The following is a 50,661-nucleotide window of genomic DNA, read 5'->3' as shown; positions in this document are numbered from 1 at the left end:
AAATCATCGTGTACAGAGGTATCAAGTAATTTTTATTTAAAACAATAATGCCCAAGGCAATGAGCAAAATAACATATAGCAAGATTATTGCATACTTTTTTGAAGTAGCGGCTTTAAAAACTTTTAAAAATGACTCTACAAAGTCGTATAGTATAATCATAGCTAAATATAAAACCCCAATTCCTATTGTCATATAACCAATAACAGAAATAGTTTGTGAATAATAGGTTAACATTGAGGCAAGAAAACCAATTATGACAAATAAAACAGGAAATATGTAAGTTAATCTATTCATAATTAAGTCCTTTTTGTTATCTACTCATAGATCATAACACTAATTTTAAAAATCTATCAATCTCATCTTGTCAATCGCTGAACAAAAAGTCTAAGCTAAAAATTTAACTTGATAACATGCAGCTTAATGATTGTGTTACAATCTAAACATTCATTTTTACGGCATTGGGTCATGGATAAAATTACAATTAAGGGTGCGAAAACGCATAATCTCAAAAATATCGATTTAGAGATTCCTCGCGATAAGTTAACAGTTATTACTGGGTTAAGCGGATCAGGTAAATCGTCGTTGGCATTTGACACACTCTACGCTGAAGGACAGCGGCGCTATGTCGAGTCGTTGTCAAGTTACGCCAGACAATTCCTATCCTTAATGGATAAGCCAGAAGTAGAGCATATTGAGGGTCTGTCACCGGCAATTTCTATTGAGCAGAAAACCACTTCACATAATCCACGTTCGACGGTCGGTACGGTGACAGAAATTTATGATTACCTGCGTGTATTATTTGCGCGTATTGGTGAACCAATGTGTCCTGTGCATAAGGTTGAATTAAAGGCACAAACCATTAGCCAGATGGTCGATCACACCTTAACTTTTAATGATGAAACAAAGCTTATGATTGTTGCACCTGTAATTATCGATAAAAAAGGTGAACATATTCAGTTAATGGAAAAGCTTTATGCCGAGGGCTATTTGCGTGCGCGTATTAATGGTGAATTATATGAGCTTAGTGATCCACCTAAATTGGATCGTTATAAAAAACATTCGATTGAGGTGGTGGTTGATCGCTTTAAACCGCAAAAGAAAAACCAGCAGCGTTTAGCGGAGTCGTTTGAAACAGCATTAGATTTATCAGCAGGCATTGCCAAGCTTGTATTTTTAGACGGTGAACAAGACGATATTATTTTTTCATCTAAGCATGCATGCCCGCATTGCAACTACTCATTGAAGGAATTAGCACCCAGAATTTTTTCATTTAATAGTCCGATTGGAGCTTGTCCAAGCTGTGATGGTTTGGGTACCAAAGCATATTTTGATGCCGATAAGATTATCGTTGATGAGCATTTAAGTTTAAACCAAGGCGCGCTGCATGGCTGGGATAAGCGCAATGGTTACTACTTCGCGCAATTAGAGGCATTGGCTAAACATTTTAATTTTTCTCTGGATACACCATTTAATAAACTCACCGATGCACAAAAGAAATTAGTGTTAAATGGTTCAGGGAAAACTGAGATTAATATTTATTTCAAAAGCTCAGGTGGCAGAGAATATCGAGCACAGAAGCCATTTGAAGGCGTTTTAGCAAATTTCGAGCGTCGTTATAAAGAAACCGATTCAAATATGATTCGTGAAGAATTAAGTAAACTCATGAGTAATTTACCATGCCCAAGTTGCAACGAAACACGCTTAAATGAAGGTGCGCGTAATGTATTTATTGCCGGCAAAAATATTGCGCAATTAACGGCATTGTCGATTAAAGATAGTGTGAAATGGTTAGATGATTTGAGCCTTACAGGTCAAAAGCGGGTAATTGCCGAGCGTTTACTCAAAGAAATTCTCGCGCGCTTGGGTTTTCTGGTTAATGTCGGATTAGATTATTTAAATCTATCACGGCAAGCCGATACACTCTCTGGTGGTGAGGCACAGCGTATTCGTTTAGCAAGTCAAATCGGTGCAGGCTTGGTTGGGGTGATGTATATTCTCGATGAACCATCGATTGGGCTGCATCAACGCGATAATCAAAAGCTATTAGATACCTTACATCATCTGCGTGATTTGGGTAACACGGTGATTGTAGTTGAGCATGATGAAGATGCGATTAAACAAGCTGATCATATTATTGATATAGGGCCTGGTGCTGGCATTCATGGTGGGACAATTGTGGCTGAAGGACGATTGAGTGAAATTATTGATAATAAAAACTCATTAACGGCGGATTACCTCTCTAAACGTAAACAGATTACGATTAATGGTAAAAAATTAAAGCCACAAAAAGGGCAATATGTTGAAATCTATGGTGCTAAAGGTAATAACCTGCAAAATGTTGATTTAAAAATTCCTTTAGGTTTATTAACTTGCGTTACCGGTGTCTCAGGCTCGGGTAAGTCGACCTTGATCAACAGGACACTTTATCCCTTAGCGGCAAAACTTCTTAATAAAAATAATAGTATTACTCCACAAGCCTATGATAAGCATAAAGGTTTTGAGTTATTGGATAAGGTTATCGATATCGATCAAAGCCCGATTGGGCGCACACCACGCTCAAATCCTGCGACTTATACTGGCGTTTTCACACCGATTCGTGAGTTATTTGCAGCAACTGCTGAATCGCGCTCACGTGGCTATCAGGTGGGACGTTTTAGCTTTAATGTCAAAGGCGGGCGTTGTGAGGCATGTCAAGGTGATGGTGTTTTAAAAGTTGAGATGCACTTTTTACCAGATGTCTATGTATCATGCGATGTTTGCCAAGGTAAGCGTTATAATCGTGAGACCTTGGAGATTCAATACAAGGGCAAAAACATTAGTGAAGTACTCAATATGAGTATCGAAGAAGCACTGGATTTCTTCTTTGCGGTACCGCAACTTAAACGTCGTTTGCAAACGCTGATGGATGTTGGGTTGTCATATATTACCTTGGGGCAAAATGCGACGACTTTGTCCGGTGGAGAGGCGCAAAGAGTAAAATTAGCCAAAGAGTTATCAAAGACAGCTACAGGCAAGACATTGTATATTCTAGATGAGCCGACCACAGGACTGCATTTTCATGATATTCAGCAATTACTAAACGTTATTATGCGTTTGCGCGAGCAGGGTAATACCATCGTCATTATTGAACATAATTTAGATGTGATCAAAGTAGCGGATTGGATTATTGATTTAGGCCCTGAAGGGGGTGATGGCGGTGGTCAGATTATTGCTGAAGGTGCGCCGGTAAATATTGCTAAAAATACACAGTCGCACACCGGCAGATTTTTAAAGATTATACTCTAATATCTAAAATGGGGGAGGATATGTTAAGGCGTATAATCATTTTACTGGTGACATTGATGGTTGTTTTTTCAGTGTATATCCCGTGGTTTAAACCAACAAAATATAAGCAAGTAACGCATAAAACCGTGATGTCTAGTGTTTATTCAGCCAGTGATTTAAAACAATATTTGCGAGGTTAATATGAAGTATAAGGCTGGAACGATTGTTGATGTCGAAATAAAGGCAGGTGATTTATTCATACGCAAAGCCGAACAAAAAACAATTTTTCCATTCTCCGAGTCATCATTAATTGATGGCTTAGATGAGAGTAGTCACAAAGCTTTAATGGCGAAACCACAAGTAATAAGCTAGCGCAAATTGGCACCAATAGAAGCTAGGCGTTTTTTCAAGCTTGGATGGGTGGAAAACATATCATCCATGCCGCCTGCGGCAAACTTACTACTGGCTGGATCATAAAGATAAGAGGCGCGACGCATACGTTCATTACTATTGTGCGCATAGCTTTGCGCAGTTTGCGGTTCGTTGTGATTTTGACTGATTTTAATCAGTGCATTGGCCATTGGTTTATTATCACGCATCAGCTCAACGGCACCAGCATCCGCCATATATTCACGTGTGCGGCTTAAAAATAACACCATCATACTGGTAATAAGTGGCAATATGAAACGCAATAACATAATCACCATAAAGATAATTGCCATCGCATTGCCACTATTGTTATTGTCACGACGGTTGCGGTTGCCACCAAAAAGTGTCGAGTAGAATAAAAACTCAATCATAAACATCAGCATGTTTGATAACACGATGGTAAATAGATTAAGCTTAATATCCTGATTACGAATATGCGTTAATTCATGTGCCATTACCGCTTGCAGCTCATCACGATTTAAGCGATTAGCAAGTGCCCGTGTCACCGCAACCATCGATGATTTTTCAGAAAAACCTGAAGCAAATGCATTCATATAATCGGCTTCAATCAAATATACTTTTGGCATGTAGGGCATATTTGCAGCGATCTTCATCTCTTCGGTGACGTTATAAATGCGCTGACAAAGTGGATCAGGGTCATTTGCGGTAATCTCACGATACTGTGTTCCAGCAAGCATGATTTTGTCATAATAGCTAAAGGTTGCCATCAGCCAAATAAATGCGATTACAGTGGATATAATCGTCGCCCATGGGGTGAGTTTCAAGGTGACAACAAGGTAAGCAATGTCACTAAAGCTCAGACGATACCCGGAATAAGTCATCATACCGCCATACTGGCTATAGCGCCAAACCAAATCAATCAAAAAACCAAGGGCAAAAAAGATAATTAAAAATAAAATGATAACGATATATGACTTGCGCGTGTTTTTCTTAACGACTTCGCGCCAATCAACACCGTTGATATCAATTGCTGCCATAGTTTATAACTCAACACGGCTATCTTCAAGCGCTTGGCGTTTATCATCACTGACTTGCCAGTAGATGAAATTTTCATCAAGCTTGCTTTTAAACATGTTAACGACGATGCCTGCAATCATCGACTTCTTATGTGCGTTGTATTTTTCAATACTGTCGTTAAAGGATTGCTTTGAAAAGGCCAGCTTGTTCTCAGTTGAGGTGATCTCTTCTTGCAGTTGGATGACATTTTGATTGGCTTTTAAATCAGGGTAATTTTCAAATTGGACATTTAAGCCACCAACGATTTTTGAAATTTCATTTTCAGCGGCCATGCGCGTTTCAGTGTCACCTTTTTCTTTGGCTTGTGTTGCCTGGTTCCTTAAAGAGGTAACATCTTTTAGTGTCGTTTGCTCATAGTCCATATATTTTTTAACGACGCTAATGAGTGAGTCAAAGACTTTGGCTCGACGATCTAATTGAACATCGATCTGGCGTTCAGAGTTTTTAACAGCTTCAATTTCGGCGATAAGGCTATTGTATGTCATTAGTACATAGCCAAAAATTAAAGCTAGAATAACAACGATAATAATGAGGGTAACCATATTTTTACTCCTGAGTTTGTTGATTACTAAATTATCAAACAGCATTAATTTGCCACGTATGTTGCTGGCATTCAAGCGTATTGTGTTTCATAATGACAGCATTTTTAAGCTTAAGTGTAATATAGATTGAGAAAAATGCTTGATTTAGTTGTTGTTGAGTCAAAACAAAAAGCAACACATGCTGTGATATGGTTACATGGTTTGGGTGCTGATGGGCATGATTTTGAAGCGATTGTCCCGGAGTTGAATTTGCCAGTTGATGCAAATATACGCTTTATTTTTCCGCATGCGCCTGTGCAACCCGTGACGATTAATATGGGTAGGGAAATGCGTGCTTGGTACGACATAAAACGCATCGACGATATAAAACGTGATGTGGATTGTAAAGGAATTGAAGATTCATTAATCGTGTTAGATGAGATTATTAAAGCACAGATTAATGACGGTGTTGCTACTGAAAATATAATTATTGCGGGCTTTTCTCAAGGGGGAGCGATTGCTGCGTTAGCTGGACTGACGCTGTCTTACGCATTTGCAGGCATTGTGTTGTTATCAACCTACTTACCCGATTGGGATTATTTTAAAACAAAGCTTAACCGTGCTAATCAGCAAACACCATTTTTTATAGGGCATGGCAGTCATGATCCGGTAGTGCCATTTGCAGCTGGGCAAATGCTTGAAACCAAGCTTGAGGAATTAGGTATAAAACACGAGTTTCATGACTATCCAATGGAGCATAGTGTATGCATGCCTGAGATTCATGATATTAGTCATTTTATTCAATCATGTTATGGGCTGATCAATGGCACCACCAAATAAATTGATTATTGCTTCGCGTGATAGCCAGCTAGCATTATGGCAAAGCCATTATGTTAAGGCGTTATTAGAGCAGACGCACTCAGGATTAGTCTGTGACATTATCACGATGAAAACACAAGGAGATAAGATTCTTGATCGCCCATTGAATCAGATCGGTGGTAAAGCGCTTTTTATGAAAGAGCTTGAAGTGGCAATGACTAAAGGGCGTGCAGATATCGCAGTGCATTCGCTAAAAGATGTCCCGTATGAGTTGCCTAAAGGCTTTGCATTGGGTGCTTTTTGCCAACGTGAGAATCCACAAGATGCTTTTGTGTCGAATGCTTTTGTCAGTATTGATGATTTGCCGCAAGGTGCGATTGTTGGTACATCCAGTTTAAGACGTAAAGCGCAGCTCTTAGCCTATCGACCAGATCTCAAGATTCATGATTTGCGTGGCAATGTGCAAACACGACTCAAGAAACTTGATGATGGGCAATATGATGCCATTATCTTGGCAGCGGCAGGGCTCATTCGTTTAGCATTAACCACGCGAATCAAGAGCCTGATTGATGTTAATGTGTCATTGCCAGCTGTTGGGCAAGGTATTGTAGTGGTTGAATATTTAGCACAAAACCTCAAGGTCAAAGCCTTACTCAATGCCATTGATAACGAAGATGCTAGAGTATGTGCCTTAGCAGAGCGTAGCTTTAATGAAGCGTTACAAGGTGGGTGTCATGTGTCTATTGCAGCATTTTGTGAAAAAGATTTAGAGGGTTTACGATTAACAGCAATGGTTGCCAGTAGTGATGGTAAAGAGCTAATGCGCGAGATGTTGATTGGTGATGATGCTGTTGATTTAGGTAAAGCGCTAGCGCGAAAGATGATCCAAAAAGGTGCGAAGAGCATATTGCAACAGTGATGCTAAGAACGTGAGGCAACAAATTTTGCAATATCAGATGCCAACTATTTTTAATTATTATAAATCTTAAAAACATTCTTGATTTTTACTTGACTTTTACCTTGTGAAGTAATTTTTAATCCGCATTCGTCTTATAAGGCTATTAGTGATTAATAATGAGGTAAAAAATGTTAAACAATAAATTTAAGCTATGTATTGCTATAGGAATGTCGTGTCTTTTTATCACCGAAAGCATGGCGTATTCGCTAGATGGGATTAAAGCGATGGATAAGCAAAGCATACATCATCAGAGTGTTTTGGTTGAAACAGCGATTAACTATAATGCCAATGGTAATATGTCTACGGACAATAAGGGTGCGAGTTTTAGCTATAATGCGGCAAATGAGCTAACACAAGTAAGCCTTGCCTCAGGGGCTAAAGAGAGTGATTATTACTATGCCAATGGTCTGCGTGCTGTGGCGCAAAGCAATACTCAAGTACTTGTGCATTACTATTCACACAATAATCAACTGTTAAACACAAGTGATGGTACACAACAATCATCCGCGTATTTAATAGCGAATAATGTGACTGTGCGGAGTGTCATGGGTGATGCAACTGTGCTGTTACACAATCGTCACGGTTCGGTGATTGCTCAGTTGAGTGATAATCCACAGTTCTATCAATATAGTGTCTATGGGGTTCAGAAGACGGAAGACGGAGGACAGAAGACAGAAAATAAAAATGGATCATTAGTTCTTGCAAGCAATCTTTTTCGCTATTCGGGCTATATGTTTGATCCATTGACTGGTTTATATTATCTTAAAGCGCGTGACTATGATCCAAGCTTAAGAAGCTTTATCCAAGCCGATAGCTATGCTTTTAATAAACAAGGGTTAATCAATGGTTACTTCTATGGCAATAACAATCCATTAATGGGTGTTGACCCTAGTGGGCATGTTTTTGACCCAGAGGAGATAAATAAGTGGATAGATGAGGTAGCTTCTGTCAGTGGTGAAAGCCAGGATTTGCAAGAAAGTGCTATGCAAAATATTTCTACTATTCCAATTCATCAGCAATTTAATTTAGAAAGTTCTGTTACACAAACAACACTAGACGAGCATGGCCGTGTAGATGTTACCTTGAAAAGAACACAAATAAAGCAGATGAGTGAGAGTAATAAACAGGTCAGATTTCATGGTGATGATTTAAAGTCCAGGGAAATAAGAAAAGTTCAATCCTCTAGCGATCCGATAGTTTCCGTTCGTAATAATTCTAGACTAAGAGCTAACGATCAGGGTGTACCTGAGGGGCAACTTGAACAGCGCTTCCCTAAAAGTATTTTTTTCTTCAAATTGATTGTAGGAGTCTCTATTGTATTGACTGTAACGATGGCACCGCTAGTAATACTGGGTTTGGAACTTTCCGGACCTGGAACCGACAATCCAGATATATGTACTTCGCAGTAATAAAACTTACTAGCTGGGTATAGTGTTAAAGTGTGATATCCAGGGGTCACCGCCTTTCAATTTACGGCCGATGGTTTGTTTGATTTCGGTGAGAAATTGCAAGAGAGTGAATGAGATGGTGTCGGTTTGGGGGGTAATAGTTTAAAAAATTTGGTTTCGGTACGGAGGCGACACACATAAATCGGTGGAAGCAGCAGACTTTGGCTTTATTAAAAACATTTTTGATTTTACTTGACTTTTACCTTGAGAAGTAATTTTTAATCCGCATTCGTCTTATAAGGCTATTAGTGATTAATAATGAGGTAAAAATGTTAAACAATAAAGTTAAGCTATGTATTGCTATAGGAGTGTCGTGTCTTTTTATCACCCAAAGCATAGCGTATTCGCTAGATGGGATTAAAGCGATGAATAAGCAAAGCATACATCATCAGAGTGTTTTGGTTGAAACAGCGATCAACTATAATACCAATGGTAATATGTCTATGGACAATAAGGGTGCAAGCTTTAGCTATAATGCGGCAAATGCACTAACACAAGTGAGCCTCGCCTCAGGCGCTAAAGAAAGTGATTATTACTATGCCAATGGTCTGCGTGCTGTGGCCCAAAGCAATACTCAAGTACTTGTGCATTACTATTCACAGCATAATCAACTGTTAAACACAAGCAATGGTGCACATTCATCTGCGTATTTAATCGCTAATAATGTGACTGTGCGGAGTGTCATGGGTGATGCAACTGTGCTGTTACACAATCGTCATGGTTCGGTCATTGCTCATTTGGGTGATAATAAGTCACAGTTCTATCAATATAGTGTCTATGGGGTTCAGAAGACAGAAGACAAAGGGCAGAAGACGGAAAATAAAAATGGATCATTAGCTCTTGCAACCAATCCCCTTCGCTATTCGGGTTATATGTTTGATCCATTGACTGGCTTATATTATCTTAAAGCGCGTGACTATGATCCAAGCTTAAGAAACTTTATCCAAGCCGATAGCTATGCTTTTAATAACAATGGGTTAATCAATGGTTATTTCTATGGTAACAACAATCCATTGATGGGCGTTGACCCTAGTGGGCATGTTTTTGAAGATTTTATGATTAACTCTGAAGATATATTTTTCCCTCAATTAATGGAAGAAGTTCCTAGCGAAATTCCTCAATACGAGATAATGCCAGCTGCAGCTGATTATCAGGACTCTACATTTAGCGAAATTATAAAATATAGAGGAATTAATAAACAGTTCAAAGCTTATTTTGATAAATATGTAGCCCGTCTGACAAACAATAAATTTCAATCCGTTAGTGATCTGATCATTGCTGTTCCTAAAAAATTGAGGGCAATAGTTAAAGATTATCGCACTCAGAATATTTCTAGGGATGATTTTGAATGGCGCACACTAACTCCTTGGGAAGAAATCAATGATTCAGGTTCTGATATGAATAATGTTTCACGTTTTAATATGAATAATGCAATGGATTATTATTTTAAGGAATCTGCTGAAGATCAGGAAAAAATTACCTCCAACATAGATAACGAACAGGGCAGGTTGGAAAGATTACATAAACAGCGTCTTTTTATACAGTGTCTTTGCATCACATATTTTGTTACAAGCGTTGTATTGGTGTTAATAAGTGCAGCTCTACCTATTTATTATGTCACATTTTTACAATAAAGCGCATCCATATCCTCTTGTTGTGCAATTTACTCCGCAGTGATAAAGGTTGCTAGCTGAGTATAGTGTTAAAGTGTGATATCCCATAGTAATCAAATATAGCATGATTTAGATTATGATCATCCTTTGAATTACCATCGCTGCTGCCGAGAAGTCCACGTTTACATAAAAAAGGCGGTGAGGATATGGCCATAATCACTTAAGTTTACAAAAAAATAGATTTCTCAATAAAACGTAATAACCCAAAAAATCCTTCTTGGAATGGACGGCGTGCGTAATTGCGGTAGGGGTTGGTTACAAGAATAGGGAAGCTTCCAGCCAATATACAGGCAAGGCATCCGGTTAATAACCTATCATCGACAAGAACAAGCTCATGTGCTTTGCATGGCGCTAATTCTTGAATTTTTAACAAGCCATCAGGATAAGGCTTTTTGGCAACTTCATCAATAAAACGGATATTAGGAAAATGCGTTGCAAAGTATTGTGCGCGTTGTGCTGTTGGCTTATTGGAGAGAATAAAAATATGATGCTCACTATACTTATCGGTTAGCGATTTCAGCCAATTTAGAATTTTTTTGTCTGGCAATGGTTGACCATGCGCGGCGAGTACACCATCAAAATCAAGTGCAATATAGCGAAGGCCCAATTTTTTAAGTTTTTCAGGGTTTAATTGCATGACATTTTCAACTTGATGTTTGCGTTGCGCAATGGCTTTTATTTTTTTGCGTTGATACCAGCTCATTTTAATCGTAAAACTAAATCGTCCCATTAAACTTGTATTCCTGATGTGTTATTGCTGTTGCTTTGCTTGTTTTCTTTATTTTCTTTATCTTCTTGTATTATCAGAGCTTGTTTATACAAGGCATTCTTTTTGCCTTGGGTGAGCTCTACTGCGATGCTGACAGCCTTTTTGATTGGCAGTTCTGCTAACAATAGATTAAGTAGTTTATGCTCATCAATAATAGTGTCATCTTTATTATCTGCATTAATACCTTCAATTAGGATAACAAACTCCCCCTTTGTTAATGAAGAGTCTTTTGTAAAATCAGACAAAATATCACTAGCACGTCCATGGAAAAAACGCTCAAACTTTTTCGTCAGCTCTTTGGCAACAACCAATGTGTGATTTGGTAAGGTACTTTGAATATCCGTTAAAGTATCGATAATTCGGTGTGTTGACTCATAGAAAGCAGTTGTCATAGTTGTATTTTGAATACTTTGCAAAATTTTTTTACGCGCACCTGACTTAGCAGGTAAAAAACCTTTAAACTGAAAATTATCGGTAGCAATACCTGCTGCTGATAAGGCGGTGATCAAGGCACTAACACCTGGTAATGGTACTACAGGATAACCGTGATCACGCAAGTTTTTTACTAAGTGAAAACCAGGGTCGCTAATCAACGGCGTTCCAGCATCACTGACTAGCAATGTGATTTTTTGTTCATTTAAATACCTAATTAATAATGCAATACGCGCCTGCTCATTATGTTCATGGCAGGAGATAATCACAGGAGGGGTAATAGCATATTGCTCTAGCAGTTTGCGGGTGATACGTGTGTCTTCTGCAAAGATCACTTCTGCTTGTTTTAGCGCATCCAAGGCGCGTAAAGTAATGTCTTGCAAGTTGCCAATTGGTGTAGCAACAACGTATAACATACCGCGTTCAATTTGAGTTTTCATGTAACATACTCACTAAATTGGCAATGTCACCTGCGCCTTGTACCAGTACCACATCATGTGCTATTGCAAGTTTATCTACAAGGGCTTTGGCTTCTTCATTATTATCTACATAAAAACACTGTGCGTGATCATTTTTTAATGTGTTAAATAAATCTAGCGCATGTGCGCCATCTATGGGGTCTTCACTGGCGGCATAACTGCGCATTAAAACCACAATATCCGCACCGTTTAAACAGTCGATAAACTCCTGAAATAAATCGCGCGTCCGCGTATAGCGATGTGGTTGGTAGATGTGAATAAGACGCTGATGTGGAAATTGTTTTGACACGGCATCCAGTGTACTTTGAATCTCAACCGGATGATGACCATAATCATCGATGAGTTGAATTGGGTGATTATTAACGATCGTTTGGTAGTGATTAAAGCGACGATAAATACCTTTAAAGCTTAATAGTGCTTTTTTAATGATATCCTCTGCAATACCAAACTTAAGACAAAGGGCAATTGCGGCAAGTGCATTTTCAGCATTGTGCGTACCAGGCAGTGTGCTGACAAAATCGTTATAAGTTTTATTTGTGACAGCAATATCAAACTTTGCGTGATCTGCTGTTTGCTGGAAGTCAGTAATTTGAATATCCATATCACTGTTTAAACCATAATGTAGTGCGTGTGGCTTTTGTATTTTGACTTTTTCTACGAGTTTATAGGCACTGTCACTACCACTACCAATGAGAATCTCACCATTGACATTATCCGCTAAAGCAAAATCAGCAAAGCTTTGAATAAGCGCTTTAATCTCATGTTGATAGGTTTGCATATGATCAAGATCAACATTACTAATGATAATATGTTTAGGATGTATTTTAAGAAATGAAGCATCACTTTCATCAGCTTCAATAATCATATAAGGTGAATTGCCAGCATGCGCGTGATGTGTGAAATCATTGGCAAGTCCACCGTTAATAAAGCTAGGATCAAAGTTAGCCTCATGCATGATATGTGCCAAAAGGCTAGTAATTGTTGTCTTGCCATGCGTGCCGGTAATGGCAATAAGCTCAGCATAGTCTTTGGTTAAAAAGGCTAGAAACTCCGCACGATGATAAACTTTTACATTTTGTTGTAACGCTTTTTGATATTCCGGATTATCTTTACGCATTGCTGAGGTGTAAATCACGGCATTGGCATCTGTCAAGTTCCTGGCACTATGTCCCAATGAAATTTGTGCGCCCAATTGCTGGAGTTTTATCGTTAGTTTAGAAGATTGCACATCAGAACCAGATACGCGATAGCCTTTTTGTAAGCAGAATATAGCAAGAGCGGACATTCCTATGCCACCAATGCCAATAAAGTGGTAATGCGGTGTGTTTTGTGTCGTTGTCACTGTGGTTATTTAGTTATGGCAAATCAATACTGTGAATTAGTTTAATATAACTAGAGATAAAAATATTGGGGAATTTGGTTTTATTGTACATTTGGATTTTTGATGTAGCGCTGAGCTAGTACTACGGGTAATAAAAAGCAGAATATAAATCCAGGTCCAATATCCAAGATCCATGAATTAACCAAGCAGCCAATAGCAAAAGCAATAATAAGAATGCGTGTGTTATTACGCATCATCATTGGCATATCTTTCGCATAATAAAAAGAAGCGAGCAATAAAAAGACAAAGACTGCTAGTGCCCATATGCCTGATTGCATCAAAAAATAAATATACTGGTTATGCGGATTGTTAATAATACGGTAGTATTTCTTGTCAGCTGATGGTACTTCGCTATTGATAAAATGTGTGCTGCACTGTGTTTGTGCTCCTGTGCCACATCCGTATAAAATACGCTGTGGTTTATGCTCAAAAATCCCAAGAGCTGTATGGTAGAAGCTTAGACGAATCCCGGCGGATGTGTAGGTATTGGTGCCATTATAATAACTGATAGTGCTGTTATATGCTTCATCCACACGCATCTTAAAGGTTGGTGAGAAATGATAAAAGGTGGCAAAAACACTGGGAACAATAACAATGGCAGCAAGAAGCCCTTTCCAGCGGAATTTCATAAAAAAGCCAACAGCAAGCACAGAAAACTCGATCAAATAACCAGTGCGACTGGTGTTTAATCCAAGCTCAGCACAAATAATGATAATGCCAAGAATAAGAAAAAGAATTCGTTGTTTCTTACTATGAGTTGTTAGTGCCATTGAAAACAGCATAAACGCGGCAACGGCAAATATAAAGCCTGTAACAAAATGCGATTGTGCAGCAGGAAAAGTTGGCCCACTAAAAACAATGGCGTTTTCAGGGCTTAGAAAGTAGTAATTCACAAAAATGGCAATCACATTTAGCATCACACCAATAAAAAATGCCAATAAAAGTTTATTAATAATCTCGGGGTTTTTATAACACACATAGGCAATAATCCAGACAATCAAGAGCTTATAAAATTTGCCAACCCAACCAATAGACTCATTCAATGGCAATGTCGAATACAGGCAGCTAATCAATGCTAATAAAATCAAAATGATTACTGGCCAAATATAAAAGCGTTTGATTAAGGAGAACTTAGCACGATAGTCGCCACTGATGATAAATAGCAATAATAGACACAAGGCAAATATGCTGGTGAGTGCTGTGGATACAGCCATAACGATACCTAGTCCGAAAGCGAAAAATAGGTAGGCTTTATTCAATAAGTTGTTGTTTTGGTGGGATGTGGTTTGCATGCTAAGTTTAGTTACCCTAAATAAGATTTTTGCTAGTATAAAGTCCTTAGCATTTCACATCAACTCAAGTAGAATCAATTTTATTGTAATGTATTGACTTCTCTTTATTGTGTTAAAAACTAATGACAAAATTTTACTAATTTCTCAAGGATTAAAGCGAGGTGGTGCTGATGTGGTGCTTCTGAATATGGCGCGACTTTTGTTAGGGCATGGGTTGCAAGTTTATTTGATTGTCTTTGATAAAGTAGACATTGAGGTTGATGAGCGAATTACTGTGTTTGTAGAGGCAGCAAGGAAAGCGCGTGGTATTAAAATGTTACAGGAAATATTGGTATCTAGATTAGTTACCAAGCTAGATAAGCATCACGATTTTAAAATGATTTTTTCCAACAAAACTACTTCAAGGAAATGGTTAAAAGACTCTGTTGAGAACAAAACATTTTATTATCGACATTTTTGTTCAAGTTTTGTGTTGGATAGAAAGTTAGAGGAAAGTGAAAAAGCCTATCAAAAGATGCGAGAAAAAGAATTTAGGCATTTTAACCAGAGACGAATTATATGTGTCTCGCATGGAGTGAAAGAAACACTTCTTAATAAGTTTAGAGTGAAACCAAAATCTATCCATGTGTTATATAACTTTTTTGATTTTGACTTGATTCGTAACAAGGCACAAGAATTTTCAGTTAATGAAAAGCCTTATATATTACATGTTGGTAGATATAGTTTGGATAGTAAGCGCCAGGATCTTTTATTGGCAGCGTTTGACCAGCTTACTACTGATGTGCGTTTGATTTTTATTACTGATAATGTTCCAGCCTTGGAGAATCTTGTGAAACTCTCAAAAAAAAGAAAGCAAGTCAAGGTCATGAACTTTATGAGTAATCCGTTTCCATATATGAAAAGCGCTCAAGTTGTTGTGTTATGTTCTGATTATGAGGCGTTTGGTAATGTGATTGTTGAAGCAATGATTTGTGGGGTAACTGTCGTTAGTACGGATTGTAAGTCGGGACCAAAAGAAATATTAGTTGAAAATTTGGCTAAATACTTAGTACCTTGTAATAATCCGTTGGCGCTAGCTAGGGTTATAAAAACTGCCTTAGTTTCTCCTGTGTTAGCAACAGAGTCTCAATTAGAAAAATTTAGCTTTGAAAATGCTTTTAAGCTCATCAATGAAATATACCAAAAGGATCTACTGTAGCTCAGATGTAAGGGGATAAATACGCTTTGTTTCAAGTAGTTTTTGCAGATGATTAAAGTTTTTAGATTCATTGGATCTATCTGCTTCTTTGTGCCATATGTGTAAAATTGTGGTTGCAAAGTAACCTGACTTTCTTCTTATGCCATTATTAATAAGACGGATCATTAGGTCAGAGTCTTCGTAGCCCCAGCCAGATATTTCTTCCTCAAAGCCTTGGATGTTCAATAAATCTTGTCGCCAAAAAGCCATATTGCAACCTTTGGCTTTTTGCCATTTTTTGGCATGCTTATATCTTGCGTTGCTATTTAAACCAAAGGCAAATAAAGTATGCCAACGATTGATATGTTTTAATAAACGTTGCTTGAGCCAATAGAATAAACTTTTATTTGAAACATCAAGTTGTAAGTTAAGTAAATTGTGACTGAATGTTTGGGATAATAAAATGCGATTACCTGCAACATAGTATCCAGTGTTGGCTAATATTCGGTGATTTAATATAAAATTGGGTCTGACAATGCAGTCTCCATCCATAAAAACAATGTAATCACCTCTGGCTTCTTTGATTCCCATATTGCGAGCTCTTGAAAGTCTAAACCCTTTATCCTCCTGCCACAAATGCTTTAAAGGAAAGCAAGCTATTGTTTTAAACTGCTCAATCATTTCTTTTGTTGTAGAAGTCGAACCATCATCAACAATAATAACCTCAAAATTATTATCTGTTTGATTGTTTAGTGCCGTTAAAACAAGTTGAAGTGCGTGAGGCCAATTATAGGTGGAGACAATAACAGAAATCAGTCCTTGATAAATGCTATTGTTCATTTTGTTGTTTCTCCCATAGCTTGATGTACTTAAAATAAGAGCCATAAGCTGATAATTTAGCAATTAAATAACCGCGTTTTCCATCTAGAAATCCTAAGCGCATAATAAAGCCACGTAAGAAAGTCCAGTGTTTATGAAAGTTGGCTTTTAGCAATGAGGTTCTTTTGCCTTTTTGCCAAAGGATTGTTGAGGTGCCATCGCTATAATCATTCATTTTCTTTAATGAACTTGCAATGCTGTCTTGAGAGTGATGAATAAGCTTGCCTTTTAGCATACCTGCTTGTTTTTTTGAAACATTGAGTTTGGCATGAACAATATCTTGTGTCCATTGATGTTTGCTGCAGTCAAATAAACGGACAATCCAGTCTTTTCCCCAGTCACCATGATAGATAATTTTGCTCAAAAAAAATGACCGACGATGCATTTTATAAAAACTGCATTGTGGGTTTTTCAATGTTGTTTTCATCGAGTTTGAAAGCTCGGGCGTTACTTCTTCGTCAGCGTCGAGGACTAGTCCCCAGTCAGTAGTTAATTGTGAAATGCCAAAATGCTTTTGTGGGCCATCACCAGGCCAATGGCGTTCAATGATTTTAGCACGGTAAGTTTTTGCAATTTCAAGTGTCTTATCGGTGCTACCTGAATCAACGACAATAATCTCATCCGCCCATTTAACAGAAGCTAAGCAGCGTGCGATATTTTTTTCTTCGTTTTTAGTAATAATGACTACACCAAGCGTATTTTTCTTTTCAGTCATAAATGTAAGATTGACCGGATTTGATTATGGAGCATCATAACACAAATTAATCAATGACAAGAATGTGTTATGATAACAATTTGCTAGAATGCGTTAGTTGAATGTTGAATGTTGAATGTTGAATGTTGAATGTTGAATGTTGAATGTTGAGTGAGTGGTGATGGAAATAATTGGATTAACGCTACTAATAGCCTTATGCGCGAGCATACATATTATTGATAAATATCGTACGATGCGTATGAGTTACTTGTTTAAGCCATTAACAACCTTGCTGATTTTAGGGTATGCCTTTTGCTTTAGTATTGCGCTTAATATATTTGTGATGTTGATATTATTAGGACTAATGTTGTCGTTAATAGGTGATATTTTTCTACTATCGACAAAGGCGCGATATTTCACTGGTGGACTTGCTAGCTTTCTCTTAGCGCATATTGCTTATATTGCAGCGTTTTCGTTGAAACTTACACTATTTCATTGGTGGGTTATTATTGTAATGCTGATATATGCGATATTATTTTATCTCATGTTATATAAAACGCTTGGGCAGGATCGTATTGCCGTTGCTGTTTATATTGTGGTGATTATGGTGATGGGGGCTGTAGCGGTTAATGTGTATCTTGCAGATAGGTCGCTACCAAGCTTGTATATCATGCTAGGCGCCTTGTGTTTTATGTTCTCAGACTCCGTGTTGGCATGGGATAAATTCAAACGCAAGTTAAAGCACGAACCAAGTCTTGTGATGATTAGTTATTATTTGGCACAGTATCTGATAGCGAGTGCTGCTATCTTATTGTATTAAGTGTCTCACATACTTTGGCAAGAACGCTTAGTTTACGCTTGGCATCGGTCACATAGTCGTTTGTTTCATCCCAAGCGTAACCGGCAAGAATTGAGCAAATTTTTGCTTTGATTTCAGGTGGCTGTGTGTGGCTAAAGATAATTTGTTGCAATTCACCTGTGTACCAAGCACGCACGTAGGCTTTAAACGTATTAACACCTTTTTGTAAAGGCTCTGCAAAGTCTTTCTGCCAGTTAGTATTTTTGCCTTGTAGAAAGCTATCTAATGTTTCAGCAGCAAGGACTGCTGATTTTAAAGCAATCGTCACGCCTGATGAGAAGATGGGATCTAAAAACTCACCAGCATTGCCAAGAAGTGCATAGCCTGAACCATGAAGCGTGCTAATATCTTGTGCATAACCGACGATTTTGCGTACCGGCATATCAAGGCTTATATCCTTTAAGATTTTATGTAAATTGGGTGTTTCATTGATAAGTTTTGTTAAGATTTGTTCTGGTACATCTTCACTTTGTTGTAGTAAGTGTGGTTCGCCGACAACGCCAAGTGAGTATTTAGTCTCGCTTAAGGGGATAAGCCAAAACCAAATGTCGCTATGTACTGGGTGCACTGTGATCAAAATTTTGTTCTGATCAAATAACCTTTGATCAAGCTTGCTATTGATATGCGTAAAGACAGACATACGCGGTGGAAATTCACTCGGTAGATTAAGCTTTAGCAGATTAGGTAATACGCGTGCAAACCCGCTAGCGTCTAGCACAAATTTTGTATGATATTGATGTGTTTTTCCGTCTTTATCAACCGTAATAACAAGCTGATTATTGTTACTAAAGTGAATGTCAGTAACTTGCTGTTCATAGATAATTGTAGTGCCAAACTTAGCTGCCTTGTTGGCTAACTGTTGATCAAAAACACTGCGCTCAACTTGGAATGTGCTATTAAATCCAGTGCTAAACTTTTGACTAAAGTCGAATTCAACATAGTGCTCTTGGCAGAAAAAAGCGGCTCCATTTTTAAATTGGAAGGGAGTATTTTCAATACATGAAAGTAAGTTAGCATGTTCTAAAAATTCCATCGCTTGTGGCAGCAGGCTTTCACCAATGGAAAAACGCGGGAATTTGGAGGACTCAATAATCGTTACCTGATAGCCTTTTTGCGCAAGTATCGCTGCGGCAACGCTGCCTGAGGGACCGGCACCAATAATTAAAACATCAGAGTGAAAGAAACTAGAAGCAGTATTCATTGAAAAAGTCATTGATTAAAATATTTAAACTGGTGTGCTCACTGTAATCAAAAATCAAGCGTTACTCTATAATAATTTCATAAAAAGCAAGTTTTAGCACTTTTCTTTTTTTTTATCATCAGTTATCTTGTTATAGAGCATTTTTTGCTCGTAGGTAAAATTACCCGTTAAAGAAAACAGGAAGGGGAATACAAATGTTAAAAAAAATCACACTGGCAGTGCTTGTTGTATCTGCTACTACGGTAGTATATGCGCAAGATACTAACACTAGTAGTGCTGATAATCAATCAGTACAAGCACAAATTGCTGAACTGAAAAAAGAGATTGCAGCACTGCAAGTAAGCCAAGAAGCGATGGTGAAGTCAACATCTGCAGAAACTAAACATGGCAGTGTTGAGAGTGTTGGTACTGGAACGGATAGCTCAGATCATGTTACTGTGCCAACGAATATGGGGCAAATTCAGAACTTCTTATTCTCAGACATTCACGAGGGTGTTGTGCCAATGGGAATGATAAGCTCATCGCAATTTGCATTGGGATTATTAAAGCAGCGTAATATATACAGTGATCGCGCACTAGTTCTTGGTGGTTATTTGGAAGCGGATCCACAGGTTTGGCATGGTAGCCCTATTAAGTATGGTAAAGGTACTGCGTCGGAAACATATCAATCAGGTAAGGGCTTACCAATTACCACGGCTAACTTGTATGTTGCTGCTAACCTAGGTCGTTATGTCACTGCTGAGACAACTCTAGCAGCAGACCCCTCTGATAGTTATAAAATCAATGCACAAGAGGCATTTGTGATGTTTGGTAATTTGGATGACTTTCCACTTTATGCTACAGTTGGTAAAAACCGTTTAGCATTAGGGTCATTCTCAGGTGGTGGTCCATGGACTGGTTCATTAACACAGATGTTATTTAGACCAAGCCGTATCAATAACGTCTCTCTTGCCTACTATAAAGATGGTTTAAGTAGTAATGTGACCCTTTTCCAGACGGATGATCATACCAGCAACTTTATCTATGCTGCATTTTATGGTGGCGAGTCAGGTAAATGGGCATATGGTATTAATGGTGGTTACGTTTACGATGTCAATGGTACGGGTAATAGCTCATTTAATATTGCAACACAGCCAGGACCAAGTAAGACACGCATTGGTGCGGTGAATTTTGATGCTAGTTTAAACTACGACATCTATGGTGTTGGTGCTGGTTGGGCGCAAGCGACGAATAAGTCAGATCAAACAAATAGTGGCTATGCTGGTGCATGGTATGCTCAAGCAGGCTTCTCGCCTGATATCTATGGTCGTTCAACTAACTTCAATATCGCTTACAACGGTGCTTATAATACCAATAATTTACCAATTACTTTAAGTGGTAATGCAGATAAGGCATATTCAACTTATGGGGCGGCTACTGGTGTTGATAAGATGGTTGTTGCTTCAGTACAACGTCCATTCTTTACTGAGAATGTGTTGATTGGTCTAGAATATGCTTATATGCATATGTACAACAATCAGCATACCAATGCATATACCTTAGATTTATCGGTATACTTCTAAAAGGAAGAAATATAAAAACAGGAAAAAATCATCCATTTCCTATTTTTACTATCTTTAAGCCTGCAACTGCAGGCTTTTTTATTTGTTCTTAAATTTTATAAGTTATTGATAGTGGTGCATGATCTGAAAACCATGTATCAGTGTAAATGTCATCAGCAATGACCTTATCTTTTAACTCAGGTGTAATCCACTGATAGTCAATCCGCCAGCCGACATTTTTAGCGCGTGCCTGACCGCGATTTGACCACCAGGTGTATTGCTCAGCTTTTTGATTAATCACGCGAAAAGCGTCAATCCAGCCAATGTTACCAAAGACATGGTCAAGCCAAGCGCGTTCTTCAGGTAAAACGCCAGATGTTTTTTGGTTTTGTTTCCAGTTTTTAATATCGATTTCCTTATGTACAATATTGACATCACCACAGATAATAAAACGCTTGTTTTTGCTAAACTGCTCTTTGAGTATACTTTTGTATTTGTCTAAAAACTCCATTTTATACGCCTGGCGCTCGTCACCACTAGAGCCAGACGGGATATAGATAGATGCAATACTTAAATCCTCATAATCAAATTGAATATAACGCCCTTCATCATCTGCCCAGTCTATGCCGAGTGTGTGGATGATGCGCTTGGGTCTACGTTTGGCATAGATTGCAACACCACTATAGCCTTTTTTCTTGGCATCGGTATAGGCGTAGTGATAGCCTTCTGGGAAATAGATAGCATCATCTTTGAGCTGCTCAAATTGTGCTTTAGTTTCTTGAATGCATAAGAAATCAGCATTTTGCTGGCTAAACCAGTCAAAAAAACCTTTGCGTGTGGCGGCTCGAATACCGTTAGCGTTAAATGAAATAACCTTCATATCGTCCTTCTTAAATTTCTATGGTAAATAAAAAAGCCCGCAACAGCGGGCTTAAGGTTAAGATGTCAAGGTGAATTATTTAGCAGTTGTGTCTGCTTTAGTATCAGTTGATTTAGTATCATCATTTGCTGCTGCAGGTTTTTCTGCTTTTTTTGCTTTGATTAATTCCACTTTGAAACTTAATACTTGGTTAGGTCCGATTTGTGGTGGAGCCATTTCACCATAAGCTTGCTTAGGCGCACAGTAAAGAATAACAGTTGAACCTACTGGAATTTGGCTTAAGGCATCAGTCCAGCAAGGAATGACTTGGTTTAATGGGAAGGTTGCAGGTTTCCCTGTTTTTTCAGAGCTATCAAATACTTTACCAAGAAGCTCGCCTTTTGCTAATTTAGCAGCACCTGCTTTAGCGTTCTTGTTAAAGTCAGCAGCAGGAGTGGTTCCTGTATAGTTGACTGTCACAGTATCTGTTTTAGCAGGAATTTCACCTTTACCTTCATTGATCATTTGATAGTAAATCCCATCAGCTGCTTTTTTTATGTTTGGCATCTTAGCAACATCAGCCATGAACGCATCTGCCGCTTTCTGATTTGCTTGGCCTTCTGCTTTTATTTTAGCTTGACTTTTTTGGATCATTTCCATTTGGAAAGCTTGCATAACTTCTTTGCTTTCTTTATCAGAAATCTTAGACTCTTTGCCTTCTAACCCGGTTTTTAGACCATCGTTTAGTTTCTTGACATTAAGCTTGATATCCTGTGATTTGAAGCCTTTGCCCATCTCGTAACCAATGATGTAGCTTACCTGGTTCATGTCAACTTTAGCATGTTTTGCAGCAGCTGGCTTTGCATTAACTGTAGTTTCTGTCGTATGTGCATCTGCCGCATAAGCCGTGATCGAGCCAGCAAAAAGCATTGCAGTGGTTAATGTAATAATCTTTTTCATATGTTCTCCTTAGATTGAGATTATCTGTTGAAAGGTTAAAAGTTCAAATACGCATCACATCGTAGAAATTGATTCGGCATAAGTCAATATGTGTATGCGGCAAAAAATGCTATATTCATTGTGGTGATATTATGCTTAATGCATTTTAGACGGATTCCGTTTATGCTAGTTGCATGGATGTTAAGGATAAATAGTGCGAAAGAGGAGTGCGATGTGAGGGGATTGAAATTGAGTATTATTTTGTTAACTATGGGTATTGGATATGCAGGGGCGCAAACGCAATCTACAGTAGATTATGCGTTAGGAGATTATTATTACCCTTACGTTAATCAACATGAAAAGAATAAAGGCTGTTTGACAGAATTTGTGACGAAAGTCTTTAAAAGTCAAGGGATTGCACTTGGTGAAATTAAATGGTTGCCGTGGAGTGTTGCAATGAAAAGTTTAGCCTATGGTGTGTCACCGAGTGTTTCATTTCCATGGAGTTATACCAAAGAACGTGCGCAAAAATATCTTTATAGTGATGCACTTTACACGAAGTTCGCATATATTTGGGTATTGCTGGATGAAAAGCAAAATTATCTTGATTTCAAACAATTACAAGGGGCTAAAGTTTGTGTGCCACAAGGATATGGTGCTTACGGTAAGCTTGCAGAAATGTTGGAGCAAAAAAAAGCGACACGCATTACCGCGTTGACGATGCAGGATTGCTTTAATCAATTAAAAGCTAAGCGTGTGACCGCAGTCTATGCTGGAGACGATGCACTTGAAAATATTGCACATGTCAAAAATGGGGAGAATCTTTTTATAAAAGCCTTTGTTGCAGATCAGCAAACACATTATCTTATTGCAGCGAAGGATCAAACCGGATCTGCTAAGCTCATTAGTTTATTTAATAATGGTCTTAAAACCATGAAGTTTAACCCAGATCTAGTTTGCAAGTTTGATAAAAATTAATTATTGATTTGTGGGTGGTATATTATTTTAATGATATATTTAATTTCTTTCCAAACATGTGTTATGTAATGACAGAGACAAGTTGCGTTTCAACTATCCCCTCACCCGCGCAGCTTAAGCTGCACGACCTCTCCTTCAGGGTGAGAGGTAATAGCTGATGTAACTTGTTTTTTCACCATTGCCATGCTCACGTCGCTAAATATTGGAATGGTGAAATAAAAGAGTTAGTGTATTCGCTAAATATCTGCTGAATTGCAATTGTGAAGCAATATTTTTTTGTGCTATGGTTGGGCTTGATGAGTGTTTACAAAATTTTGTTGTGAAGCCATCGCGACAAGGTCAGCGATATACTATAATGTCCAACCAATAAATAGACTTTTAGGTTTGACCTTAGAAGTTAAACAATAAGCAAAATCAATAGGATTACATTTGCATGAAGAAAAATGAGTTCTTGCGAAATGCACTATTCTGGGGCTTAATTGCCATAGGGTTGGTGTTTATTTTTAGCAATATGAGCACTAAAACTGATTCATCAACGACGATGAAGTACTCGAATTTTGTGCAGCAATTAAAGAGTGGTAGTATTCAGACGATTAATGTCGATGGTCGTACTTTTACTGGGACAACTGATACCGGTGAGAAGTTTATTACTTATGCTCCGCTATTGGATCAAAGCATCGTTGACCAGATGTTAAATAAAAACGCTGAAGTTTCTGCTAAAGCACCTGAAAAACAGAGCATACTATTAGCACTTTTAATCAATTGGTTACCACTATTGGTGATCTTTGGCCTTATTGCTTTTTTCATGATGCGTGCCGGTGGTGGCAAAAGTGGTGCTTTCTCATTTGGTAAAAGCAAAGCAAAGCTCTTGGGTGAGGATCAGATTAAAGTTACTTTGGCTGATGTAGCAGGTGTAGATGAAGCCAAAGAAGAAGTGGCTGAAATTGTTGATTTCTTAAAAAATCCAGCCAAATACGAAAAAATCGGTGGCAAGATTCCTAAAGGCGTCTTGATGGTTGGGCCTCCAGGCACGGGTAAGACTTTATTAGCGCGCGCAATTGCCGGTGAAGCAAAAGTGCCTTTTTTCTCAATATCAGGTTCTGATTTTGTTGAAATGTTTGTCGGTGTCGGTGCGTCACGTGTGCGTGATATGTTTGAGCAAGCCAAGCGTCGTGCGCCTTGTATTATCTTTATTGATGAGATTGATGCAGTGGGTCGTCATCGTGGTGCTGGCTTAGGTGGTGGGCACGATGAGCGTGAGCAGACATTAAACCAAATGTTGGTTGAGATGGATGGGTTTGCTGATAATGAGGGTGTTATTGTTATTGCAGCAACCAACCGACCGGATGTGTTGGACCCTGCCCTTTTACGTCCTGGTCGTTTTGACAGACAGGTTACCGTTGGTTTACCAAGTGTTAAAGGGCGTGAGCAAATTCTAAAAGTCCATATGCGTAAGATTGTGGTCGCCGATGAGGTACGTGTTGATTGGATCGCGCGTGGTACACCTGGTTTCTCAGGTGCTGAGCTTGCTAACTTAGTGAATGAAGCAGCGTTATTTGCTGCACGTGTTAATAAAGAAATCGTTGGTATGGAAGAGTTTGAAAAAGCCAAGGATAAAATTTTAATGGGTACGGAGCGCCGCTCGATGGCAATGAGTGATGAGCAGAAACGCTTAACAGCATACCATGAAGCAGGGCACGCTATTGTTGGGCGCTTGGTACCTGATCACGATCCTGTGTATAAGGTTAGTATTATTCCCCGAGGGCGTGCCTTGGGGGTTACGATGTATTTGCCAGATGGTGATCAGGTAAGCCAATCACGTGAGCAGTTATTAAGCCGTTTATCAAGTATCTTTGGCGGGCGTATTGCTGAAGAGCTAATTTTTGGTTATGACAAAGTCACTACGGGAGCTTCTAATGATATTCAAGTGGCAACAAATATTGCTCGAAGTATGGTCACTAAGTGGGGTTTATCCGATAAGATGGGACCAATTTTATTTGATGAAGATGATCAACAGCCGTTTTTAGGGCAAAGCATGGGTAAAAATCCAAAACACTTCGCGGATAAAACAGCGCTTGATATCGATGGTGAAGTGCGCCGTTTGATTGATGAAAACTACTCAAGGGCAGAAACTATTCTTAAGGAAAATACCGATATCTTGCACGCTATGGCAGATGCATTGATGAAGTATGAAACCATTGACTCAATGCAAGTTGATGACTTAATGGCGCGTCGTGAAGTCAGAGAACCGGGCGATTGGGGTGATAGTTATATTCCTAAGGATGATAAAGAAAAAGCGGCTCCACAAATAGCGAAAGAAACAGTAACTGCGACACCACCTGAAGTCTCTAAACCACAACAAGCGGATGATCAACCTGAAAAATAAATGCTGAAACGCGTGGATATTATTGCAAATATAATTTGACTTATCACACTTTATCAACGTTGGCTGAGCGTCAGTCGAAGCCATTGTTACTCGTACCCTTCGACTACGCTCAGGGAACGAGTTAAACCCAATAGTTATCTTTATAATGCGCCTAAATCATGATAGAGTTTTTTACGATGAGTGAATACTGTTTTTGATCGAGCACCTAGAACTTCATTAATATCTTCTACAGTTGTAGCATGTTCAATAATTTTACGATCTTTGATTTTGCCTTGTTGATAGAACCATTCAGCTACCGCTGTCCATCGCCATAAAGGACTTTTATTGTTAATTTTCAAAATTGGTTTTGGGAAAGTGTTATCGCCTCTTTTGCCCAGAATATATAACGATAGCGCTTGTTTACTTAATGAAGTTCTATTTGCGATATCTATTGAATTGACAAGATGCTCTGGCGCAACGCTACTCACAGAAGCATTGACATGTGCTGACTCAATATCTTTAATTGCGGAGAGAATTGCTTGCTCAAAATTTTCATCTTCCCTGTCAAAATCAAGGTATACGGTACCATTTTTAAAATTAATGATAGCGTCGTCACAGCCTGCTTCAAATAAGGCATCTTCCAAATTGGGTGTATTTTCATCGACCCCCTGAAGGATGAGTGTAAATTCGTAAGTTTCAGCCATTTTATTTATTCTCCTTGATGTTCACAACTATCAACGACTCTTTTAATTTGTTTTGCATGATTTTCAGCACTACGAGGTGTTGACCATATGCTGATTGAATGACCATCTCGGCTTTCAAGTGGGCATAATAGTCGACCCCAAGCATGCGCAGAGCTCCCACTAGTTTGATAGCGCCATCCTTTCATTTCAGCATATTTGATGGCTTTCTCAATTTCTTTATTCAGGGTGCTGGGTTCTCATGCATTTTGTGTAGTTTATCAAGGTATTTTGGATTATAGCTCAATGTTGACTTATGTCAACAAATGAAAATGTATTTAAACTTAAATTATTCCTTGAAATATTTTTTTTGACGCCCATTTGTTTGCGGTCGAATTTTAAATAAAGCAAACCACAATAGGAGCGAACATGTCTGAAAAACAAGTTTTTGACTTTCAAACGGAAGTAAAGCAATTATTACATTTGGTGATTCACTCACTCTATTCAAACCGTGAAATTTTCTTAAGAGAGCTTATTTCTAATGCATCAGATGCGGCAGAGAAGCTGCGTTTTGAAGCATTAAGCAATGCAGATGTTTTTGAGAATGATGCCGATTTAAAAGTGCGAGTTTCTTTTGATAAAGACGCTAAAACGATTACGATTGCCGATAATGGTATTGGCATGACACGCGATGAAGCTATTGAGCACTTGGGGACGATTGCAAAATCAGGCACTAAAAAATTCTTAGAAGCCTTAAGTGGCGATCAGACTAAAGACTCACAGTTGATTGGTCAGTTTGGTGTTGGTTTTTATTCCGCTTATATCGTCGCGGATAAAGTTACTGTAAACACGCGTAAAGCCGGTGTTGACGCTTCAAAAGGCGTGCGTTGGGAGTCAAAAGCGGATGGTTCTTTTAGTGTGGAAGATATTACTAAAGAAGTGCGAGGTACCGAGATTGTTCTGCATCTGAAAGACGAAGAGCATGATTTGTTAGATGATTGGAAACTGCGTCAAATCGTTAAAAAATATTCTGATCATATCTCCTTACCTATTCAAATGTTAAAAACAGAGCATGATAAAGAAGGCAAAGAAAAAGAAACTAAAGAATGGGAAACGATTAATAAAGCTAAAGCATTATGGACGCGTTCTAAGTCTGAAATTACGGATGAAGAGTACAAAGAGTTTTATAAGCATATTTCACATGATTTCACCGATCCATTGACTTGGTCGCATAATAAAGTAGAGGGTAATCTCGAATATACAAGTTTATTGTATTTACCGGAACGCGCACCCTTTGATCTATGGGATCGTGAGCGTAAATCTGGTTTACAGCTTTACGTACAACGCGTATTTATCATGGAAAATGAGCATTTGTTGCCGTCGTATTTGCGTTTTGTTAAAGGCGTTATCGATTCAAATGATTTACCATTAAACATCTCACGTGAGATTTTGCAGCATAACAAAGTGATCGATAAGATTAAAAAAGCAACGGCTAAGAAAGTCTTAGATATGCTCGATAAAATGGCTAAAGATGATAAAGAGCAATATGCGAAATTTTGGAAGGCATTTGGTCAAGTGTTAAAAGAAGCACCTGCTGAAGATCATGAAAATAAAGATAAAATTGCCAAGTTATTGCGCTTCGCCTCAACACACAAAGATACTGCTGAGCAATATGTGTCATTGGCTGATTATGTATCACGCATGAAAGAAGATCAGAAATTTATCTACTATGTGACAGCTGAGAGCTTTAATGCCGCAAAAAATAACCCACAGTTGGAAGTATTCCGTAAGAAAGGCATTGAGGTGTTATTGTTAAGCGATCGTGTTGATGAATGGATGACGTCACACTTATCTGAATTTGATGGCAAGACTTTAAAGTCAGTGGCTAAAGGTGATTTAGATCTTGGTGATTTGGATTCTGAAGAAGATAAAAAGCAGCAAGAAGAAACACAAAAAAAGTTTGAAAGTGTATTGAAACAAATGAAAGAAGTGTTGAAAGACAAAGTCGAGGATGTGCGTCTTTCTAAACGCTTGACTAACTCACCAAGTTGTATCGTTGTCAATGATTATGGCATGAGTATGCATTTGCAAAAAATGATGGCAGATGCCGGACAAATGATGATGCCTGGGATGGGTGGCAAGCCAATTCTTGAGATCAATGCCGATCATAAATTAGTGAAGCATTTGCAACAAGAGCAAGATGATGCACAATTTGCTGATTGGACAGACCTTTTATATCAACAAGCTTTGTTAGTCGAAGGCGCTCAGTTAGAGGATCCAGCAAACTTTGTCGGTTTGGTTAACAAATATTTAGCGGTGTAATCATATATTCTTGATAGGGAATTATTTGCCAAGGATTGGTATTATCTTTAAAGTTTCTATAAAGCTGTTTAGTTTTTATCATTAGCAATTTAGTATTATTTTGGATTACACTAAGTGGCGTTGATTAGTGTTGTTATAAATATAACGACGTGAGCTTATTTAGTATGAACGTTGACTGAGCGAAGTCGAAGATATTGTGCGTTACGTTTTTAATCACACCCTTTTAGGATTTGGCGGAGGTTAATGTTTTGACCCAAGCTAAATATGAACTATTACTGACTAGATCTGAATAAAATTTTATAAAACTTAAGGAGTTTATTATGCAAAATACACTGGTCTTAATTGCGGACTTTATTAATGAAATTGTGGATCCAAAAGGTGCTTTTGGTGCACATAATGCAGCACGTATTGTCGAAGATAAGACAATGGAAAAAGCCAATGAAGTCATCGCTTGGGCGCGAAAACATAACGTGTTAGTTGCGCATGTTAAAGTTGGATTTGAAACACATTATCAAGAATGTCCTAAACATTCACCGATGTTCGGTAAGGCGCCAGAATATGGCGTATTGAAATTAGGTTCATGGGGCACTGAGTTTCATGAAAAAATGGATGTGCGTTCTGAAGATATTATTGTCACCAAGCATCGCGTGAGTGCGCTATACGGTACGAATTTAGAGCCAGTATTAAGAGCAAATAAAATTGAACGTGTAATCATTTGTGGTGTATCTACAACTTATGTGGTTGAAGCGACAGCGCGCGAATTACATGATCGTGACTATCAAGTGGTTATTGTCAGTGATGCGTGTAATGCGGCAACTAAAGAGTCGCATGAGGCAAGTTTAAGTGCGTTATCACGTCTTGCGCAAATCACCACAACTGCTGAATTTGTTAAAGAGAATTAAACGTTTAAAAACATCTGTCATTGCAAGTATAAGTCCAAGAATCAGCGTTATTGCAAGCAGGGTTTCTGGCAATCTAGTTTCGTCATCGATTATAACTTAACTATTAATTACGTATGCAGTAGCGCATCTTTTTTGGTAAAACGTCCACCTAATATATGGTAATGCAGATGATAAACAGTTTGTCCACCTGCTTTGCCTGTGTTTATTAGTGTTTTAAAGCCTGCTTTAAGTCCTAAAGTTTGCGCAATTTTAGGGATTGCTAAATTGATTTTACCAACAAGAGAAATATCCTCATCTTGAAGATGATTTAAGCTATCAATATGTTTTTTAGGGACAACAAGCACATGCGCTTCAGCCACCGGAAAAGCATCATGAAATGCTAAAATATCAGCGTCTTCATAGACTTTATTTGATTTAATCTCACCATTGATAATCTTACAAAAAATACAATCACTCATTTGTCTAATCCTTTTGTTTTGAGAAAAAAGCATATAGTAATAATACCACACCAACACCACCAACAATGCCATAATGCTTGTCAATGAATTGATGCAGTGTGTTTAATAACTCACCCTGAAACCCAGAGATAATGCCAAGAACGGTCAGTGAAACACCAAAACCAATGATAATACCTCGATGCTTAGATTGCTTGATGTGCTTAGTTTGACTTACTGATTCCAAACTTTCGCGTTTGGATCGGTTAACTTGTGTATTTAATAAATCAAACAACAGCTCAGGGACATCTGGCAAGCGTTCACTAAGCTCAGGAATGCTTGCCATTGAGCGTTTGACAAACCCTTGCCAGCCAACACGTGTTTTCATCCATTTCTCCAAAAATGGCTTGGCAGTCGCCCATAAATTAAGATCAGGGTATAGATCACGACCTAAGCCTTCAATGTTTAATAAAGTCTTTTGTAACAACACTAACTGTGGTTGAACAGACATATTAAAACGTCTTGCGACTTGAAATAAGCGCATTAAGGTATAACCAAATGAAATTTCAGCCAATGGCTTTTCAAAAATAGGTTCACACACCGTGCGAATGGCAGACTCTAACTCATCAACACGGGTATCATACGGAACCCAGCCTGACTCGATGTGCAGTTCTGCTACTTTCTTATAGTCTCGATTAAAAAAGGCTAGAAAATTACCAGCCAAATAATGTTGGTCTTTACGGGTGAGTGTGCCAACGATCCCAAAATCGATCGAGATATATTTCGGGTCTTGCGGGTTAGTCGCATCGATAAAAATGTTACCTGGATGCATATCAGCATGAAAGAAACAATCACGAAATACTTGTGTGTAGAATATCTCAACCCCGCGTTCGGCTAGGAGTTTAAGGTCGGTATTAAGGGATTTCAACGCGTCAATATCAGAAACAGGAATACCCTGTATCTTCTCGATGGTTAACAAATTACTGCGGCAATATTGCCAATAAACTTCAGGAACATAATGAATATGACTATCTTTGAAGTTGCGCTTTAGTTGTGAAGCATTGGCAGCTTCGCGTTGTAAATCAAGTTCATCAAGCAGATTACGACTGATCTCAGCGACAACTTCTACAGGACGTAAGCGTCGTGTGGCTGGGACATAACGTTCAAGCATGTGGGCAAGGGTTTGTAATAGTTTAGTATCTTGTACTAATACTTTGTCGATGTTAGGGCGCAAAACCTTGACGACAACTTCTTTACCATTGGCAAGTGTAGCACTATGGACTTGAGCAATCGATGCTGATGCTAAAGGGTTGATATCAAAGTGAATAAAGGCGTCACTGATTGGTCGTTGTAATGCCTTTTCAATGACTGTTCTGGCATATTCACCAGAAAATGGAGGCACTTTGTCTTGCAGCTTGGCAAGCTCATTGACAAGATCATGTGGCAACAGATCGCGACGTGTAGAAAGCGCTTGCCCAAACTTGATAAAGATAGGTCCCAATCTCTCTAATGCCAAGCGTAGACGTGTGCCGCGATCAAGTCGATTGCGTGCAAACCAGTAATAAGGGTTAAATATTAGTGTGATTTTCAGTGCGCGCAATAATGGTAAATTTGCCATCATCGCGGTGACATTATATTTGTTTAATACATAACCGATATAGACTAGGCGTAGCCATTTCTTAAGCTTAGTCATGCTCATCACCGTTTGCTTTTGCATAAAGATAGTGATTAATTTTGGCAGTAATGCGTGTTAGATCTTGTTTTAATATTTGGATGTCACTAAAAAAATCTTCTACTTCTTCTTTGCATGGAAAAAGCTCTTTTTCATATTGAATATATTCTCTCAACTCGTGCGGTAGGCGCTCTTTGCTTGTCATCAACCATGCTTTAATGACATCAAGTGGTTTAGCTAAAAACGAGTTAAGTGGCGTTGTCTGACCTGAGGTTAAGGTGAAAATAAGATCAGGACGAATCGCTTTGAAGAAGTCGCGATAACACTCAAGTACGTGAATATCACCAATAAACTTAGCTTCACCCTGTTGAATATAGCTTTGTGGATGTTGACTTAATGCCATGGCGATTAATATACCTGAGTTTGCCATCAGTAAATGTGATGCATTGGCGCTTTCTACTAATTCAAGTGTGAGATTATCTTCACTTGGCTGAAAACAAAAGCACAGATTAAGATCGTTAATCGCAATGCTCAATGATTGATTGTGTAATTGATGAAGTAAATAGGCTTTTTGTGGGTCTAAACTCAGTGCTTTATCGAGTATTAAATTAACGGATTTTATGATCATCTGTTCCTTCATTTGATCACCTTAATATTTAATACCCATATGTAGGGCGACGACACCACCTGTCATATTTTGATAATCAACTTTATCAAAACCGGCATTTAGCATCATCTCTTTTAAACTTTCCTGATCAGGATGCTTGCGAATCGACTCCGCAAGATAGCGATAACTGTCAGCATCTTGGGCAATGAGCTGCCCCATAAAAGGTAGAATCTTAAAAGAGTACTGATCATAAATCTTGCTTAATAGTGGCAGGATCGGCTTTGAAAACTCAAGTACTAACAAACGCCCCCCCGGTTTTAATACGCGCTGCATTGAAGCTAATGCCGCATCTTTATCAGTAACATTTCTAAGGCCAAATGAAATTGTGATGCAATCAAACGTATTATCTGCAAAGGGTAAACATTCCGCATTGGCTTGGATATATTCGATATTGCCAACACAACCACGATTGGTGAGCTTTTCACGACCAATGCTAAGCATTGACGCATTGATGTCACTTAATACTACCTTGCCATGATCACCAATTTTTTGGGTAAATTGATAAGCCAAATCACCTGTACCACCTGCTAGATCAAGAACTTTTTGCCCTGACTTGACTGAGGCTTTTTGAATGGCAATTTTCTTCCATAAGCGATGTACTCCAAATGACATCACATCATTCATAATGTCATATTTTGCAGCAACCGAATGAAAAACGTCGGCAACTTTCTGCTGTTTATCTTCCCAGTTGACTTCTTCAAAGCCAAAATGCGTGGTTTGATCATGTGGTTTTTTATGCATAAGAGAAATCAGCAAAGCTTATTATTGCTAGGCAGTATATACCCATAAGAAGCTATTTTACAGCGTTTCTTAGCTTGCTGTTGTGTGCTAGGTTATTGTCCATATCAAACCTTTGATTATCTTTCAATAACCTCAAAACCATTAATTGTCCGTAAATTATAGTCAAAAGAAATGCCCACTTGATAGATTGGCAACTCAAGATGGGTAAATTTCAATGCATAGTTTTTATCGATAATCTGCTGTACAGCTTTTGCTGCCAAGTCTTCACCTTGACTGACCTTAAACTCAAAAATAATAACTTTTTTACCTGTGATAATAATCGACATGTCAATACGACCTTCAGAGGTGTGATCCTCTAGTTTAACATCGTAACCAAGGGCGGCAAAATAGCTATAAATAATCGCGCAATAATAACCTTCATAGCGATGTAATGGTGTTTTGGTATAGTAATCATAGGGAATGCTACTGTAAAAGCTTTGAATGGCTTTAGCAAACTGATCCCAGTCATCGCTTAATAGCGCACGGTTAATGGCAAGTTGATTAGCGGTGGCATCTTCCTGAGTAATCCCAATTTTGGTCAGTTGTCTGTTTAGGGCTGTCTTCACTTCAAAATTTGGATAGCCTAAACGATACCAAAGATCTTGACCAAAATAAAACTGCTCTTTTATCGTTAGATAACCGCTTTGCAGCATTAATGCAGCAATTGGAGTATTGTTAACATCGATGCTATTTAACGCATCAGGCGTTGCTTCATAATTCTCAAGCTCAGGAATTATGTCGCGGCGTTTGCTGATGAGTTTGATTAAAAAAGTGGGTGTGCCAGTTTCAAACCAGTAACTTTGATATTGTTGATTCCTGAAAAACAGCAAGATATCAAACGGGTTATAGACCTTTTGCTTTTCAGAACCTGCAAAATTATAGCCGTTGTACCAGGCTTTGAGTTTGCCAAGATCAACACCGTGTAGATACTCATCAAAGGTTTTTTCTAGCTCATCTTGCGTATAACCACATAGGTCAGAAAATCGTGCTTGAAAGGAGATGTCTTCCAAATTGTTTAAACCACTAAACAAGCTTACTTTAGAGAATTTAGATACCCCAGTCAAAAAGGCAAAGCGTAAACAAGCATCGTTGTCTTTGATCACACTGTAAAGACCTTTGAGGATCTCGCGATTGCGTAGCGCCTTATTAGACTCGCTAATGACATCGAGAATGGGTTTGTCGTATTCATCAACTAAGAATACAACACGTTGATTATATTTTTGATATAAGGTTTTAATGAGTTGATCAAGTTGTAGATCATAGTGTGTACTAGTGTCTAGCTCGACGTCATAGCGCTTAGCATTATCACTTAGCTCACGGCTAATCCATTGCAGTAAGGACTCTTCAGAAAACACGGCTTTAGATCGTCCAAAGCTAAAATGAATCACTGGAAACACTTCGTTAAAATCCCATTTATCTTCAATGTATAAACCTTGAAAAAGTTCACGCTTGCCAAGAAACAGCTGCTTTAAGGTATCGATAGTTAGGCTTTTACCAAAGCGTCGCGGGCGAGATAGAAAATAATATTTGCCCTGAGAAACTATTTCATGAACGTGTTTGGTTTTATCAACATAAAATGTATTGCCGTTAATCATTTCAGCTAGGGTTGAGTAGCCAATTGGTAATTTTTTCATACGTTATTATGTCTTTAAGTAAAACCATTACTGGCATAGAGTGTAGCAAAGAACGCATGACTTAGAAATAGCCATAGCTTGAGTTGTCTAAAACTGTCGTCCGTGACGAGAGTGGGTCACCAGTTCAAAAGAATGAATTTATTTGATATTGGATTTGTGCATTATTTCTAATGGTGTTAATTAATTCCTGCACGGATCAGACCACCTAAGTCATTTTCAACAAGGAAGTTTTCTAGATAAGTATGCACCTCATCAGTGGTTGCAAGTTTGAGTACCTGCTTTAGGACATTACGACATTGCTTCTTAGTGACAGATCGTAATACTTGCTTGACCTTAAGAAGTACAGAAGCGTTCATACTTAAACTATCAAAACCCATGCCAATAAGAAGGGCAGTAGCCAGCGGGTTGCCACCAAGCTCACCGCACAGTGAGATTTCTTTATTATGTCTTTTAGTCACCTTGACCAAGTGGTAAAGTATACGAATCATTGCTGGATGTAGTTGGTTATAGAGGCTGGCTACTTTTTCATTGGTGCGATCGACAGCCAGAATATATTGTGCCAAATCGTTTGAGCCAATTGATACAAAATCAACAAGAGCGATTAAACGATCTGCAAGCACAGCTGAGGCTGGGACTTCAATCATGATGCCAATGCATGGTTTATCAATATCAAAGCCTTCTTCAACAACTTCTTTATAGGCTTGGCGAATAAGCTGTTTTGCTTCTTTTATTTCTTCAATCGTCGTAATCATAGGGAGCAAAATATGTAAGTTATCATGATGTAAACTTGCTTTTAGCATTGCTCTTATTTGCATTAAAAATAAGTTAGATTGATCAAGTAACATACGAATGCCACGCCAGCCAAGAGCAGGGTTTTGTTCTTCTTCGTAGAAATAGGGTAGTGTTTTATCAGCACCTACATCTAAAGTGCGTAAAACGGCAGGTTTCTCAGGAAATGTTGACAAAATCTGTTGGTAAATAATGCGTTGTTCATCTTCACTTGGGAAGCGCTCACGGATCATAAAAGGAATTTCAGAGCGATACAAGCCAACACCTGCGGCTCCCTGACTTAAGGCGCGATCCAAATCTGCAATTAACCCGACATTTGCTTTAAGTACTATTTCATAACCATCAATTGTTGTGCTTGGTAAATCTTTAAGGGCTTGCAATTCAACGGCTTTTTGGCTTTCATGTTTGATTAATCGCTCGTATGCAGTTTTTAGCCCCTTGGCTGGTTGGATATATATGCGTCCAACATAAGCATCAACGATGACTTCTTTGCTATCGATAAAGCTAATCGGTAATGCCTTGATGCCTGTTACAAAAGGGACAGATAACGCTTTAGCTAGAATTGCGGCATGAGAATAAGATGAGCCGTGTTCGGAGATGATTGCTTTTAAGCGTCCTTTGGGGACTTCGGCAATCATCGATGCAGTGACTTCGCTAGCAACAAGGACGGTATCCACTGCATAGTGACTTTTTTTTAGAATTTTATTTTCAAGTGCTAACAAGATGCGTTTGCCTAAATCACGAATGTCACTGGCGCGCTCAACAAAATAAGGCTCATCCATTTGTTCAAAAATTGTGGCTTGCTCGATCACAACACGTTTGATTGCACTTTGCAGCCAAATGCCTTGGCGAATATAATCAATAATTGTGTCATAAAAACGGCTACTATCGATCATTTGCAAATAGGCTTCAAATAATTGAGCTTCTTCATTGCCTGCAAGGAGAGTGACACGCTGTAGCATTTCCTCCAGAGATTCTTTTACATCCTTTACTGCACTGATAAACAATTGCTCTTCGTCATCTGATTGGCTCGGTTTATCAGGGATCTCTTCAATATCTGTAATATTATAGCGGGCAACGGCGATGCCTTTTTGTACACCATCATTTGCACTAACGCCATCAAAGTACATCGGACTTTGTGGTTGATCTTCGATTTGTTCGGAAACATCTTCGATATGAATTGCACGATTCAGCGGTAGCGATAAGTTAGCACACAATGTCGCAACATCGGTTTGTAGGCTTTCAGTAATCTTGTCTTTGTCATTAAGTTGCAGTGCAATAATGGCAATAACATCACCTTTGTAGAGAACTGGAGCTGCTAATAATGACTGCAGGCGATTGCGTGCAAGCGTTTGTAGCACACTATAACTGGGTGCCTTTGACATGTCTGTAACGATAAGTGCTTCCTCACGTAAAGCGACTTTACCCAAGAGATCGTCTTTTGCGCTAATATAAATCATGCCAGATCGCAGTGTTGGTACCAGTGTTGAAGCACTCAGGGTGTAGGTGTGTTCTGTTTCATCTAAAATAAAAACACTACATGCATCAATATTAAGTACTTTGCATGCTTCTTTAGCAAACATCGATAAGACAACATCAAGCTCATATTTAAGCTCGATGATTTTGACTAAAGACTGCCACAGCATGGTGCTTACTCGCGCGGAAAGTCTTTAAGCACAGGGAAAAAGTACTCTAGTGCTTTTTGATAAACATGGCGCTTAAAGGCAACTACCTTTCCTGCAGGATACCAATAGTTGACCCAACGCCATTCATCAAATTCAGGTTTTTTATTGGCGTTAAGATTAATCGCGCTATCAGTAGATTTTAAGCGCAACAGGAACCACTTTTGTTTTTGACCAATGCACAATGGGCAATTTCTTCTAATCAGGGATCTGGGAAGCCGATACCTTAACCATGCTCTTGTTGCAGCAATTACCTCAACATCATAAGGCATAAGCCCCACTTCTTCTTTGAGCTCTCGATACATTGCTTCAATCGGCGTTTCTCCGGAGTTTAAGCCACCTTGTGGAAACTGCCACGAACTTTGGTTGACGCGACGACCCCAGAACACTTTGTTTTGATCATTCACAATAATGATCGCTACATTTGCTCTGAAACCTTCTTGATCTATCACGATCATTTCCAAACCTAGTACTATCCTGCTGTTTAGCATACCGTAAAGCCGGTAACTTTTCCTTGAAAATCTTGCTAAATTTTACAAAAAAACTCTGATAAAATAGATGGTGGTAAAACTATCAACCAAATCTCAAGGAGCGTTATTAGTATGTCTGACTTTACACATTATCAAGCCATGGTTAGTGAATATGGAATCGAGTTTGTCGATCTTCGATTTACTGATACAAAAGGCAAAGAGCAACACGTCACGATCCCAGTTCGCGCTGTTGATGAGGATTTTTTCGCTGATGGAAAAATGTTTGATGGTTCTTCTATTGAAGGCTGGAAAGGAATTAATGAGTCAGATATGATTTTGATGCCAGATGCATGTAGTATGTTTGTTGATCCGTTCTTTGAGGCACCAACCTTGATTATCCGTTGTGATATTTTAGAACCTGCAACGATGCAGGCGTATGACCGTGACCCACGTTCAATCGCAAAGCGCTGTGAAACCTACATCAAATCAACGGGTATTGCTGATACCGCATTTTTTGGCCCGGAGCCTGAATTTTTCATTTTTGATGATGTAACGTATAAATCAGATATGGAAGGATCTGAATATAAAATCAGAAGCAATGAATCAGCATGGAGTACAAATGATCTTCATGCTGGTCGTAACAATGGACATAAGCCAGGAGTTAAAGGCGGCTACTTTCCTGTGCCGCCGGTTGACTCACTACAGGATATCCGTTCAGAGATGTGTTCTATTTTAGAAGATTTAGGACAAGAAGTAGAAGTGCATCACCATGAGGTGGCTACAGCGGGTCAATGTGAAATTGGTACCAAATTCTCCACGTTAGTAGATAAAGCGGATCAAACACAAGTCTTTAAATATGTTGTGCATAATGTGGCTAATGGCTTTGGTAAAAGTGCAACCTTTATGCCAAAACCTATCCCAGGGGATAACGGCTCAGGTATGCATGTGCATCAATCGCTGTCAAAAGAAGGTAAGAATTTATTTGCAGGCAATGGGTATGCTGGGCTTTCAGAGGAAGCACTTTACTATATTGGTGGTATTATTCGGCATGCCAAAGCGTTAAATGCTTTTTGCAACCCATCAACCAATAGCTATAAGCGGTTAGTGCCAGGATTTGAAGCGCCCGTTTTATTGGCTTATTCCGCGCGTAATCGCTCGGCATCTATTCGTATCCCCTTTGTTAATAATGAAAAAGCGCGTCGTATAGAAGTGCGCTTTGGTGATCCGATGGCAAACCCATATTTGGCGTTCTCAGCCATGGTTATGGCTGGAATTGATGGCATTAAAAACAAAATTCATCCTGGTGAAGCGATGGATAAAAACCTATATGATTTACCACCTGAAGAGCTTGTTGATATCCTAACAGTAGCAACATCGTTAGAAGAAGCGCTTGCTGCTTTGGATGAAGATCGTGTATTCTTAACTGCCGGTGGTGTATTTTCAGATGATATGATTAATGCCTATATCGATTTGAAAATGGAAGAAGTACAGAAGCTCAATATGACGCCACATCCGGTTGAGTTTCAAATGTATTATAGTTTATAATTTTACGCAATTTGCGATGGACAGCAATAAATTCAGTTTATTCAATACATAACCAATTAAATTGCTGTCAAACTTGCAATGGGTGGGTAAATCTCTACAATCTGGAATTAAAATTTCATCAACACGTTGGAGCATGAACGGATGGAGATGACACAACTGTTTGTCGATTTATCGCGTAGTCAGTTTGCATTTACGGCTATATTCCATTTTATCTTTGTACCATTGACACTTGGCTTGTCGTGGATACTGTTTATTATGGAGGCTGCCTACATCAAAACGGGCAAGCAGGTATATAAGGACATGGTTAAATTCTGGGGTAAGCTTTTTGCGATCAACTTCGCGATGGGCGTTGTTACTGGAATTACCATGGAGTTTGAGTTCGGTCTAAACTGGGCGTACTTTTCACGATTTATTGGTGAGAGTTTTGGCACGGTGTTAGCCATTGAAGGTTTAACAGCATTCATGACTGAAGCTACACTTTTTGGTTTGTTTTTCTTTACTTGGAATAAAGTCAGTAAGAAAACGCATTTGCTGATTACTTTTTTCTTAGCACTTGGCACAAACTTGTCGATTGTTAATATTTTGGTCGCTAATAGCTGGATGCAGCATCCGGTAGCAACATTTCTAAACCCAGAAACGATGCAAATGCAACTAACGAGTTTTGTGCAGATTTATATGCAGGAGTTAGCACAAATTCGGATTGGTCACGTCGCTTTTGCTGGTTACCTGATCTCGGCTGCATTTGTTGTTGGTATTAGCTCGTGGTATTTACTACGTAAGCGAAATACTGGTTTTGCTATGCGTTCACTTGCTGTTGGCCTTGGCTTTGGCTTGTGCTCCTCGATCTTTATTTTCTTTTTGGGTGATGCCAATGGGCTTGTCGTTGATAAATATGAGCCTGCGAAAATGGCAGCGATTGAAGGGCAATGGGAAACGCAAAAGGCTCCTGCTGCTTGGTCAGCCGTCTCTTTCCCGTCTCAAGAGCACGAAAAAAATTATTTTGAAATTCAAATTCCATGGATGCTGAGTCTAATTGCAGGACACAGTCTCTCTGCAACAGTGGAAGGGCTTAAGCCCATAATGCATGAAAATAAAGAGCGTATTTATGATGGCTTGGTGGCGTTAAAAGCATTGGAGCAAATCAGAAATGGCAAGGGGACAACTGCTGATTTTGATATCTTTGATCCAAAAAACCAAGAGACCAAAAAATATCGCGATAATATTGGTTATGCCTTTATATTACAGGCGCATGCCAAAGACCCACATAATGCAAGTGCTGTGGAAATTGCCAAAGCTGTTAAGGATACTATTCCAGAAGTATGGCCAGTGTATTGGAGCTTTAGAGTGATGCTTGCCTGTTGGGCAATGGTTTTCTTTGTTATGGTATTTGGTGCAGTGCATGTATTGCGACGAACACTGCTTACATATCGCTGGTTTTTATGGCTGGCAGTTTTTGCTATTCCATTGCCTTATATTGCTGCAGAAGCGGGTTGGATTATTGCGGAGATGGGACGCCAGCCATGGGTGGTGCATGGTATATTACCAACGAGCATGGGAGCATCGACCTTGGCATCATGGAATATTGTGGTAAGTCTTGCCTTTTTTGCATTGCTATACGTTGGATTATTTGTGGTAGAATTAATCGTCATGCTTAAAGTCGCACGCAAGGGTTTAAAATCCTTAGGTAATGGTAGCTATGATTATAAGGAGCATCACTAATGTTATTTGATTATATGACCTTACAAATTATCTGGTGGGCGATTATTATTTTAGTGCTTATACTTTATGCAACAACGGCAGGCTGCGACTTTGGTGTAACGATTATGATGCCATTTATGTCAAAGCATAAAGAATTTAAAGAAAACGATGTCGAAAGACGCTTGGCGTTAAATACCATAGCACCGACGTGGGATGGCAATCAAACGTGGATTGTCATTGGCGGTGGTGCATTGTTTGGTATTTGGCCTGCGGTTTATGGTACGATTTTTTCAGGACTTTATCCGGTACTACTATTAGTGCTATTTACTTTTTTCTTACGCCCACCCGGATTTGATTATCGTGGTAAACTCGATGGTGATGGTTGGCGTAAATTCTGGGATTGGGGGCTTTTTATCAGTAGCTTTATTCCAGTACTTATTTTTGGTTTGGTGCTTGGCGCATTATTCCATGGCTTACCATTTTATCATGATGATTTTTTGCTAAGATCGGTTTATGCCGGTAGTGCCTTTGCAAGTGTGTTGTCACCTTTTGCTATTTTATGTGCGTTATTGGCATTAAGCATGGCATTAATGCATGCTTGTTTACATTTAAATCGTCGCTTATCAGGTGAGTTGGGCTTGCGTTTTCGTCGTTTATCCAATTTGTTTATCATCATTAATCTATTACTTGTCACTATTGGTTTAATTATGTTGGTATGTGTTGTCCCTGGAATGGTTATCACAGGCACACCGGCGAGTCTTTCTTTTAATACACAGGTGGATGTAGTTATAGGTGGCTGGCTGCATAATTATGGATTACATCCATGGATGTGGGTGGCACCTGTTGTGTGTTATGTTATGTTATTATTAGCCGCAATTACTAAAGAGAAAAAAGAAGCACTTGCCTATTGGTGTTCAGCTTTGGCAATTGCTGCGATTATATGCTCTGCAGCATTTGCATTATTTCCATTTATTGTCCCTTCTAACTGGGTGGGGGCAGGTGGTTTTGGTAGCCAAAGCCTGACAATTTGGAATGTATCTGCTTCTGAATATAGTTTGATGGGGATGTTATATATTACTCTGGCGTTTATGATTGTGATTATTGCTTATAAGCTGTGGGGCTTTAGTGCGGCATGGCGCGGTAAATCCAAGCTGGATAAAGGTGATTTAGAACAAAATAGTCATACATTCTACTAGTTGAATCAATAGAGGAACCATTATGTGGTATATCACAATTATAATTATGTTAGCGATTTCGATGTATGTGGCTTATCGTTTTACACTGTACGTCGATGATAAAATTGAAAAAGGGAAATACAAAGAGATTAGTGACGATCCCAATCATATAGCTAACAAGGGGGATCACCCAGCTAAAAAATAAAATCTTTGCGATTAGATTAGGCTTTTAGAATACCTTGTGTTCTTTCTTGATGCTCTTGAATCTCTTTTGCCTGTACCGATAAAGTGGCTGTTGGGCGTGCTAGTAAACGTTGAACACCAATAGGCTCACCGGTAAGCTCGCAATAACCATACTCACCATTTTCAATATGTTTCAACGATTCATTGACTTTGCGTAGTAACTTACTTTGGCGATCAACAGTGCGCAAGTAAAGTTGCTGCATCTCTTGTGAGGTGGCAACATCATTTAAATCAGTGTTGCGCTCAGACTCCGCTAAGCTTCTCTTTGCATCATCGATTGCTTCACTTAACTCTCTTTTTTGCTGAAGTAATAGTTCCTTAAAAAAAGCCAACTGCTCTTCATTCATATATGCATCTTCAGACATATTTAATAGTTCTTTCTCTGTCAGCATTGCGCGCCTCCATTAACGAGTTAGTTTTTCATCAGGGCGTTTTTATATCATAAAAAATAATCTATCACTAATAAATTTACTGCATATAAGTAAAAAAAGTAAAACTTTGGCGTTTAGTCAAGAAAATGGGATTAAAAAGTTGATTGAGTTAAGATATTCTGATCAATGCAATTAATATTTGTATGACCACAGAACGCCATGGTTTTGTCTAGCTCATTATAGAGTATTTCTAGAATGCGTCGAACACCATCTTCGCCATATGCGCCAAGTCCATAGATAAAAGCACGCCCAATCATCCCAGCCTGAGCGCCTAGTGCTTTTGCTGTTAATAAGTCTTGTCCACAGCGTATGCCTCCATCGAGCAAGATTTCAAGCTTATTGCCAACTGCTTGATTAATCGTATTGAGCATAGATATGGATGATGGGGCGCCATCAAGTTGGCGACCACCGTGATTAGATACAACAATCGCATCAGCGCCAAAGGCAACAGCTTTGTACGCATCATCAACATCCAGAATGCCTTTAACAATAATGGGGCCCTGCCATTGATCTTTGATCCATGCTATATCGTTCCAGTTAAGAGAGAGATCAAATTGCTCTGATACCCAGCTGCTTAAAGATGATAGATTATCAAGGTTATTAACATGCCCTACTATATTGCCAAAATTTCTGCGAGATGTTGTAAGTATCTTAGACCACCACCTAAATTTTGTTGCTATATTGATAATGTTATTAAAAGTAACTTTGGGTGGGATGGATAAACCATTTTTAAAGTCAGCATGTCGCTCACCTATCATTTGTAAATCAACCGTTAAAACAAGTGCTGAGCACCCGACTGCTTTTGCTCTATTGATAAGCTCACGGGTGAAATTTCTGTCTTTCATAACATATAATTGAAACCAAAATGGTCTGCTGACTTGTTCGGCAACATCCTCTAAAGAGCAGATAGATAGCGTTGAGAGTGTATAAGGGATACCAAAGCGCTCGGCTGCTTTTGCAGCCAGAATTTCGCCATCAGCATGTTGCATGCCTAAAAGCCCAGTTGGCGCTAAAATGACAGGCATTGTGTAGTTTGTTCCAAGGATGTTTGTTGCAAGTGTGCGCTCTTTGATGTCGACAAGGACGCGTTGCCTAAAGTAATATTTTCGAAAATCGCTTTCATTGGCATGATAAGTGCTTTGGTTCCAAGAACCTGAATCACAATATTGCGTAAACACCTTAGGTACTTTTTTATGGTACAGGGCTCTCATTTGCTCAATACTACGAATATGTTCAAGCTTTTTTTGCATTAGACCATCCTCTATTTGTCATGAGATTTCCTTTCTATCTTTATGCCTTCCCTATAACAATATATACCCAACGCATACCGTTTTACAGTATTTCTGCTGTTGAATTTGCAGCACACTACTTAGGCATTCTAAAGTGTGACGAGTATCGTTAAAATGGTGCTTAAGTAGCTGCTGAAGTTCCTTTGCGTGTTCCATGCTTCTTTTTATTGCGTTTTTAGCAAAACAAAAATGACATGAAAACGCTTAAAAATAAAGGGCTTCAGTGGCTACTGTCCTGTAGTGTGATCGCTTGTGAATAGATTTTAAAAAATAATACCTAGACAATAGCAGCACGATACAACGCAGATCTAAAAGGAATCACTATTTGCTTCTACATCTAAAGCTGTGGATCATTGTTGTAATATTCCAGAACTAATGTCTTTATTTCTTCACGATTTCTGTGATAAGAATATATATATTGATTATAATTTGGTTTTCTCTCACCAGTAGAGATGTCGATGGGTGATAATATAGGGGATAGATTGCCTAATATAACTGAATTTAAATATTCTTTGCTTGGCTCTTTGCCTAAAAGCGTAGTTTGAATAGTTTCCTCAGAGTGCTCCTGGATATAAGTTTTGAAATTTTCTGCCCTGAACTCCCCCATAGTTGGGCTTCTATTACTTATTTCAAATTCGATTCCCTTAATCTCGTATGTCAAGATATCCTTCGTTTCTTTGGTAAGTTGCCACTCTTCAAATGGTGTGGTCTTAAATATCTCTGATTTTGAATATTCCTTCTTATGTGTTGCCTCAACCGTACCATGTATTTTATCCTCATCAGAGAGGTTCCCCCAAAACTCTTTGGCGTCCTTTTGTATACTTTCTTTGCTTGGGAGACCCCTCTTAATGAAGTCATTAAACAGGTCATCTGGACTTAGGAGTTCTTGCATTTCTATTCCTTCCTCTACGGGTTGTATTCTTTTATTTACTTTTATAAGCTTGCTAATTTCTTGGCGTAGTTTTGGAGTATCTTCGTGAAACACACCCATATGCCCACTAGGATCAACCACCATTAATGGATTGCTATTACCATAGAAATAACCATTGATTAACCTATGGTTATTAAAAGCATAACTATCTGCCTGCATAAAACTTCTTAAACCTGGATCATAATCACGTGTTTTGAGATAATATAAGCCAGTCAATGGGTCAAACATATAACTCGAGTAACGAAGTGGATTAATAGCAAGAGCTAATGATCCACTTTCATGATCCGTCTTCTGTCCTCTGTCTTCCGTCCTCTGAACCCCATAGACGCTATATTGATAAAATTGTGGATTATCACCCAACTGACCAATTACCGAACCATGACGGTTGCGTAACAGCACGGTTGCATTACCATTAACACTACGCACCACTGCATTATTAGTGATTAAATACGTGGATGATTGTTGGGCACCGTCGCTTGTGTTTAATAGTTGATTATGGCGTGAATAGTAATGTACAAGTACCTTGGTGCTATTTTGCGCTACAGAACGTAGCCCATTGGCATAGTAATAATCGCCTTCTTTAGCACCTGAGGCAAGGCTTACTTGTGTTAGCTCATTTGCCGCATTATAGCTAAAACTCGCCCCTTGATTATCCATAGATATATTGCCATTGGCAGTATAATGAATCGCTGAGCTGACCAAAACACTGCGATGATTTACGCTTTGCTTATCCACCGATTTAATGCTACCTAGTGAATACGCTATGCTTTGGGTGATTAAAAGACACGACATGATCATGCCAATGCATAGCTTAGATTTGTTATTTAACATTTTTGACCTTATTATTTATGGTGTGTTCAAACAAGACAGTTACCATTGAAATTTATAACGTAGGGTGAAAGTCAAAAATAATTTATATGTAGATGAATGTGGGGCAGCTTTGTAGACTTGCGAGGTAGGTCATAGTGCTGGATATGTTTTAGGGTTTGCGGTCGCATTTAAAGTCGCATTTAAAATAGTAGGACACATCTCTTAACCCTAATTCTCAATAAGAAATCAACTATATCAATAAGCTTAGCTTATAATCAATGTGTTTATTTATGGGGTGGCTATAGAATAAATCTAGCAATAAAAAGTGGCGAAAATAAGCGAAATTCGCTAGGCTTGAGCTTACTTTTGATTGGATGAAATGGACTGGTTTTATGGTAAGACGTGTATTACTGCTTTTAGTTACGTTGATTATTATTTTTGGCGGTGGCTATTACTTTTTTGGGCCGCATGATAAAGAAGTCAACAAAAAACAGCAGATTGACTTGCATTCAACCGATCCAGCGGCTGATAAACTGTATCAAGCATTGCAAACCGCAAATTTCATTGAGCAAGGGCAAAAAACTGCAGTGCGTAATATGTATGTGATCTTTGATCCCAATTGTATTTTCTGTCATGCCTTATTTGAGGCGACACAAAACCAAGTCAATGCAGGAAATTTAGCGATTCGCTGGGTGCCGATTGGTATTATTAAGCGTTCAAGCCCACTAAAAGCAATGGCAATTTTAAGTGCAAAGTCACCGATTGATGCATTAAAGCAAAATGAAGCTGGTTTTAATTATGCCAAAGAGGAAGGTGGTATTACACCTGTGGTACATCCAACAAACGCACAAATTGAGCAGTTTAATCATAATATGATGATTTTAAAAGGGTTAATCAATTCAGTGCCTGTTGTGGTATACAAAAACAGTGTGGGTCAAGCAAGGTTAAGTGGTGGTGCGTTGCTACCCTTAAAAGCGGATAGTGCAGCCTTGGTTGAGAATGAACAGAAAGTAGATGTGTTTCTCAAAAACGTTGCTAAAAGTTGGTAAGTAGATGATTGTTTTTGCTATTTATGCTGTCATATTGGCATTTTTCTGGATTAAAACCTTAACTTCTCGTTGTGCAAGTGATGATGATTATGAGATAAATCGCTTTCTTGAGCAAAAACATCTTAAGATCAAACGCTATAAGCAATATGGACTATTGTATATCGTGACGTTGTTTTATTTGGTATCTGTTTCAATGATTTCAGCACGTTATATGCCAACACAAAAGCAAGTATTTGAAAGCACTGTATCGCAACTTAATCATGCCTGGCAGGTGATGCTTTCTTTTCCTTGGTGGTTGCAGGTACTGTTTTTTATTGCACTTGTATTATTTGTCGGTATGTTTGCGCTACCTCTTGCCAATTATGTTAAAGATAAAAAGTGAGTTAGAGGATGAATGATAGTTACTATATTGGTATAATGTCTGGCACCAGCATGGACGCCATTGATTGTGTTGTCGTGGCGTTTAATGGTGATTCATTTAGCCTCAAAGCACAGCAAAGCTTTGTCTATCCAGCTGAAATTAAAGCAAGAATTAAAGATATTTTCGCGCAAAACTATCAGTTATCCTTATTTGATTTTGGTGATTTAGATTATCAATTAGCAGAAAGTTATGCACAGTGCGTTAAACAAATGCTGGCAGCAAACAATCTCAATGCAAAAGATATTGTGGCAATCGGCTGCCATGGGCAGACGGTTTATCATCAGCCACAAGGGGCGCGTAAGTTTAGTATTCAATTAGGCAGTGGTAATGTGCTTACAGCACTTACAGGTATTTCTGTGATTAATGACTTTCGTAATAAAGATATGATTTTTGGTGGGCAAGGTGCGCCGCTGGTGCCGGCATTTCATCAAGCCTTTTTTGCTGATAAAGAGATACCTCGGGTGATTTTAAATTTAGGTGGGATTGCCAATATTACCTGTTTACATCCACAAAAACCTTTAATTGGCTTTGATACGGGACCTGGTAATACTTTGATGGATCACTGGGTCAGTAAACACTGTGCTCAAATATTTGATCAAGAGGGTGCTTGGGGGCGCGGTGGTGTATTGTTACCAAAACTATTGGATCAATTACTGCAAGATCCTTATTTCGCACAAGACGCACCTAAGAGTACTGGGCTTGAGTATTTTAACTTAAAATGGCTAGTTGACTACTTATCCGCTGATGAAAGTGCTCAAGATGTACAGGCAACGTTACATCATTTGACGGCGCGTTCAGTTGCTGATGCTATTTTAGCTTATCAAGCAGATACTCATGAGCTTTATGTTGCAGGTGGTGGTGCGCGTAATGATTTCTTATTGGCATTGCTTAGAGAGTATTTACCAGATGTAAATGTGCAAAGCATTAATGCTTTAGGTGTTGATGGGGCATGGATTGAGGCGATTGCCTTTGCCTGGTTTGCTTATTGTCATACAAATAAGATAAAAATACCATTTTCGGTGACAACAGGAAGTATTAAAGATGTTATATCAGGAAGTTATCATGCTTGTTAATGCAGCATAACATTATATTTTGGAGGGATCATGGGACACTTTTCACAACAGTTAAAAGCGGCGACCATAGACAGTATTGCTGGTTTATTTAAAAGTCGTAAAATGCTGGTGATGTTTATTTTGGGTTACTCGTCAGGCTTGCCGTTAATGCTTACGGCGTCATCATTAACCTATTGGTATCATGAATCAGGGATTAGCATTCAAGATATTGGTTTATTATCGCTTGTCGCATTGCCATATACGCTAAAGTATCTATGGTCGCCGGTGATTGATCGCATAAGCTTTAAATATCTTGGTAGACGCAAAGGCTGGATTTTTTTAATGCAGCTATTATTAATTGTCTGTGTGTTTTTATTGAGTCAATTCTCACCTGCACAATCACCGCTGATTATTGCTGGTATTGCCTTGGCAATTTGCTTTTTCTCAGCAACACAGGATATTGCAATTAATGCTTACCAAACAGAAGTGTTAGACGAAGACGAAAGAGCACTGGGTAGTTCCATTTCGGTATTAGGTTATCGCGTGGCAATGATGGTCACAGGTGCCTTTCTATTGATCATGGTTGAGTATTTCAATAATAACTGGCAACAGGGAATATTAGCACTTATTCCGTTTTTTGCTGTGGCGGTTATCGGTACTTTTTTAGCTTATGAAACCAAAGTTGACAATCGTCCCAAAACATTTGCAGATGCCGTTGTGTTGCCATTTTATGATTTCTTTACACGTCGTGGTTTTGGTGTGGCAATTGTTGTGCTTTTAATTATTATTTTTTATAAGTTTAGTGATGCTTTGGCATTTTCTCTTAATACTGTTTTTTTTGCTGATCTTGGCTTTGATAAAGTCACCATTGCAGTCTCGTATAAAACCAATGCCTTAATATTTACTTTTATTGGTTTGGTGCTCGGTGGGATGTTAGCCAAAGGATTTGGTTTATTTCGCACATTCTTGGTATTTAGCTTTATGATGGCAGTAGCCAATTTGATGTATATGTGGTTAGCATTTGAAGGTAAAAATTATTATTTGATGGTTATCTCCGTTGCTATTGAATATATGGTTGGTGCGATGGGAACTGCTGTGTTGGTAGCCATGATTATGAGTCTTGTCAATAAAAGCTTTTCTGCGACACAGTTTGCAGTGTTAAGCTCGATTGATTCATTGGGTCGTGTTTTAGTAGGACCTTTGGCTGGCAATGTCCAAGCAATTTGGGGTTGGGAGATGTTGTTTTTATTAAGTTTTATTCTTGGCTGTATTGTTACTTTTGCCATCTGGTTGGCACGCAAGCAGATTGTGCTAATGGGAAATCTACATGCGTAGGACACTTAGGATGCTTGATAGCCCGTTTTGCTACATGCTTTTTTATATCTAATTGAGGATCGTTTTTGATTAAGTACTCATTGAGTTTTCGAGTCAAAATACAGTTGAGTTGCTACATTTCAGCAATTGCTTCAACTTCAATTAATATATCTTTTGGTAAGCGTGAGACTTCAACACATGAACGTGCCGGTGGTGTCATGTCTTGAAAAAATGAAGCATAGACTTCATTAAAGGCGACAAAATCATCCATATTTTTAATAAAGCAGGTCGTTTTGATAAGCTTGTCCATACGGCTACCTGCCGCTTCAACGACGGCTTTTAAATTGTGCATTACTTGTGTTGCTTGCATTTTAATATCGCCTTTAACTACTTCTCCTTTAGCAGTTAATGCAATTTGCCCTGAAGTATATAACATGCCATTTATTTTCACTGCTTGGACATAGGGCCCTATTGCCTGTGGTGCATTATTGGTTTTGACGACTTCTTTCATAAAGAATCCTTATGTTTTATAGAGAAAATTTTATTCTGTCAAACTGGTGGAAATTGTCAACGCATGTATCAGCACTTACGTAAAGAGAGTTGTGTTATGAAATTAAACACAATTACTAATAGCACGAGTATCAGTAAACTAGATAGTAACACTTCTTTAAAAGC

The 50,661-nt window shown here is 38.6% G+C and carries 47 protein-coding genes (1 of these 47 cut by a window edge); 22 read left to right on the top strand and 25 right to left on the bottom strand.

The window, feature by feature from the left end; all coding sequences use genetic code 11:
• Positions 1-295, bottom strand: a 295-nt coding sequence (locus DNK85_RS08795) for a hypothetical protein (RefSeq protein ID WP_162896638.1), incomplete at its 3' end; no start/stop codon positions are given.
• Between the two features lie 171 nt (positions 296-466).
• Here DNK85_RS08795 and uvrA point away from each other — a divergent pair.
• Genes uvrA through DNK85_RS11575 form a run of 3 tightly spaced genes read left to right on the top strand, consistent with a single transcriptional unit; the run spans position 467 to position 3,637 of the window.
• Positions 467-3,286 (top strand): excinuclease ABC subunit UvrA, encoded by a 2,820-nt coding sequence (uvrA, locus tag DNK85_RS08790; protein ID WP_119329206.1) that lies wholly within the window; start codon positions 467-469, stop codon positions 3,284-3,286.
• Positions 3,287-3,306: 20 nt separating this feature from the next.
• Complete coding sequence (locus tag DNK85_RS11580; RefSeq protein WP_162896637.1) at positions 3,307-3,465, top strand: hypothetical protein; 159 nt, start codon at positions 3,307-3,309, stop codon at positions 3,463-3,465.
• Position 3,466: 1 nt separating this feature from the next.
• A complete protein-coding gene (locus DNK85_RS11575) occupies positions 3,467-3,637 on the top strand; it encodes a hypothetical protein (protein WP_162896636.1) in 171 nt (56 codons plus the stop codon).
• On the opposite strand, the gene htpX is transcribed toward DNK85_RS11575, so the two are convergent.
• Both htpX and DNK85_RS08780 read right to left on the bottom strand, forming a co-directional pair.
• Entirely contained in the window at positions 3,634-4,692 is a 1,059-nt protein-coding gene (gene htpX / locus DNK85_RS08785; RefSeq protein ID WP_119329201.1) for a zinc metalloprotease HtpX, read from the bottom strand. The two genes, DNK85_RS11575 and htpX, sit on opposite strands and share 4 nt — an antisense overlap.
• A 3-nt stretch (positions 4,693-4,695) precedes the next feature.
• Complete coding sequence (locus tag DNK85_RS08780; protein WP_119329200.1) at positions 4,696-5,274, bottom strand: LemA family protein; 579 nt, start codon at positions 5,272-5,274, stop codon at positions 4,696-4,698.
• Between the two features lie 135 nt (positions 5,275-5,409).
• On the opposite strand from DNK85_RS08780, the gene DNK85_RS08775 reads away from it, so the two are divergent.
• The 4 genes from DNK85_RS08775 to DNK85_RS08760 all read left to right on the top strand — a co-directional run bounded on the left by DNK85_RS08775 (position 5,410) and on the right by DNK85_RS08760 (position 10,112).
• A complete protein-coding gene (locus DNK85_RS08775) occupies positions 5,410-6,093 on the top strand; it encodes an alpha/beta hydrolase (RefSeq protein WP_119329199.1) in 684 nt (227 codons plus the stop codon).
• On the top strand, positions 6,077-6,991 hold the full coding sequence (hemC, locus tag DNK85_RS08770) for a hydroxymethylbilane synthase (protein ID WP_119329198.1): 915 nt from the start codon (positions 6,077-6,079) through the stop codon (positions 6,989-6,991). The genes DNK85_RS08775 and hemC overlap by 17 nt, the downstream gene beginning before the upstream one ends.
• A 167-nt stretch (positions 6,992-7,158) precedes the next feature.
• Positions 7,159-8,439, top strand: a complete 1,281-nt coding sequence (locus DNK85_RS08765; RefSeq protein WP_119329197.1) for an RHS repeat domain-containing protein — start codon at positions 7,159-7,161, stop codon at positions 8,437-8,439.
• 308 nt (positions 8,440-8,747) lie between these two features.
• A complete protein-coding gene (locus tag DNK85_RS08760) occupies positions 8,748-10,112 on the top strand; it encodes an RHS repeat-associated core domain-containing protein (RefSeq protein WP_119329196.1) in 1,365 nt (454 codons plus the stop codon).
• Between the two features lie 205 nt (positions 10,113-10,317).
• Here DNK85_RS08760 and DNK85_RS08755 read toward each other — a convergent pair whose 3' ends face one another.
• From DNK85_RS08755 to DNK85_RS08740, 4 genes are all read right to left on the bottom strand, one after another.
• Positions 10,318-10,881: a YqeG family HAD IIIA-type phosphatase gene (locus DNK85_RS08755; protein WP_119329195.1), complete on the bottom strand. Its 564-nt coding sequence runs from the start codon at positions 10,879-10,881 to the stop codon at positions 10,318-10,320.
• Positions 10,881-11,792 carry a 16S rRNA (cytidine(1402)-2'-O)-methyltransferase gene (gene rsmI, locus DNK85_RS08750; protein ID WP_119329194.1) on the bottom strand — a complete coding sequence of 304 codons (912 nt, stop codon included), beginning with the start codon at positions 11,790-11,792 and terminating at the stop codon, positions 10,881-10,883. Before rsmI ends, DNK85_RS08755 begins: the two co-directional genes overlap by 1 nt.
• On the bottom strand, positions 11,776-13,173 hold the full coding sequence (gene murC, locus DNK85_RS08745) for a UDP-N-acetylmuramate--L-alanine ligase (protein WP_162896635.1): 1,398 nt from the start codon (positions 13,171-13,173) through the stop codon (positions 11,776-11,778). Before murC ends, rsmI begins: the two co-directional genes overlap by 17 nt.
• A gap of 80 nt (positions 13,174-13,253) precedes the next feature.
• Positions 13,254-14,426, bottom strand: coding sequence for an O-antigen ligase family protein (locus DNK85_RS08740; protein WP_162896634.1), 1,173 nt, complete (start codon positions 14,424-14,426; stop codon positions 13,254-13,256).
• Positions 14,427-14,613: 187 nt separating this feature from the next.
• On the opposite strand from DNK85_RS08740, the gene DNK85_RS08735 reads away from it, so the two are divergent.
• Positions 14,614-15,702, top strand: a complete 1,089-nt coding sequence (locus tag DNK85_RS08735) for a glycosyltransferase (protein ID WP_119329191.1) — start codon at positions 14,614-14,616, stop codon at positions 15,700-15,702.
• Here the strand turns inward: DNK85_RS08735 and DNK85_RS08730 are convergent.
• Together DNK85_RS08730 and DNK85_RS08725 are read right to left on the bottom strand one after the other, a co-directional pair.
• Entirely contained in the window at positions 15,694-16,521 is an 828-nt protein-coding gene (locus tag DNK85_RS08730; RefSeq protein ID WP_162896633.1) for a glycosyltransferase family 2 protein, read from the bottom strand. The two genes, DNK85_RS08735 and DNK85_RS08730, sit on opposite strands and share 9 nt — an antisense overlap.
• The gene (locus DNK85_RS08725; protein ID WP_119329189.1) at positions 16,511-17,275 is read right to left on the bottom strand and encodes a glycosyltransferase family 2 protein; all 765 of its coding nucleotides are present in this window, start codon (positions 17,273-17,275) and stop codon (positions 16,511-16,513) included. Before DNK85_RS08725 ends, DNK85_RS08730 begins: the two co-directional genes overlap by 11 nt.
• Positions 17,276-17,435: 160 nt before the next feature.
• Between DNK85_RS08725 and DNK85_RS08720 the strand changes: the two genes are divergently transcribed.
• Positions 17,436-18,074, top strand: coding sequence for a lysoplasmalogenase (locus DNK85_RS08720; protein WP_119329188.1), 639 nt, complete (start codon positions 17,436-17,438; stop codon positions 18,072-18,074).
• On the opposite strand, the gene DNK85_RS08715 is transcribed toward DNK85_RS08720, so the two are convergent.
• Entirely contained in the window at positions 18,058-19,314 is a 1,257-nt protein-coding gene (locus DNK85_RS08715; RefSeq protein ID WP_119329187.1) for an NAD(P)/FAD-dependent oxidoreductase, read from the bottom strand. The two genes, DNK85_RS08720 and DNK85_RS08715, sit on opposite strands and share 17 nt — an antisense overlap.
• A gap of 194 nt (positions 19,315-19,508) precedes the next feature.
• Between DNK85_RS08715 and DNK85_RS08710 the strand changes: the two genes are divergently transcribed.
• Entirely contained in the window at positions 19,509-20,876 is a 1,368-nt protein-coding gene (locus DNK85_RS08710) for an LbtU family siderophore porin (protein WP_119329186.1), read from the top strand.
• 88 nt (positions 20,877-20,964) lie between these two features.
• Here the strand turns inward: DNK85_RS08710 and DNK85_RS08705 are convergent, their stop codons facing one another.
• A complete protein-coding gene (locus DNK85_RS08705) occupies positions 20,965-21,735 on the bottom strand; it encodes an exodeoxyribonuclease III (RefSeq protein WP_119329185.1) in 771 nt (256 codons plus the stop codon).
• Positions 21,736-21,810: 75 nt separating this feature from the next.
• Positions 21,811-22,674: an FKBP-type peptidyl-prolyl cis-trans isomerase gene (locus DNK85_RS08700; protein ID WP_119329184.1), complete on the bottom strand. Its 864-nt coding sequence runs from the start codon at positions 22,672-22,674 to the stop codon at positions 21,811-21,813.
• A gap of 213 nt (positions 22,675-22,887) precedes the next feature.
• Between DNK85_RS08700 and DNK85_RS08695 the strand changes: the two genes are divergently transcribed.
• Positions 22,888-23,631 (top strand): substrate-binding periplasmic protein, encoded by a 744-nt coding sequence (locus tag DNK85_RS08695; RefSeq protein ID WP_162896632.1) that lies wholly within the window; start codon positions 22,888-22,890, stop codon positions 23,629-23,631.
• 433 nt (positions 23,632-24,064) lie between these two features.
• A complete protein-coding gene (ftsH, locus tag DNK85_RS08690) occupies positions 24,065-26,017 on the top strand; it encodes an ATP-dependent zinc metalloprotease FtsH (RefSeq protein WP_119329182.1) in 1,953 nt (650 codons plus the stop codon).
• Between the two features lie 140 nt (positions 26,018-26,157).
• On the opposite strand, the gene DNK85_RS08685 is transcribed toward ftsH, so the two are convergent.
• A complete protein-coding gene (locus DNK85_RS08685) occupies positions 26,158-26,700 on the bottom strand; it encodes a helix-turn-helix transcriptional regulator (RefSeq protein ID WP_208123159.1) in 543 nt (180 codons plus the stop codon).
• A gap of 405 nt (positions 26,701-27,105) precedes the next feature.
• Between DNK85_RS08685 and htpG the strand changes: the two genes are divergently transcribed.
• Both htpG and DNK85_RS08670 read left to right on the top strand, forming a co-directional pair.
• The gene (gene htpG / locus DNK85_RS08675) at positions 27,106-28,998 is read left to right on the top strand and encodes a molecular chaperone HtpG (RefSeq protein WP_119329180.1); all 1,893 of its coding nucleotides are present in this window, start codon (positions 27,106-27,108) and stop codon (positions 28,996-28,998) included.
• Between the two features lie 320 nt (positions 28,999-29,318).
• Positions 29,319-29,900 (top strand): cysteine hydrolase family protein, encoded by a 582-nt coding sequence (locus tag DNK85_RS08670; protein WP_119329179.1) that lies wholly within the window; start codon positions 29,319-29,321, stop codon positions 29,898-29,900.
• Positions 29,901-30,007: 107 nt separating this feature from the next.
• Here the strand turns inward: DNK85_RS08670 and DNK85_RS08665 are convergent, their stop codons facing one another.
• From DNK85_RS08665 to DNK85_RS08635, 7 genes are all read right to left on the bottom strand, one after another.
• Positions 30,008-30,358 carry a histidine triad nucleotide-binding protein gene (locus DNK85_RS08665; RefSeq protein ID WP_119329178.1) on the bottom strand — a complete coding sequence of 117 codons (351 nt, stop codon included), beginning with the start codon at positions 30,356-30,358 and terminating at the stop codon, positions 30,008-30,010.
• A 4-nt stretch (positions 30,359-30,362) separates the two neighbouring features.
• Positions 30,363-32,027 (bottom strand): ubiquinone biosynthesis regulatory protein kinase UbiB, encoded by a 1,665-nt coding sequence (gene ubiB / locus DNK85_RS08660; protein ID WP_119329205.1) that lies wholly within the window; start codon positions 32,025-32,027, stop codon positions 30,363-30,365.
• Positions 32,020-32,646 carry an SCP2 sterol-binding domain-containing protein gene (locus tag DNK85_RS08655; RefSeq protein ID WP_119329177.1) on the bottom strand — a complete coding sequence of 209 codons (627 nt, stop codon included), beginning with the start codon at positions 32,644-32,646 and terminating at the stop codon, positions 32,020-32,022. Before DNK85_RS08655 ends, ubiB begins: the two co-directional genes overlap by 8 nt.
• A gap of 9 nt (positions 32,647-32,655) precedes the next feature.
• A complete protein-coding gene (gene ubiE, locus DNK85_RS08650) occupies positions 32,656-33,414 on the bottom strand; it encodes a bifunctional demethylmenaquinone methyltransferase/2-methoxy-6-polyprenyl-1,4-benzoquinol methylase UbiE (protein ID WP_119329176.1) in 759 nt (252 codons plus the stop codon).
• 116 nt (positions 33,415-33,530) lie between these two features.
• Positions 33,531-35,087 carry an ATP-binding protein gene (locus DNK85_RS08645; protein WP_119329175.1) on the bottom strand — a complete coding sequence of 519 codons (1,557 nt, stop codon included), beginning with the start codon at positions 35,085-35,087 and terminating at the stop codon, positions 33,531-33,533.
• A 176-nt stretch (positions 35,088-35,263) separates the two neighbouring features.
• On the bottom strand, positions 35,264-37,522 hold the full coding sequence (gene ptsP / locus DNK85_RS08640; protein WP_119329174.1) for a phosphoenolpyruvate--protein phosphotransferase: 2,259 nt from the start codon (positions 37,520-37,522) through the stop codon (positions 35,264-35,266).
• Positions 37,523-37,527: 5 nt separating this feature from the next.
• Entirely contained in the window at positions 37,528-38,010 is a 483-nt protein-coding gene (locus DNK85_RS08635; protein ID WP_162896631.1) for an RNA pyrophosphohydrolase, read from the bottom strand.
• A 150-nt stretch (positions 38,011-38,160) separates the two neighbouring features.
• Here DNK85_RS08635 and glnA point away from each other — a divergent pair, with 150 nt between their 5' ends.
• The 4 genes from glnA to DNK85_RS11570 all read left to right on the top strand — a co-directional run bounded on the left by glnA (position 38,161) and on the right by DNK85_RS11570 (position 42,651).
• Positions 38,161-39,573 (top strand): glutamate--ammonia ligase, encoded by a 1,413-nt coding sequence (gene glnA, locus DNK85_RS08630; protein WP_119329172.1) that lies wholly within the window; start codon positions 38,161-38,163, stop codon positions 39,571-39,573.
• Positions 39,574-39,720: 147 nt separating this feature from the next.
• Complete coding sequence (locus tag DNK85_RS08625) at positions 39,721-41,292, top strand: cytochrome ubiquinol oxidase subunit I (RefSeq protein ID WP_235842417.1); 1,572 nt, start codon at positions 39,721-39,723, stop codon at positions 41,290-41,292.
• A complete protein-coding gene (gene cydB, locus DNK85_RS08620; RefSeq protein WP_119329170.1) occupies positions 41,292-42,467 on the top strand; it encodes a cytochrome d ubiquinol oxidase subunit II in 1,176 nt (391 codons plus the stop codon). Before DNK85_RS08625 ends, cydB begins: the two co-directional genes overlap by 1 nt.
• A 22-nt stretch (positions 42,468-42,489) precedes the next feature.
• Positions 42,490-42,651 carry a hypothetical protein gene (locus DNK85_RS11570; protein ID WP_162896630.1) on the top strand — a complete coding sequence of 54 codons (162 nt, stop codon included), beginning with the start codon at positions 42,490-42,492 and terminating at the stop codon, positions 42,649-42,651.
• 16 nt (positions 42,652-42,667) lie between these two features.
• Here DNK85_RS11570 and dksA read toward each other — a convergent pair whose 3' ends face one another.
• The 3 genes from dksA to DNK85_RS08605 form a co-directional block, all read right to left on the bottom strand.
• Positions 42,668-43,081, bottom strand: coding sequence for an RNA polymerase-binding protein DksA (gene dksA, locus DNK85_RS08615; RefSeq protein ID WP_119329169.1), 414 nt, complete (start codon positions 43,079-43,081; stop codon positions 42,668-42,670).
• Positions 43,082-43,212: 131 nt separating this feature from the next.
• The gene (locus DNK85_RS08610; protein ID WP_119329168.1) at positions 43,213-44,370 is read right to left on the bottom strand and encodes an alpha-hydroxy acid oxidase; all 1,158 of its coding nucleotides are present in this window, start codon (positions 44,368-44,370) and stop codon (positions 43,213-43,215) included.
• Positions 44,371-44,746: 376 nt separating this feature from the next.
• Positions 44,747-46,171, bottom strand: coding sequence for an RHS repeat domain-containing protein (locus DNK85_RS08605; RefSeq protein WP_119329167.1), 1,425 nt, complete (start codon positions 46,169-46,171; stop codon positions 44,747-44,749).
• A 371-nt stretch (positions 46,172-46,542) separates the two neighbouring features.
• Here DNK85_RS08605 and DNK85_RS08600 point away from each other — a divergent pair, with 371 nt between their 5' ends.
• From DNK85_RS08600 to DNK85_RS08585, 4 genes are read left to right on the top strand one after another with little or no spacing between them, the layout of a single operon-like run.
• Positions 46,543-47,199, top strand: a complete 657-nt coding sequence (locus tag DNK85_RS08600; protein ID WP_119329166.1) for a hypothetical protein — start codon at positions 46,543-46,545, stop codon at positions 47,197-47,199.
• Positions 47,200-47,203: 4 nt separating this feature from the next.
• Entirely contained in the window at positions 47,204-47,581 is a 378-nt protein-coding gene (locus tag DNK85_RS08595) for a hypothetical protein (protein WP_119329165.1), read from the top strand.
• An 8-nt stretch (positions 47,582-47,589) separates the two neighbouring features.
• Complete coding sequence (locus DNK85_RS08590) at positions 47,590-48,693, top strand: anhydro-N-acetylmuramic acid kinase (RefSeq protein ID WP_119329164.1); 1,104 nt, start codon at positions 47,590-47,592, stop codon at positions 48,691-48,693.
• A gap of 30 nt (positions 48,694-48,723) precedes the next feature.
• A complete protein-coding gene (locus DNK85_RS08585; protein ID WP_119329163.1) occupies positions 48,724-50,007 on the top strand; it encodes an AmpG family muropeptide MFS transporter in 1,284 nt (427 codons plus the stop codon).
• A gap of 112 nt (positions 50,008-50,119) precedes the next feature.
• Here DNK85_RS08585 and DNK85_RS08580 read toward each other — a convergent pair whose 3' ends face one another.
• Together DNK85_RS08580 and DNK85_RS08575 are read right to left on the bottom strand one after the other, a co-directional pair.
• Complete coding sequence (locus tag DNK85_RS08580; protein WP_119329162.1) at positions 50,120-50,497, bottom strand: RidA family protein; 378 nt, start codon at positions 50,495-50,497, stop codon at positions 50,120-50,122.
• A gap of 68 nt (positions 50,498-50,565) precedes the next feature.
• Positions 50,566-50,661 carry the end of a hypothetical protein gene (locus DNK85_RS08575; protein ID WP_119329161.1) on the bottom strand. Its footprint extends 1,290 nt past the window's final position, so 96 of the gene's 1,386 nt are visible here — the last part of the coding sequence; the start codon falls outside the window, past its right edge; the stop codon is at positions 50,566-50,568.

The sequence above is a fragment of the Cysteiniphilum halobium genome, from assembly GCF_003574425.1.
GTDB lineage: Bacteria > Pseudomonadota > Gammaproteobacteria > Francisellales > Francisellaceae > Caedibacter > Caedibacter halobius.
Note: the sequence above shows the minus strand (reverse complement) of the source record. Positions and strands in the feature narration are given on the sequence as shown.

What these genes read in the sequence shown, in the direction of transcription:
- uvrA (WP_119329206.1), top strand. Translation starts at nt 467, where the DNA reads ATGGATAAAATTACAATTAAGGGTGCGAAAACGCATAATCTCAAAAAT.
- DNK85_RS11580 (WP_162896637.1), top strand. Translation starts at nt 3,307, where the DNA reads ATGTTAAGGCGTATAATCATTTTACTGGTGACATTGATGGTTGTTTTT.
- DNK85_RS11575 (WP_162896636.1), top strand. Translation starts at nt 3,467, where the DNA reads ATGAAGTATAAGGCTGGAACGATTGTTGATGTCGAAATAAAGGCAGGT.
- htpX (WP_119329201.1), bottom strand. Translation starts at nt 4,692, where the DNA reads ATGGCAGCAATTGATATCAACGGTGTTGATTGGCGCGAAGTCGTTAAG.
- DNK85_RS08780 (WP_119329200.1), bottom strand. Translation starts at nt 5,274, where the DNA reads ATGGTTACCCTCATTATTATCGTTGTTATTCTAGCTTTAATTTTTGGC.
- DNK85_RS08775 (WP_119329199.1), top strand. Translation starts at nt 5,410, where the DNA reads ATGCTTGATTTAGTTGTTGTTGAGTCAAAACAAAAAGCAACACATGCT.
- hemC (WP_119329198.1), top strand. Translation starts at nt 6,077, where the DNA reads ATGGCACCACCAAATAAATTGATTATTGCTTCGCGTGATAGCCAGCTA.
- DNK85_RS08765 (WP_119329197.1), top strand. Translation starts at nt 7,159, where the DNA reads ATGTTAAACAATAAATTTAAGCTATGTATTGCTATAGGAATGTCGTGT.
- DNK85_RS08760 (WP_119329196.1), top strand. Translation starts at nt 8,748, where the DNA reads ATGTTAAACAATAAAGTTAAGCTATGTATTGCTATAGGAGTGTCGTGT.
- DNK85_RS08755 (WP_119329195.1), bottom strand. Translation starts at nt 10,881, where the DNA reads ATGGGACGATTTAGTTTTACGATTAAAATGAGCTGGTATCAACGCAAA.
- rsmI (WP_119329194.1), bottom strand. Translation starts at nt 11,792, where the DNA reads ATGAAAACTCAAATTGAACGCGGTATGTTATACGTTGTTGCTACACCA.
- DNK85_RS08740 (WP_162896634.1), bottom strand. Translation starts at nt 14,426, where the DNA reads ATGGCTGTATCCACAGCACTCACCAGCATATTTGCCTTGTGTCTATTA.
- DNK85_RS08730 (WP_162896633.1), bottom strand. Translation starts at nt 16,521, where the DNA reads ATGAACAATAGCATTTATCAAGGACTGATTTCTGTTATTGTCTCCACC.
- DNK85_RS08725 (WP_119329189.1), bottom strand. Translation starts at nt 17,275, where the DNA reads ATGACTGAAAAGAAAAATACGCTTGGTGTAGTCATTATTACTAAAAAC.
- DNK85_RS08720 (WP_119329188.1), top strand. Translation starts at nt 17,436, where the DNA reads ATGGAAATAATTGGATTAACGCTACTAATAGCCTTATGCGCGAGCATA.
- DNK85_RS08715 (WP_119329187.1), bottom strand. Translation starts at nt 19,314, where the DNA reads ATGAATACTGCTTCTAGTTTCTTTCACTCTGATGTTTTAATTATTGGT.
- DNK85_RS08710 (WP_119329186.1), top strand. Translation starts at nt 19,509, where the DNA reads ATGTTAAAAAAAATCACACTGGCAGTGCTTGTTGTATCTGCTACTACG.
- DNK85_RS08705 (WP_119329185.1), bottom strand. Translation starts at nt 21,735, where the DNA reads ATGAAGGTTATTTCATTTAACGCTAACGGTATTCGAGCCGCCACACGC.
- DNK85_RS08700 (WP_119329184.1), bottom strand. Translation starts at nt 22,674, where the DNA reads ATGAAAAAGATTATTACATTAACCACTGCAATGCTTTTTGCTGGCTCG.
- ftsH (WP_119329182.1), top strand. Translation starts at nt 24,065, where the DNA reads ATGAAGAAAAATGAGTTCTTGCGAAATGCACTATTCTGGGGCTTAATT.
- DNK85_RS08685 (WP_208123159.1), bottom strand. Translation starts at nt 26,700, where the DNA reads ATGGCTGAAACTTACGAATTTACACTCATCCTTCAGGGGGTCGATGAA.
- htpG (WP_119329180.1), top strand. Translation starts at nt 27,106, where the DNA reads ATGTCTGAAAAACAAGTTTTTGACTTTCAAACGGAAGTAAAGCAATTA.
- DNK85_RS08670 (WP_119329179.1), top strand. Translation starts at nt 29,319, where the DNA reads ATGCAAAATACACTGGTCTTAATTGCGGACTTTATTAATGAAATTGTG.
- DNK85_RS08665 (WP_119329178.1), bottom strand. Translation starts at nt 30,358, where the DNA reads ATGAGTGATTGTATTTTTTGTAAGATTATCAATGGTGAGATTAAATCA.
- ubiB (WP_119329205.1), bottom strand. Translation starts at nt 32,027, where the DNA reads ATGACTAAGCTTAAGAAATGGCTACGCCTAGTCTATATCGGTTATGTA.
- DNK85_RS08655 (WP_119329177.1), bottom strand. Translation starts at nt 32,646, where the DNA reads ATGAAGGAACAGATGATCATAAAATCCGTTAATTTAATACTCGATAAA.
- ubiE (WP_119329176.1), bottom strand. Translation starts at nt 33,414, where the DNA reads ATGCATAAAAAACCACATGATCAAACCACGCATTTTGGCTTTGAAGAA.
- DNK85_RS08645 (WP_119329175.1), bottom strand. Translation starts at nt 35,087, where the DNA reads ATGAAAAAATTACCAATTGGCTACTCAACCCTAGCTGAAATGATTAAC.
- ptsP (WP_119329174.1), bottom strand. Translation starts at nt 37,522, where the DNA reads ATGCTGTGGCAGTCTTTAGTCAAAATCATCGAGCTTAAATATGAGCTT.
- glnA (WP_119329172.1), top strand. Translation starts at nt 38,161, where the DNA reads ATGTCTGACTTTACACATTATCAAGCCATGGTTAGTGAATATGGAATC.
- DNK85_RS08625 (WP_235842417.1), top strand. Translation starts at nt 39,721, where the DNA reads ATGACACAACTGTTTGTCGATTTATCGCGTAGTCAGTTTGCATTTACG.
- cydB (WP_119329170.1), top strand. Translation starts at nt 41,292, where the DNA reads ATGTTATTTGATTATATGACCTTACAAATTATCTGGTGGGCGATTATT.
- DNK85_RS11570 (WP_162896630.1), top strand. Translation starts at nt 42,490, where the DNA reads ATGTGGTATATCACAATTATAATTATGTTAGCGATTTCGATGTATGTG.
- dksA (WP_119329169.1), bottom strand. Translation starts at nt 43,081, where the DNA reads ATGCTGACAGAGAAAGAACTATTAAATATGTCTGAAGATGCATATATG.
- DNK85_RS08610 (WP_119329168.1), bottom strand. Translation starts at nt 44,370, where the DNA reads ATGCAAAAAAAGCTTGAACATATTCGTAGTATTGAGCAAATGAGAGCC.
- DNK85_RS08605 (WP_119329167.1), bottom strand. Translation starts at nt 46,171, where the DNA reads ATGTTAAATAACAAATCTAAGCTATGCATTGGCATGATCATGTCGTGT.
- DNK85_RS08600 (WP_119329166.1), top strand. Translation starts at nt 46,543, where the DNA reads ATGGTAAGACGTGTATTACTGCTTTTAGTTACGTTGATTATTATTTTT.
- DNK85_RS08595 (WP_119329165.1), top strand. Translation starts at nt 47,204, where the DNA reads ATGATTGTTTTTGCTATTTATGCTGTCATATTGGCATTTTTCTGGATT.
- DNK85_RS08590 (WP_119329164.1), top strand. Translation starts at nt 47,590, where the DNA reads ATGAATGATAGTTACTATATTGGTATAATGTCTGGCACCAGCATGGAC.
- DNK85_RS08585 (WP_119329163.1), top strand. Translation starts at nt 48,724, where the DNA reads ATGGGACACTTTTCACAACAGTTAAAAGCGGCGACCATAGACAGTATT.
- DNK85_RS08580 (WP_119329162.1), bottom strand. Translation starts at nt 50,497, where the DNA reads ATGAAAGAAGTCGTCAAAACCAATAATGCACCACAGGCAATAGGGCCC.